A 55954-nucleotide genomic window follows, 5' to 3' on the forward strand; every position below is an offset into this window, starting at 1 on the left:
GACAGGGCACCCCGGCCCGGAAGGCAAAGACCTCGGCGGACAACCCCAGAAAAGACGCCCAGGGGACACCTCATGCATTCCGGTACCGGGTGCGCGTCCCGGTGTCGGGGTGCGGGCCCGCCCCACGGGGCGGACGCGTCAGCGTCCGTAGGCCCGCCACTCGGCATAGCGGCCTCCGGGCCGCCTGTGCCCCTTCATAAGCCGCCAACGATCGCTACGCGCTTCTCATATCTCAGCGACAGGCGGCCGTCTGGGGCTGGGAAGAGATGGGGGCGGGGATGACCTGGATTCAGTGTCCATTTCGCGCAACTGGCGGGCGGGACGGCCCGCCAGCCGCCCAGCGAGAGCGGCACGCGGCCATCGTGGGCGGCTCTCGTCCCACCACGACCGGCCTGGCGGACGCTGAGACGTGAAAAGCGCCTACACATCGCTGGCGGCCTACGTCCCACCACGACGGGCCGGTCATCGCGTGACGGGAGAAGCACATGCGATCGCTGGCGGCCTATGTCCGACCCCAGACGGCCGTCCGCCGCCCTGAGGCAGGAGCGCGTAGCGATTTGTGGCGGCTTATGAAGGGGCACAGACGGCCCGGAAGTCGCTGAGACGGGCGGAGGGCCTACGGACGCTGACGCGTCCGCCCCTCGGGGCGGGGGCCGGGCCTCGCTGCCGCGTCACTCACCCGGTACCGACTGGCCTGGGAGGTCCCCCTGGGCGTCTTTCCTGGGGGTGTCCGCCGAGGGCTTTGCATTCCGGGCCGGGGTGCCCTGTCAAGGGTGGAACGAAGTGGAATCGCCGCAGGCGACGCGACGAAGGAGCGCCCTTGACAGGGTGCCCCGGCCCGGAAACCCTCGGTCGGCGGACAACCCCAGATACGTCCAGATCCCTCAGACCGGCCCAGGAGATGCCGCCATCCGGCGCCCTCGCTGATCCCGGCCCAGGGGTACCGCCCTCCGCCCACCTCCCCACACCGCCTCACGCGGTGCCGCCCCTCCGCCCACCTCCCCACACCGCCTCACGCGGTACAGCCCTCCGCCCACCTCTCCGACCTCGGGCACGTAGTGCCGGTCGCGGAGTGGCCGCCGCGTCCCGGTGCCGGCCCGCGGCATGCCGGGCTTCGGCCGGTTCCTGATGCCGGCCCGCCACCGCCCCCAACCCCTGGAGCCCCCGCCCTTCGTGAAGGGCAGGGGCTCCAGGGGTTGCGTGGGCCGCACGCGCGCCGCGCGCCGCGTGCGACGCGCGTCGGGGTCAGGCCACTCGGGGGTCTATGCGGCTGCGGACCGCCGACTGGACTTCCTCTTCCTCCGCCGGGTCCGCCGCAAGGCGGCGGAGGCGGTCCACCACTCGGGCGTCGCCGGTCTCCGCGTGGCGGGCTGCGATCTCCCTCGTGGACTCCTCGCAGTCCCACAGGCACTCCACCGCGAAGCCCGTGGCGAAGGACGGGTCCGTGGCCGAGAGGGCGGCCGCGGCGCGGCCGCGGAGGTGGGACGAGGCCGTTTCGCGGTAGACGTGGCGCAGCACCGGCGCCGCGCAGGCGATGTGGAGGCGGCCCGTGCCGTCCACCAGGGGCCAGAGGGCGGCTGCGTCGGGGCCCGAGGTGCGGACCGACTCCCTGAGGGCGCCCAGGACCAGCGGGGCGTCGGCGGCGTCGCCGTGGGCGGCCAGCATGCGGCCGGCGGCGGCGCCGAGGGCGTCCGGGCGGTGGACCCAGGCGCGGGCACGGTCGACGGCGGCTTCGGTGAGGAGGCGTTCGTACGCGGCGACCGCGGCGTCGTCCTCGGCGGCCGCTTCGATCAGGTCCAGCACGGCCGGGTTCTCCGGCTCGGCGGTGACCAGGTGGTGGAGGGCGGTGGCGCGGGCGGCCTCGGTGCCCGTGGCCGCGGCCGCGAGAATGCGGGGGCGGTCCTCCGGGGTGGCGACGGCGGCGAGACAGCGGGCGGCGGGCACGTGCAGCGGGGTGCCGCGGCGCAGGCCCTGCTCGGCCCATTCGAAGACGGCGTCGACGCTCCAGCCGGGGCGGGGGCCGGCCGGGGTCATCTGGCGCTGCCAGCGGTCGAAGGAGCCCTGTTCGCGGGCGGCGGAGAGGCGTGCTGTGAACTGCGGCAGCTCCTCCCACAGGCGCCAGGGGCGGGGCTCGTAGGCGTCGCGTACGGCGGCGGCCAGCCGCGCCGCGCCCTCCGGGGTCTCCGGGAAGCGGGCGAGCACGGGGGCTCCGAGTGAGCGCAGGCCGGCGTCGTCGTCGCGGACGGCGAGCTCGTCCAGGGCCCAGGACCAGTTGGCGCCCGTGGCGGCGTAGCGGCGCAGCAGCATGAGCGCGTCGTCACGGCCGTACGAGGCGAGGTGGCCCAGGACGGAGAGGGCGAGGCCGGTGCGGTTCTCGTCCTCGTCGAGGAGGTCCTCGGCGGAGAAGAGGTGGGCCTCGATGGCGCCCAGGGGTCCGTCGAGGTCGACGTACAGGCGGGCGTAGTAGAGGGAGCGGTTCTCGACCTGCCAGTCACGGCGCGGGTCGCTCAGCACGCACTGGTTGAGTGCCGCGAGCGCGTCGGCGCGCGGCGCCGCGAGCGCGTGCAGCGTCCCGTCGCCTCGGCCCCTCTGGAGGAGGCCGAGCAGGGTGCCGCTTGGCGCTATGGACGGTTCGAACATGGGAATGGCCTCAAATCAAGCTGGGGACGCAACCGGGAAACGGGATTCACGTGGCCGCGTAACAGCATGTCGGGGCGCCCGCAGTCGTCTTCCGCTTGATGTGGACCATCACATTCAGCCTTTCGTCAGTGTCCGGAGCTTCCCCCCGTGATGTCGGGGTGCAAGTCCCGATCCGACGCCATGATGACCCAGCCGGTTTGCACGCCGCGACCACATTTACGGCCTCCCCTGCGGCGTAGCCCCGGCTTCCGGCTCACCGGGCTCCGAAGAGCTCCAGCAGCGCGGTCTTGCCGAACATACGGGCCGTGTCCACAGCGGACGGCGTGCCCGCTTCCGGGTCGGCTCCGCCGGCGAGGAGGGCCCGGATGACGGATTCCTCGCCCTTGAAGACGGCTCCGGCGAGCGGGGTCTGACCTCGGTCGTTGGCGCGATCCGCCTCGGCGCCGCGGGCCAGCAGGGCGGTGACCGCCTCGGCGTGGCCGTGGTACGCGGCGAGCATGACGAGGGTGTCGCCGCGGTCGTTGGTCAGGTTCGCCGGAACGCCGGCGTCCACGTAGGCGGCGAGGGCCTCGGCGTCGCCCTGGCGCGCCAGGTCGAAGATCTTGGTGGCCAGTTCCACCACGTCGGCGTCCGGGGTCTCCGGGGTCTCGCTCATCACTGCCGCCTTCCGCCGCTGTTGGCACGAGTTTCCCCAGGCCGGGCGGGTCTGGGGCGGTACGGCACTGCGTCCGTACGAGTGAATCGACAGGGTACTGCCCCGGCGGGGGCGTGGCGGGACCCGGCCGAGGCAAAGATCACCCGGGAGTGACCCCTCCTGCACCGAGCGGGGCGGTTCCCGCCACCCGAACGCGGCCGGTCAAGTGAAATCCGCCCCGATTCACCCAAATGCACCTTTTATCGCATAGATACTTCCTGTGAGCCTGGAAGAACTCATGGTGACTGTCCCCATCAACCAGGAGAACTTCTCATGGTCCTGAACATCTCAGGCGTCGTGCTGCTCGGCATCATCTGCTTCCTGTTCTTCAGGAAGGACGGGATGAAGCTGTCGCACGCGTTCGTCGCCGCACTCTTCGGCTTCTTCCTCGCGGGCTCCGCCATCGCCCCGAGCATCACGGCGAGCACCGCGAGCATCGCTTCGCTGCTGGGCGGGATCAAGCTCTGATCCCGCCCAGCAAGGACACGAAAGAGACAACTCCAGGAGACGCCCGTGGCCCGGCGACCACTTCCCCGCATCCTCAGCAGCGGCAGCGCGTCGCTGGCCAAGGGCCGCGAGTTCGCGCGCACGGCCGCCGACAGCGCCACGGACGTCATCCATCCGCTCCTCACCGTCGGGCGCGGCCTGCGCGTGCTGGCCGCGACCGCACGGCGCAAGTGGGCCGACACCCCCAAGGACAAGCGTGGTCCCACGCTCTTCCTGGTGGCGGCCTGCCTGCTGGTGGTCGTGCTCGTCCCGTACGGGCCGCTGCTGGCCCTCGTCGCGCTCATGGCCGCGGCCGCGTGGCAGGGCCGGGACCGCACCCCGGTGAAGACGGGACCGAGCGATGCGGAGACGGAACGCCTGGGCGCGCTGTACGAGGCGCTCGTGCCGTACTTCGCCGTCCCGGAGGACCCTGCCCCGCTCTTCGCCCACGGCGGGGAGTGGGACAAGGCCTTCAGCGGCTACGCCTTCGACGAGGGCGGCCGCGTCACCCGGCTGCGGATCCGCTACCCCGCCTACTTCACGGACGGCGAGGCGGCGGCACGGGCGCGGATCGAGCAGCTGCTCGCCGCCAAGTCCGGGCGCGGCCGCGAGTACCTCTTCGAATGGGACGAGGAGGGCAACCTGCTCGACATGACCGTGCTGGCGGCACTGCCGACGGGCATCGCCGCCCAGCGCTTCGTCACCGCCCCCGGCGAGGTGGTCCTGGGCTTCACGGACGCCGGCGGGGTGCAGCGCACGCTGCCCGTCGCCGACGGCGAGGAGACCCGGGACGTCCCGCCGGTGGTGTGGCGGTCCGGTGCCCGTTCCACCGAACCGCACCTGCTGGCCGTGGGCCAGCCCGGCAGCGGCACCTCCACGCTGCTGCGCTCCATCGCGCTCCAGGCCCTGCACCACGGCGGCGACGTGCTGGTGGTGGAGGGCGGCGGCACCGGCGAGTACGCCTGCCTCGGCGGCCGCGCCGGCGTGCTGGCCGTCGAGTGCGGGCTCACGGGGGCGCTGGCCACGCTGGAGTGGGTCTCCGTGGAGACCGAGCGCAGGCTCATCGCCGCCAACCGCGCGCGCCAGGCCGGGCAGCAGGCTCCCGAGGACACCCGGCGCCCGCTGTGGGTGCTGCTGGACCGGCCCAGCGTGCTCGGGCACCTCGCCGCGGCCGAGGGCCGCCCCGATCCCCTGTCGCTGCTGCAGGTCCCCCTGCGGCACGGCCGGTCCGCCCACGTGACGGTGGTCGTCGCCGAGCAGTTCGAGCACCTGGAGCTGCTGTCCGACGCGGTGTACGCGCACACCCGGGCCCGTGTGGTGCTGGGCCCCGCCTCGATCCCGCAGATCGCGGCGATCCTCGGGGTGCCGCCCCACACGACGCCGACCGCGCAGGTCGCGCCGGGGCGGGGGTACGCGCGGCTGGGCTCCGGGCCCGTGCACCGGCTCCAGGTGCCGGCCACGCCCGATCCGTACGACGACACGGCGGCCGCTCCGCACCGCCAGGCCGTGCGGGAGCTGCTGCCGCAGCGCCAGGGGCCGGCCGGTCCGGGTCCGGACACGCCGGCCGGCCTGGAGATCCCGGCGGCGGAGACCGTCGAGGTGAACACGGTCAAGGGCGAGGTCGAGGGCGCCCGCTAGCGGCTTCGCGTACGGCCGGCACCCCTGACGATCCGGGGTGCCGGCCGTGCCGCGTCAGGCCACGAAGGTGCGCAGGGTCTCGGCGGTGCCGGGGCCCGCGGTGTCCAGCAGGCGGGCGGCGCCGGCGAGGCGTGCGGCCGCCTCCTCGGCGACCGGGCCGCCGACGGTGAAGGGCAGCCGCACGTAGCCCTCGAAGGCGCCGTCGACGCCGAACCGCGGGCCCGAGGGGACCCGTACGCCGACCCGCTCCCCCACTTCCGCGAGGCGCGAGCCGGACAGGCCGCCGGCCCGGGCCCACAGGGTCAGGCCGCCCTGAGGCACCTCGAACTCCCAGTCGGGCAGCTCCCGGCGCACCGCCGCGACGAGAGCGTCCCGGTTCTCCCGGGCCTGGGTGCGGCGCAGGGCCACCGCCTCCTCCCAGCCGCCGGTGCGCATCAGCCAGTTCACGGCCAGCTGTTCCAGCACCGGGGTGCCGAGGTCGGCGTAGGCGCGGGCGGCGACCAGGCTGCGGATCACGTCGGGTGCCGCCCGGACCCAGCCGATCCGCATGCCGGCCCAGAAGGCCTTGCTCGCCGAGCCGACGGTGATCACGGTGGAGCCGGCCGGGTCGAAGGAGCAGACCGGGCGCGGCATCTCCAGGTCCGCCTCCAGGTGGAGCTCGATCATGGTCTCGTCGACGACCAGCACGGTGCCCGCCGAGCGGGCGGACTCGACGAGCGCGCGCCGCTGCTCCTCGTCGGCCAGGGCGCCGGTGGGGTTGTGGAAGTCGGCGACGACGTACGCCAGGCGCGGGGCGGCGTCGCGGAAGACCTGGCGCCAGACCGGCAGGTCCCAGCCGGCCAGGCCGTCCGCCATGGCCACCGGCACGAGGCGGGCGCCGGCGGCGCGCATGAGCTGGAGGATGTTGGCGTAGGAGGGCGACTCGACGGCGATGCGCTCGCCGCGGCCGGCGAAGAGGTGGCAGATGGCGTCCATGGCGCCCATCGCGCCCGTGGTCACCATGATCTGCTCGGGCATGGTGGGGATGCCCTTGGCCGTGTACCGGTCGGCGAGCATCCGGCGGAGCGCGGGCAGGCCGGCGGGGTAGTCGCCGTGGGTGTGGGCGTAGGGCGGCAGCTCCTCCAGGGCCCCCTGGACGGCCCGGGTCAGCCAGGGTTCGGGGGCGGGCAGGGCGGCGCAGCCGAGGTCGATGAGGGAGCCGAGGGACTCCGGGGGCAGCGGCTCCAGGCCGCGCGCGGGCAGCGGGTTGCCGGCGGGGACCGCGGTCCAGCTGCCGGCGCCGCGCCGGGACTCCAGGAAGCCCTCGGCGCGCAGGGCCTCGTAGGCGGCGGCGACGGTGGTGCGGCTGACGTTGAGGGCGACGGCCAGTTCGCGCTCGGCGGGGAGCCGGGCGGCGACCGGGACCCGGCCCTCCAGGACGAGCACCCTGATCCCGTCGGCCAGCGAGCGGTACGCGGGGGGCTTGCGGGCGCCGGGCGAGGCCGGGCGCGGCTGCTGGGAGCCGATGAGCCGGGCGAGCTGCGCGGCGCCCACCGCCGAGGTCCACTGAGCCATGCTGTCCGGTCCACCTTCGTCCGATTGGCCATCGAGGCCGTGCCGAGGGGCGCTATTGGATCGCGTTTCCCGGCTCCCAGGGTGTCATGTGGCCTGTGCCCTCCACCAGGGGGGTGTGTGCCTGGTCTCTGTTCACCGCCCGGCCGTCCCGCGTGGCGTGCGGGGATGCATACTGCCGCCGTGACGCACGTACGCACCCCCCACCCGTATCTGGACCACCCCGCCCCGATCCCCTTCGCCCACCGCGGCGGGGCGGCGGACGGGCTCGAGAACACGGTGACCGCCTTCCGGCGGGCCTCCGAGGCCGGATACCGGTACTTCGAGACGGATGTCCACGCCACCCTGGACGGCAAGCTGGTCGCCTTCCACGACCCCACGCTGGACCGGGTCACCGACCGGGCCGGCCGGATCGCCGACCTGCCCTGGCGGGAGGTGAGCGAGGCGAGGGTCGCCGGCAAGGAGCCGCTGCCGCTCTTCGAGGAGCTGGTGGACACCTTCCCCGAGGCCCGCTGGAACATCGACATCAAGGCCGAGTCGGCCCTGCACCCGCTCATCAACCTGATCGCGCGCAGGGGTTTGTGGGACCGGGTCTGCGTCGGTTCGTTCTCCGAGCGCCGGGTGGCGCGGGCGCAGCGCCTGGCGGGGCCCCGTCTCGCCACCTCGTACGGCGTGAGCGGCGTCCTCGGGCTGCGGCTGCGCTCGTACGCGATCCCGGCCGCCCTGCGGGTCGGTGCGGTGGCCGCGCAGGTGCCCGAGACCCAGGCCGGCATCCGCGTGGTCGACCGGCGGTTCGTCGAGACGGCGCACGCGCGCGGCCTGCAGGTCCACGTCTGGACCGTGAACGAACCGCAACGTATGGAGGCTCTTCTCGACCTGGGTGTGGATGGCATCATGACCGACCGGATCGACATCTTGCGCACGGTGCTGGACCAGCGCGGGGCCTGGGCCTGAGCGCCCGTTCCCCCGTGCCGGGTCACCTCCTCCCGTGCCTGACGGGGACAGCGAGGGGGCACGGGTGACTGCGGAGACCACGGACGGGGCGGACGGTCCGCCGGAGGCGGTCGCGGCCGGCGGCGGAGCCGTCGGCACGGCGGCCGAGCGGCGGCGCGAGCAGCACGGCTGGTACTTCTACGACTTCGCGTGCTCGGTCTACTCGACCAGCGTGCTGACGGTGTTCCTGGGCCCGTACCTCACGGCGGTGGCCCGGGCGGCCGCCGATGCCGAGGGGTACGTGCACCCGCTCGGCATCCCGGTGCGCGCCGGGTCGTTCTTCGCGTACTGCGTCTCCCTCTCGGTGATCGTGGCGGTGCTGGTGATGCCGCTGGTGGGCGCCGCCGCGGACCGGCGGGGCCGGAAGAAGCCGCTGCTGGCGGTGGCCGCCTACACGGGTGCGGCGGCCACGGCCGGGATGTTCTTCCTGAGCGGCGAGCGCTACCTGCTCGGCGGCTTCCTGCTGATCGTCGCGAACGCCTCGCTCGCGGTCTCGATGGTGCTCTACAACGCCTACCTGCCGCAGATCGCCGAGCCGGACGAGCGGGACACGGTCTCCTCGCGCGGCTGGGCCTTCGGCTACACCTCGGGCGCACTGGTGCTCGTCCTCAACCTCGTCCTGTTCCAGGGGCACGAGTCCTTCGGGCTCTCCGAGGGCGCCGCGGTGCGGATCTGCCTGGCCTCGGCCGGCCTGTGGTGGGGCGCCTTCGCGCTGATCCCCCTGAAGCGGCTGCGCGACCGGGCGGTGGTGCGCGCCGAGGGCGAGGGTCCGGCGGCCGGCACGGGCTGGAAGCAGCTGGTGGCCACGCTGAAGGACATGCGCAAGCACCCGCTGACGCTGTCCTTCCTGCTGGCGTACCTGATCTACAACGACGGCGTGCAGACCGTGATCTCGCAGGCGTCCGTGTACGGCTCCGAGGAGCTGAAGCTGGAGCAGTCCACGCTGATCGTGGCGGTCCTGCTGGTGCAGGTGCTCGCGGTCGTGGGCGCCCTGGGCATGGGGCGCCTGGCGCGCTCGTACGGGGCCAAGCGGACGATCCTGGGCTCGCTGGCGGCCTGGACGCTGACGCTGGCGGCGGGGTACTTCCTGCCGGCGGGGGCACCGGTGGCGTTCTTCGTGCTGGCTTCGATGATCGGTCTGGTGCTGGGCGGGAGCCAGGCGCTGTCGCGCTCGCTGTTCTCGCACCTGGTGCCGCGCGGCAAGGAGGCCGAGTACTTCTCCGCGTACGAGATGAGCGACCGCGGGGTGAGCTGGGTGGGGCCCCTGGTGTTCGGTCTCACGTACCAGCTGACGGGCAGCTACCGGGACGCGATCATCTCGCTGGTGGCCTTCTTCGCGCTGGGGTTCGTACTGCTCGCACGGGTGCCCGTACGGCGCGCCGTGGAGGCTGCCGGAAACCCGGTTCCGGACCGGATTTAGACGTCGAAGTCAAAGGCCGGTAGTGTACGCCTTTGGCCTGCCAGGCGGACCGTTACTGCGTGCTGAAGAAGTGAAGACGTTGGGTGACATCTGCTGCCAGATGTGACAAAACGGGCATTGGTGGGTACAACAAGGGGCGGCACGACGGGCGACGCATGACCCGGAGCGGGAATCTATACCGCCGACCGGACGTTGTCCGGATGACGACGACAGCGACACCTGTCCTGTGGGCGACAAGCCCGGGAGGCACGATTCATGAGTGAGCGAGCTCTCCGCGGCACGCGGCTCGTGGTTACCAGCTACGAGACGGACCGTGGCATCGATCTGGCCCCGCGCCAGGCGGTGGAGTACGCATGCCAGAACGGACATCGATTCGAGATGCCGTTCTCGGTTGAGGCGGAGATTCCGCCGGAGTGGGAGTGCAAGGCGTGTGGCGCCCAGGCACTCCTGGTGGACGGGGACGGGCCCGAGGAGAAGAAGGGCAAGCCTGCGCGAACGCACTGGGACATGCTCATGGAGCGGCGTACCCGCGAAGAGCTGGAAGAGGTGCTGGCCGAACGGCTGGCGGTCCTTCGTTCCGGCGCCATGAACATCGCCGTACACCCGCGCGACAGCCGCAAGTCCGCTTAATCCGCGTACACGCTGCGATACGAGCCGAGGGCCGTGCCACCTGGCACGGCCCTCGGCTCGTTGTCTTCTCTGCCTGCGCCAGGCCCCCGGACGCTCACAGCGACCGGGGGCCCATGCCATGCCGTCACGGGGTCAGCGGCGGACGCGGACGGTCGTACGGCCCGGCCGGGCCGTCCTCCTCACGGATGACCTCGCCCTGGACGACCTTGCCGTCCGGGTAGCGGATGCGTGCCTGCTGGAAGGCGCCGCCCAGGCTCCCGGAGCCCGCCGCGGCGATCCGGCGCTCGAAGGTACGGCCCAGCGCCTTCGCGATCCGCTCACGGACGCCCGGGACCAGGCACAGCAGACCCGCCACGTCCGAGAGCAGGCCCGGCACCATCAGCAGGAGACCGCCGAGCATCGTCATGGCGTTGCCGCTGCCCCTGCCGGGCGGCGGTGCCGTGGGCATCTCCCCCGCCTGCATCCGGGCCTGCGCCTGCCGCATGCCGTCGGTCAGGTTCTTGAAGGCCCGCCGGCCCGCCCGCTTGATGACCACGGCTCCGAGCACGAAGCCACCGGCCAGCAACGCGAAGACGGTCAGTCCCCCGGCCGCCTCGGCGACCAGGGTCAGCAGCCAGATCTCCAGAACCACCCAGGCCGCCACCGCGAGGGGCAGCACGGAGCGGGCTCGGGATCGCTTGGGGGCCGTCGAGGTGGGAACGCCGGTCATCATGCTCCCAGTGTGCCCGCACCCCTGCCGGACTGGCATAAAGCGGCCGAAGAGCCCGGTGGGCAGGGCGGCTGCGCGAGGGCGCCGGCCACGAGCCCGGCCGCCGGCCCCCGCCGGCCTCAGCCCCGCCGCCGACCCAGAATCTTCCCCGCGCGCGTGGCCAGCCCCCAGGCGGTGACCCGCCACAGGGCCTCCACCACGATGTCGCGGCTCATCTTGCTGTCGCCGAACTCGCGCTCGACGAAGGTGATCGGCACCTCCACCACGTGGAAGCCCGCCTCGACGGCCCGCCGCGCCAGGTCGACCTGGAAGCAGTAGCCCTGCGAGGCGACCTGGTCCAGGCCCAGCCCCTCCAGCGTCTCCTTGCGGAAGGCACGGTAGCCGCCGGTCACGTCGCGGATCGGCACGTCCAGCATCAGCCGGGAGTACGTGCTGCCGCCGCGGGACAGCAGCTTGCGGTGCGCGGGCCAGTTCACGACCCGGCCGCCGGGCACCCAGCGGGAGCCCAGCACCAGGTCGGCGCCCTTGAGGGCGGTGAGCAGCCGGGGCAGTTCCTCGGGCTGGTGGGAGCCGTCGGCGTCCATCTCGATCAGCACGCCGTAGCCGTGCTCGATGCCCCAGCGGAAGCCCGCGAGGTAGGCGGCGCCGAGGCCCTCCTTGCCCTTGCGGTGCAGGACCTGGACGTGGTCGTCCTCGGCCGCCAGCTCGTCGGCGATCTTGCCGGTGCCGTCGGGGCTGTTGTCGTCGGCGACCAGGACGTGCGCCTCGGGTACGGCCGCGCGGACCCGGGAGACGATCGGCCCGATGTTCTCCGCCTCGTTGTAGGTCGGAATGATCACCAGTGCCGTGCCGAGGGGACCGTACTTCCTCCTCCGGACTCCGTCCGCGGGGATACCCACACCGCCGTCGCTCACTGATACCCCTTAACGCGTCCGTTCACAGGGTCCCCACCTTAGCGAGGCGGGCCGCGGGTTCCGCGGATCGGGGCCCGGAGTCCTTCGGGCCGGCCCGGCGCCCGCCGGCTGCGGGCGGCCGGGGCCGTTGTCTACTGGAGCCGGGCCCCACCCGGTTCGCACCGTCCCCCGGGCCCTCGGGGGGAGGGGGGACCCCCACTCGGTGAAACCTTTCCCTGGCCCCCGAGGCGCGGGCGCGCGGACGTACGGGTCCTGCCGAGCGGACGTCCTGTGGTGGACGCCGCAGAAGGTACCCGGCGACCGGCGCCGCCTGTCAAAACGCCTGCTCACCCCTGCGGGCGTACGTACATCGTGCGTCCTCCGACCACTGTGGACAGGCACTCGGGCAGCGGCTGCCCGGGGGTCAGGTCGGGCAGGCCGGGGGTGCCGGAGCGGGGGTCCGTGGACCAGCGCGCGACCCGGTCGTCCGGGGCCTGGACCACCAGGTCTCCGGTCCGCCAGACGGCGTAGTCGGCGGGGGCGCCGGGCACCAGGACGCCCGCGTCGTCCCGGCCGACGGCCCGCCAGCCGCCCCGCGTGTGCGCCGTGAAGGCGGCGCGTACGGAGACCCGGTGCTCGGGCGTGCGGTGGAACGCGGCGGCGCGCACGGTGCCCCACGGGTCGAGCGGCGTGACCGGGGCGTCCGAACCGAAGGCCAGCGCCACCCCGGCGCGCAGCATCGCGGCGAAGGGGTTGAGCGTACGGGCCCGCTCGGCGCCCAGCCGGTCGGCGTACATGCCGTCCTCGCCTCCCCAGGCGGCGTCGAAGGCGGGCTGCACGGAGGCGGTGAGCCCCAGCTCGGCGAAGGCGGCGATGGTCTCGGGGGTGACCATCTCGGCGTGCTCGACACGGTGCCGGGCGGCGCGGATCCGGCCGGTGCCGAGCTTCTCGGCGGCGGCCCGGAAGCCGTTCACCACCGAGGAGACGGCGGCGTCGCCGATGGCGTGGAAGCCGGCCTGGAGCCCGGCCTCGGTGCAGGCGACCACGTGGGCGGCCACGTCGGCCGTCGTCAGGTGGGCCACCCCGGTGTGCGGGGCGTCCTGGTAGGAGGCGTGCAGGCAGGCGGTGTGGGAGCCGAGGGAGCCGTCGACGAAGAGGTCGCCGGCCGCGCCGACGGCGCCGAGCTCGCGGGCCCGGCGGACGTCCTGCTCGGCCCAGTAGCCGAACACCCGGGGACCGGGCTCGGCCGCGGCCAGCTCCAGCAGGCCCGTGAAGTCCTCGGGCGAGGAGATCTCGGGGCCGCCGCACTCGTGCAGCGTGCCGATGCCGAGGGAGGCCGCGTGGTGCCGGGCGGCGCGCTGGGCGTCGGTGCGCTGGGCGGGGGTGAGGGCCGCGTAGGCGGCGGCGCGCACCGCGTGGTGGGCGTCGCCGGTGAGCGGCTCGCCGTCCAGGAAGCCGGTGCGCTCGCGCACGCCGGGGACGAGGTCGAGCAGGGCGGTGGTGACGACGGCGGAGTGCACGTCGACCCGGGTGAGGTAGAGGGGACGGCCGCCGGTGGCGGCGTCGAGCTCGTCGCGGCGCGGCGCGCGCCGTTCGGGCCAGCGCGCCGCGTCCCATCCGTGGCCGAGCAGGACCCGGTCACCGGGCCGCCGGTCGGCGTGTTCGCGTACGAGTTCCAGGGCCCGGCCCAGGGTGGGCGCCCCGGACAGGTCCAGCCCGGTCAGGGCGAGGCCGGTGGCGGTGGTGTGGACGTGGGCGTCGGTGAACGCCGGGGTGACCAGCGCGCCGTCGAGGTCGACGACCTCGTCCACGCCGTCGGCGAAGGCGTCGGCCGCGCCCTCGGAGCCCACCCAGGCGATCTCCCCGCGCTCGACGACCATCGCGGTGGCGAACGGGTCGGCGGGGCTGTGCACCTCTCCTCTGCGGAGGAGGACGGTGCGGTCGGTTCCGGCTGCGGGGGTGCCCGCGGGGGTGGTGGTGCGCTCGGTCATGCGGAACAGTCTCGCGCCTTCGTGGGGCGCCGGTCGCCACCGGGGGGCCGGAGCCTGTCGGACGGGTTCCGCCGCGGCTCCCCGGGGGCCGGGGGATGCCCTTCCGGGCCGGGACGCCCTCCGGGGCCGGCGGGGCCGGCCGGTGCGGGGGCGGGTGGTGCGAGGGGCGGGTGGGGCTCAGACGCGGGGTGGCCGCGATTCGTAGGGGGTGGAGAGGACCACGGTGGTACGGGTCGACACCCCGGCCAGGGCGCGCAGGCGGCCCAGCAGGTCCTCCAGCTCCAGGGGGGTCGCCACCCGGACCTTGAGGATGTAGTTCTCGTCGCCGGCCACGCTGTGGCAGGCCTCGATCTCGGGCACTCCGGCCAGGCGCTCGGCGATGTCGTCCGGTGCACTGGGGTCGAAGGGCTTGACCGAAATGAACGCCGTCAGGGGGAGCCCGACGGCCTCGGGGTCGACGACCGCGGCGTACCCGCGGATCACCCCACGCTGCTCCAGGCGGCGTACTCGTTGGTGGACCGCCGACGTGGACAGGCCGGTGGCCTTGCCCAGGTCCGTGTAGCTCATCCGCCCGTCTCTGACGAGCAGATCCACGATCTGCCGGTCCAATTCCTCCATTGCGCTCATAGCCGCCCAACCTATTGCCCCGGGGCGCTCCCGGCACAGTGGCGATGGCCCCGGAAGTGGCACCTGCGGCAGGCATGTGACCAATGCCACAAGGGTATGAACGCGTACGCCGGAGTGTTGTGGTTACTCGTGCCGCGTGGCGGGAAGTGCTTGCTGTGGCCGAGGCCCGAACCGTCTGCCCGGCCCACCCAAGGGGGAGTACATCCATGCCGATCACCAAGCGTTCCGGGCGCACCGAACCGGAGCCCCTCGATAGCGACGTCCTCGTCGACGACGAGTCCGAGGCCTACGACTCTTTCGAGGTCCACCACGCGACCTGCCCGGACTGCGGGCAGTCGATCGCCCTCGTCGCCGACGAGGAGTTCCTGCCGGAGCACGGGCTCTGCCTGTCCCCGTGGAACCCGTTCGGGCTCACCGTCTGCGGCGGCACGGGCCGTCCGGCCGTCGAGACCGAGCCCTCCGAGGACTCCGACGACGCCGGGGAGCTGGACGTGGTCCTGCTGACGCTCCCTCAGGGACTGGACTGGCGTACCCAGCCGTTCTCGCACGTGGGCGGTCCGGGCTCGCGTCCGGTCCGGATGCAGCTGCCCCAGATGCGGCAGCACGTACAGGCCGCCTGAAGGCCCGTACGCACCACCGGCGCCGGCGCCGCGGCCCGTACGGACCCTGCGGGCCGCGGTGTCACCAGTAGGTGCCCTGCACCATGGCGGCCAGGCTGGCGTGGTGCAGGATCAGGCCGTCCGGGTCCTCGGGTACGGCGACCTCGCCGAAGTGGGCCTGGCGGTAGGCGATCCTGAGCATCACGATCGCGTGGCGCAGGGCCGCGTAGAGGGTGTGGAACTCCATGTCGCGCGGGGTGTGGCCGGTGAGTTCCGCGTACCGCGTCTCGATGTCCTCGCGGCGCAGGAAGTCGGGGAGCCCGGCCTGGCCGAAGCCGACGGTCAGGTCCTGGAAGAAGCGGTGCAGGTAGACGGTCCAGCCGAGGTCCACCTCGCGCGGGGCGAAGGCGGCCATCTCCCAGTCGAGCACGGCCGCGGGCTCGAAGCCGTCGTAGACGATGTTCCCGATGCGCGCGTCACCCCAGTTGAGGACCGCCGGACCCTCGTCCGCGGGCCACAGCTCCTCCAGCCGGTCGAAGGCGCGCTCGATGAGGGGTGAGCGGGAGAGGCCGTCGACCACCCATGAGTAGTAGGCGCGTTGGGCTTCCACGTGCCGGCGCAGCGGGCTGCCGGCGCCCTCCGGGAGCAGGAACTCGGCCTCCTTCGCCGGGAACTGGTCGTGCAGGCGCGCGAGTACGGAGATGCTCGCCTCCTGGAGCCGGGCGCGCTCGGCGTCGGTGGCGGCGTGCAGCCAGTTGCCCTCGTAGGTGTAGGGCATCACGTCGGGCGGTACGCGCCCCTCGGCGCGCTCCATCACGAAGAACGGGGCGCCGAGCGGCGCCGGGTCCTCCTCCAGCCAGCGCACGGGCGGCACGGGCACGTCCGTGTGCCGGGCGACCAGGCTCATCACCCGGTACTGGCGGGGCATGTCGTAGGTCGGGAAGACCGTGTACGCCTCGGGGTCGGCGGCCAGCCGCAGGGCGCAGGCGCGCAGCGGGGTGTCCGGGTGCTCGATGTCGAAGAGCAGGGTCTCGCTGGACATGCCGTTGGACCCGGGTACGGAGACGTTGGCCACCCGCGCGCCGGGGAGTTCCCGGCCGAGCCAGGCGGTGAGCCGCCGGCCGAGTTCCTCGGGGTCGCGGGTGGAGGTGCGGGGGCGGGGCGCGGTTGCCATGCGGTGTTTCCCCTCGGCTGGTGACGGCGGATTCGGGTGGGGTCTCAGGGGCTCAGGGGGCGACGGAGTCGTACCCGGTGAAGCCGCTCGGGTCGTGGCGGCCGAAGCTGCCGTGCTCGAAGATCCCGTAACCGGTCTGCCCGTCGAGGGTGAAGCGGGCCGAGTGGTCGGTGACGCCGAAGGCGGCCATCGGGTGCGCGGCCGGGTCGGAGAGGTCGTAGACGCGGCGGTCGGTCCAGCCGCGACCCTTCCAGGTGCCGTGCTGCCAGTCGGTGGCGGGCGGGTAGCCGGCGCCGATGGCGATCGGGTTGGACGCGAGGATCTCCACGCCGAGTTCGAGGGGCTTGCGGGTGGGGTCGGTGAGGTGGACGACGGCGCGCTCGGGGTGGCGGGTGCCGGAGCGGTAGGTGATGTCCGTGTGCGGCCAGCCGAGTTGGACGTCGGGGCGGTTGCTGCCGTCCGGGTGGACCAGCAGCGCCTCGTTGAGGAAGCGGTGGCCGTCGGCGTCCTCCTGGGCGATGACCATCAGGAAGCGGTCCTCGAAGCGGACCGGGATCCAGAGCCAGTGGAAGCCCTCGGGCCGGTGTTCCTCGGCGGCGCGGCCGCCGTCCTCGCCGGGGATGGGCCGGACGCCCCAGCTGCGGTCGCGGGTGCCCGTCCACTGCCCGGCGGTGACCTCGTACTCCTCTCCCCCGGCCCGGATCAGGCCGGTGACGTGGCCGGCCTGGACGAAGCGGCGGCCCTCCAGCATCAGCCGGTCGCCGCGCCGCTGGACGTGGTGGGGCTCCCAGACGGCCGGGAAGTCGGCGGTCCAGGTGAGTTCGTACGAGAGGCCGTCGGGGTCCTCGGGGTCGGGGTCGCAGCGGAGGGTGATGCGTTTGAGCGGCTCGTCCACGACGATGCGGAGCGGGCCGACGGAGAGGTCCATGCGGTCGTCGCCGAGCGCGTCCGAGGCGCGGACGGCGAGGAGTTCGTCGCCGCGGCGGAGGGTGGCGTACGCGTCGATGACCCCGGTGTTGGGGTAGACGCCGAGCCCGACGATGAGCACGGCCCGGCCCGCGTGGTCGAACACGTGGAAGATGCACCGGTCGTAGGCGTTCCGGTCGCCGGTGACCACGTGCTTCATCGACAGCGGGGCCTGGTGGATCGGGTACTCGTCGAGCGCGATGGGACGATCCGCGGGCACGTCAAACCTCCTGGCTACGGGCGGACAAGCGGATATGACGGTACGTCAGAAACCGCTGCCGGACCATACTCGTGTCACCCGCCGACGGGAAACCGTGCGGGAGCGACGAGGGGACGGGGATGGGACCGGCGGAGGAGGCGCGCGAGGCGCGGGAGGGGGCGGCGGAGCCGGTCCTCGAAGCGGCTGCGGGCGGGGACGGCGGGAGCCCGGACGGTGGGGGCCGGGACGGTGGGGGCCGGGACGGTGGGGGCCGGGACGGTGGGGGCCGGGACGGTGGGGGCCGGGACGGTGGGGGCCGGGACGGCACCCGCGGTGACAGCGCGTGGGTGGAGCCGGGCGGGCGGCTGGTTTCCGTGGTGCTCGCGGGGGGCGACGTGTGGGCGGTGCACGATCTGGTCGACGCGGGTGCGGATCCCGACACCCCCGGCCCCGACGGGCTCCCCGTGCTGTGCGCGGCCGTGGCGGCGTACGACGACGAGATGGCCGCCGTACTGGTGGAGTGCGGCGCGGACCCGGACCGGACCCTGCCGGACGGCACGACCCCGCTGCTCCGCGCCGTGGCCCTCGGTTCACCGGCGGTGGTCGGAGCGGTCCTGGGGCGCGAGCCACTGCTCCGGCTGCCGGAGACCGCGCGGGAACGCGCGCTCTCCGAGGCCAGGACCTGGTACGACGCCGGGGCGGTCGCGGAGCTGCGCCGCCGTACGGGCGCGACGGGTACCGCCGCGATCCGGCCGGTCCAGGACGACGGGTACGGCCACGTCGAGGAGGTCGCCCTCGGCGGGCACGCGGTGCGCGCCGGCCACGGTGCGGTCCTGACCGACCTGGAGCGGGCCTTCCAGATCCTGACGCCGGTCGACGAGCTGGTGGCCCGCGCCGTCCGGCACCCCGACGACGACCACGTCGACCGGTCCGCGTGCACCTACGCCCTCGTCGGACGCCACGACGAGGAGACCTGGGCGGCCGTGGTCGCCCACGGCCGGCACCCCTCCCCCGCCCACCGCAGGTTCGCCGCCCACTTCCTGTTCGCCCGGGCGGTGACGGGCCCCCAGGCCCACCTGTACGAGGAGGAGGCGGCCGCCGTGCTCACTGCTTGGGCGGCCGCGGAGCCGGACGCGGAGGTGCTGGAGACGGTCCTGCTCGCCTGCTCCGAGTACGACCACGCGGGGCTGGTGGCCGCCGGGCTGCGCCACACCGGCCACCCGGACCCCCGGGTGCGGTCCCGGGCCGCCGCCCTCCTCCACCCGCCGGACGGCCCCGCGGCCTCCGCGGCCCTCCGCGCGCTCGCGCGCGACCCCGTCCCGGACGTCCGGGGCACGGTGGCCGCCGTGCTCGGCGGCGGCTGGCGGGGCGAGCTGACGCCGGGGGCGCGGCGGGAGCTCCTCACCCTGGTACGGGACCCGGACCCGGGCGTGCGGCTGGTCGCGGCGTCGGCGCTGTCCGAGTCGGCCGACGAGGACCCGGCCGTCCTCGACGCCCTCGCGGCCCTGCTCGACGACCTCGACGACCCCCGGATCCGCCTGGAGGGCGGCTACGGCCTGGCCCGCCGGAACGACCCGCGCACGCAGGACGCGTACGCGCGCATCGGCCCGCTGGACACCTTCCCGCGCCCCGACCACCGCCTGAACGCCCTGTGGGACTGGAAGTGGCACAAGGAACACCCCCACCCCTGACCCCGGCCCCAGGCCTGCACCGGCCCCCGGTGGCCCTGGGTACCCGTCGAACGGATGGGCGCCCTCGGGTGGGGATTACCTGGGGGGCGGGGGACGCGTTGGCCCGTCATGACCATGCTGCAGTCCGCTCCCAGCACCGGGCGACGACGCAAGCCGACGTCGCCCGGGTACGAAGAATCGGTTCAGCACCACCCGGCCGACCCGCCGATCTACCGCGCCCTGCTCGCCCGCTGGGCGACCGACGGGCGCACCCTCCCGGGGCGCCGCGATCCGGAGTGGTCCCGGCTCACGTCGTCCCCGGTCTGGCCCGGCGGCCGCGACCCGTTCTGAGCCGCCGGCTGCCGGCCGCAGCCGCGGGCCGCAAGCCGCAGGCCGAAGGCCGCAGGACCACAAACCGCGTCAGCGGCTCTCCGGACCCGCCAGGTGACGGGCGATGACCATGCGCTGGATCTGGTTGGTGCCCTCGACGATCTGGAGCACCTTCGCCTCGCGCATCAGCCGCTCGGCCGGGAAGTCCTGGGTGTAGCCGTAGCCGCCCAGCACCTGCACCGCGTCCGTGGTCACGCTCATCGCCGCGTCGGTGCAGAAGAGCTTCGCCATGGCCGCCTGCCGCGAGAACGGCTTGCCCGCGTCCCGCAGCCGCGCCGCGGCCAGGTACAGCGCCCGGCCCGCCTCGATCTTGGTGGCCATGTCGGCCAGCATGAAGCGCAGCCCCTGGAAGTCCGAGATGGGCCGGCCGAACTGCTGCCGCCCGCCCGCGTACGCCAGGGCCTCGTCCAGCGCCGCCTGCGCGACGCCGATCGCGCAGGCCGCGATGCCCAGGCGACCCGAGTCGAGCGCGGCGAGGGCGATCGTGAAGCCCTGGCCCTCCTCGCCGAGGCGGCGGGAGTCGGGGACCCGTACGTCGTCGAAGTGCAGCTGGGCGGTGGGCGAGCCCTTCATGCCCATCTTCTTCTCGGGGGCGGCGGCGCTCAGGCCCGGCGCGTCGCCCGGGACCAGGAAGGCCGTGATGCCGCGCGGGCCCTCGCCGCCGGTGCGGGCGAGCACGGTGTAGAAGTCGGCGATGCCGCCGTGGGTGATCCAGGCCTTGGTGCCGTTGATCACCCAGTCCCCACCGTCGCGCACGGCCTTGGTGCTCAGCGAGGCGGCGTCGGAGCCCGAGGAGGGCTCGGAGAGGCAGTAGGCGCCCAGCAGGCCACCGCCGAGCATGGCCGGCAGGTGCTCGGCCCGCTGCTCCTTGGTGCCGAAGCCGGCGAGCCCGTGGCAGGCCAGGGTGTGGACGCTGGCGCCGAGGCCGACGGTCAGGCGGGCCGCGGCCAGCTCCTCCAGGACCTGGAGGTAGACCTCGTACGGCTGGTCGCCGCCGCCGAAGTCGGACGGGTACGGCAGACCGAGCAGCCCGGACTCGGACAGCAGGGAGAAGACCTCGCGCGGGAACTGGCCGGCCTCTTCCTCCTCGGCGGCGCGCGGCCGGATCTCTCGCTGCGCGATCTCGCGTACGAGCGCGAGGAGGTCACGGGACTCCTCGGTCGGCAGCTGTCGGTCCACCGGCTGCGGGGCGCGGTCGGTCATGGCGGCGCTCTCCTCCCTGGTCGGGCACTGCGACGACGCGTCCAGGGTGCGGCCGCGGCGCCGGATGTTCTGTGCTCTCACAGCCGATGCTGCCCTCCCGGGTCACGGAAGGGACTGATCAGCGGCTGCGGCGGGTCGAGTATGCCCGACAATCCCCGCCGCGTCACGGGTCCAAGATCGACTAGGGGTAACCGCGGGAAACCCTAGGAAGGAGGGGGTGCCGGGCACTCCGGGACGAACTCCTCGATCACGGTCAGGGTGCCCCGCAAGGTCCGGACCAGAAGGGCGGCGAGTTCCTCCCGCGGGGGTACGGGGCCGGGCGTACCGGGCGCGATCCAGTCGAGGGTGATCCCCTCGACGCCGCCCAGCCAGCCGATCAGGGCGAGCCTGGCCAGCGGGGGCACGGAACGACGCCCGTACGCACCCTCGGCAATGGCGGCGACCAGTTCCTCGCGGACCGCGTCGCGGATGGCGAGCACCTCGGCGTCCGAGCCCACGCCGCCGGTCACGATGGTGCGGTAGGCGGCCTGGTGGTGCTGGGCGTAGTGGAGGTAGCCGTCGACGGTGCGGCGCACCCGCTCCCCGCGGGGGAGCCCGGTGTCGCTGCCGGCGCGGGCGAGCAGCTCGGCGACGGAGTCCTCGACGATGGCGAGGTAGTAGCCGCGCTTGCTCTTGAAGTAGTAGTAGATCAACCCCTTGGCGACACCGGCGTGTTGGGCGATGTCGTCCATGGAAAGCGCGTCGTACGCCGTGTCGGCGAACAACTTCCGTCCGGTCGCCATGAGTTCGGCCCTGCGGGCCTGCGAACGCTCGGTGGTTCCGCGCTGTTGACTTCTACTCAAATCCGGCCCCTGCCTCGAACTGCCTCAGGTTGCCCGCAGTATGGCAGCCGCCGCAGGGGGTGGGGCTAGAGCAGTCCGGTCTGCGTCACGAACATCGCGAGGACGACCACCAGCGTCCAGCCGGCGACGTGCTCCAGCCACTTGTGGCCGTCCTTGGGACCGCCGGTGCGGACGAGCTTCCGGGCGCGGGTGAGGGCAGCGGTGTTCGCGGTCATGATGTCTCGCTTGTGGTCGTCTGGCAGTGAACGTCCCCCGACGTCCGTCCAATGTGCCAGCCGATCCGGGTGCGCGGGTAGAGACGTTCGTCACGCGGGGGCGGGTCCTGGGTCCGGGCGGAGCACGGTCAGGGCGTCGTGGTCGCGTCCGGCGGCGAGGAGGTGCGAGGCCAGCGCGGCCGTCTTCGCGGGGGTACGGGCGGCCGCGGCGGCGCGCAGGTGGGGGCCGGTCAGCGCGCCGAGGGCGGCCGACACGTCCGCGACGTCCGCGTCGTCCTCCTGGGCGGCCTCGGTGAGCAGCCGCTTGACGGTCCCGTGGTGCTGCTGCTCGGCGAGCAGGTAGGCGACCGCGGCGAGGGCCTGCGCGTCCAGGTGGCGGCCGGTGGTGAGGAGCAGGAGGTCCCGGAGCGCGTCCCTGAGCCGGTCCCTTAGCCCGTCCCGGAGCCGGTCGGCCGGCTCGGTGGCCGATCCGGCCGGGGTGGCCGGGGTGACCGTGCCCACGTGCCGCCTGTCGTCCCCGGTGCCCGGAGCCTCGTGCGCCCCGTCCTCGCGGCCGCCGCCGGGCCGGGCGCCGACCCGGGGCGTGGCCGACGCGTCGGCCGGGGGTCCGGCGGGCGGGTCCTGGGGGCCGGCCGGCGCGGGGCCCTCCGGTCCGCGGCCTTCCGGCCGGGGTGTGAGCAGGGTGGCGAGCACCGGCACGGGGATCGTGGTCATCGCCTGCTCCAGGACGGGGGCAATGGCCTCCGGGCCGGTGCGGTGGAGCAGCTCGGTGAGGAAGAGGGCGACGGCATGCGGCCCGTCCAGTTCCCGGATGAGGCCGGCCGCCAGCCCCGCGCGGTGGCCGGGCTCGCGTACGGCCGCCAGGACCTTGGCGGCCCGCCACGGGTCGGCGGCGAGCGCGGGGGCGTCCGCCGGGTCCGTCGCCCGCGTGAGCTCCGCCTCCAGCTCGTCGATGCGGCGCTGGAGTGCGGTGATGCGGTCCAGAGCGGCCGCGAGCTCCCGGGTGAGGGTGTCGATGCGCTCCCGGAGGGCCTGGATCTCCTGTCCGGCCCGCGTACCGGCGTTGCGGGCCTCCGTGAGTTCGGCCCGCGTGGACTCCAGGGCCGCTTCGAGGCGGGCGGCCTCGCCGACGGCCCTGTCGTGCCGCAGGCGCGTGTCCTGGGCCTCGAACTCAGTGGGTGCGGCCTGGAGCAGCGCCGCGGCGTGCTTGACCCGCAGCCGGGTCCTTTCCATGGGGGTGAGGGCGGGCCGGTCGGGCCCGCCGATCGCCGCCATCAGCAGGTCCAGGGACTGCCGGGACATCTTGTGGGGCGAGCGGAGGAGCCCGGGGATCCTCTCCGGGTCGAGGCCGAGGCGTCCGGCCAGGCGGACCCGGTCGACCCCCGCCAGGGCGTCCTCCATCGCCTGCCGGAGGGCCACGACGGCGAGGGCGGCGGCGAAGCCGGCCGTGCCGGCTGCCCGGTCCGCCGGGCCGGATGGCCGGGGCGGGTCCTCGGGCCACCGCTCCGCGCCGCGATCCGCCGGGCCCCGGTCCGGGGGCCCGTCGCCCCGGCCGGCCCGGCGCAGGCGCTCGGGCCCCGGGTCCCCGACGCGCGCGCCGGCGCCGCTCCGGCCGAGTTCCGGCTCGTCGAATCGCCCGTCCCGCCCGGACCCCGGCTCGTCGAGGCCCTCGTCCCACCTGGACCCCGGCCCCCCGAAGGCCGTTTCCCGCCCGGCTCCCGTCTCCCCGAAGGGCTCCTCGATCCCGGGCCCCGGCCCGCCGGAGGCCACATCCCTCCCGGACCCCGGCCCGCCCAAGGCCGTGTCCCGTCCGAACCCCGGCCCGCCGAAGGCCACATCCCGTACAGACCCCGGCTCCGCGGAGGACTCCTCCCACCCAGGCGCAGGCTCTCGGAGAGCCCCGTCCCGCCCGAACCCCGGCCCGCCCAAGGCCGTGTCCCGCCCGGACCCCGGCTCCCCGACCGGCTCCTCCCACCCAGGCCCAGGCTCCGCGTGAGCCCCATCTGAGCCGATGCCCCCGTCCAGCGCGTCCCGCCCGGATCCCGGATTCCCGACTCCCCCTTCCCGCCCGGGCACCGGCCCGGTGACGGCCTCGCCGCTCCTGCGCTCCGGGTCTTCGAAGGAGCCGTCCTGGCGGGAGCCTGGCTCCGCGACGACGGGTCCGGCCGGTCGGCCCGGACCGTGGGCAAGGTCGTCCGGTCCGTCGGCGACGGGGCTGGACAACGCGGCGAACAGCGCCGCCAGCGGGTCGTACAGCGGATCCTCCGGCCGGGGGGCCGAGCCGGCGGTGCCGGGGGCGGTGGGCGGCCGGCCGGGGCTCCCCGGGGCGGCCGATGCCCCCCGTCGGTCCGGGGCGTCCGGTGCCTCGGGCGCGGTCGGCCAGGTCGGGTGTCCCGGTGGCTCCGGTGCGAGGGACGGGCCCTCCGGGAGGTGCGCGTCGAAGGGGTCGTGGGGAGGCTCCGGCCGCCGGGCGCTCCAGCCGGGGGCGGCCGTCCCGTCCGCCATCGGGGTCGGCGGCGGCGGGAGCGGGGTCCCGGCGCCGCGGTTCCGCGGCGCGTCGGCGTGCGGCGCTTCCGGACCGTCCGGGCCCTCCGGCGCCGTCGGCCGCTTCGGCCCCTTCCCCGGCCCCCGCATGTGTGGGAACACCGCCCCGCCCCCGTCGCGTCGTCGGTCCGATCCGTCCATTCAGCCCGACTCCGCGCACCCGCCGCAGGCGAATCGGTCAGAGGACGCCCACCTCGCGGAGGGCGGCGAGCTGGCGTGGGGCCGGGCGGGCGGGGGCGTAGAGGTAGCAGACGCCGCCGGAGCCCGAGACCACCTTGCCGGCCGTGTTGTGCCGCTTCGTGCGCAGCCAGACGTTCTCGAACTCCCGGCGCGCGTAGACCCGGCGGACGGCCGGGTCCGAGGCCGAGTTCGGGTCGTTGGCCACCACGTCGCCGGCGGCCGTGAAGCCGATCACCGTCATCAGGTGCCCGGCCGTCCCGTAGCCCGCGCCCGTCAGCTCCCCCGCCAGGAAGGACTGCGAGGTGATCGCCGGGATGCCGGCCCGGACCAGGGTCTCCAGGTCGGTCAGGGAGCGCAGCCGGGTCACCACTCCGGCCAGGCCCTCGTAGGTGGCGGCGTAGGCGGCGTTGAAGGGCCAGTTGCCGCAGCCCTTGTACTGGGCGTCGTACGTGCGCCGCGCCGCGTGGCAGACCTGCGGGTCCTGGTACGACGGGTCGACCCAGGCCAACTCCTCCGCCGCGGGGCCGCGCCCCCAGTACTCGACGACCATCTGCGAGGAGGTCGGGCTGCACCAGGCCTCGCCGCCGTTGTCGTACTCGGGGTACCGGCCGGCGTGGATCTCCTGCGAGTAGCGCGGTACGTCGAGCTCGCGCGCCGGCCCCGGCTGGGAGGCGGGCACCGTGAAACGGTCCGGCACGTCCGAGGCCATCGCCCCGGCCAGCCAGACCACCGGGGTGAGGCCGGAGCGCGGGGCGCGGTGGAGGGTCAGCCGGAGCCGGTAGCCGGTCAGGCGCAGCCCGCCCGCGGGGTCGTCCACGGAGAGGGTGTCGGTCCAGACGGTGCTCTTGCCGTCCTTCTGCCCGTCGACGGAGGTGCGCCGGATGTCGGCCTCGCCGGAGGCCCAGCGGGCCATCACGTACCAGGGGGTGGTGGTGCCGTCGGAGTAGTCGCCGCACAGTTCGACCTGGATCCAGGTGCCCTCGGGGGTGCAGGCGTTCCAGGAGGCGATCAGCTCGGTGGCGGGCACGGCGGGCCGGTGCCGGGGCGAGGTCCAGGTCGCGTACTCCCAGGTGGCGGTCCGGCCCGTGTGCGGGTCGGTGTAGTCGGTACGTCCCTCCGGCGCGGCGATCAGCAGGCCGGGGCGGCGTCCGCCGGCGGCGGCGGTGCCGTGGTGCTCGCCCGACCGCCAGTGCGAGTAGGCGTACCAGAACCGGTTGTCGACCGTCGGGGCGTCCGTCTCCCGCTCCTCCCCCGTCTCCGCCCCGTCCCCCGGCTGTGGGTCAGCGCCGGCGGCGGTGGGCACGGAGGCCGCCGTGGCGGCGGCGAGGGCGGCGGCCAGGACGGCCCGGCGGGGCGTGGCTGCGGTCATCGGCGGGGAACCCCCAGTCGGATCCGGTCGGTGCGGTGGTGCTGCAGGCGTTGCTGGTGATGCTGGTACTGCTGGTGCTGCGGGTTCGGCGAGCGCGGCGCCGGCTCGCCGGTGCGGCGGGCGCCGCGTCGGTGCGGCTGCCGACGGCCCCGGCGGGTGCGGGGCCCGGTGCGGCCGCGGCACCCCCGCCACTATCCCGGCCCGCGGGGGCCGCTGCCAGGGTGCGCGGCTCGTGTCGCGGGCCGTGTCGGGGCCCGACGTACGCTGAGGGCGTGCACCGACTCGAAGACCTGGCCGCCGAGCTGGCCGCGCTGCCCCCTTCCCTCGGCCCGGTCCGGCTGGTCGCCGTGGACGGCCACGCGGGCTCGGGCAAGAGCACCTTCACCGGCCGGCTCGCGGCGGCCCTGGGCGGGGCGCCGGTGCTGCACCTGGACGACGTGGCCACGCACGAGGAGCTCTTCGCGTGGACCGGCCGGCTGCGGGCCCAGGTGCTGGAGCCGCTGGCCGCGGGGCGGGCGGCGCACTGGTCCCCGTACGACTGGGTGGCGCGCCGTTTCGGGCCCGAGCGGGTGCTGGAGCCGGCGCCGGTGGTGCTCGTGGAGGGGGTCGGGGCGGGGCGGCGGGAGCTGCGCCCGTACCTGGCGGGGCTGCTGTGGATGGAGACCCCCCGGGCCGAGTCCTGGGGCCGGGGCCGCCGGCGCGACGGCGCAGAGCTGTCCGGTTTCTGGGACGGGTGGGAGCGCGCGGAGCGCGCGCACTTCGCGGACGACCCTTCGCGCCCCTTCGCCGACGCCCTGGTGCACCAGAGGGATACGGGATACGAGTGGACTTCCGGGGCTCCTGCGACGCCGGGAATCCTCGGTTCCGTCACTCAGGGTCACGACCTGCCCCGGGCCTGAGCGGGGCCCGCGGAGGCACCTGATGGAGCCCTCCGCTCCCGCTTGACCTGGCCCCTGGGGAGGTCTTACGTTCTCAATGTGCGGCCTTCCACGGCCGACACGGACACGAAGCCCCCGATTGTTCCCCCGTGATCGGGGGCTTCGTTCTGTCCCGGGGCGCTTTCCGGCCATCCCCACCGCCCCCTTTCCTCACCCTCCGTCACCACCGTCGCCCGGGTCCCGCGCGGGAAGGTGGCGACGACAGCCTGTGTAAGGACCGTCACCGCAGGTACGATGCGACGGATTTCACGGCTCAGTCGCGCAACTCCCGTCCTCGACGCGGAGGTTTGGTCAATCCGGCAGCCGGGCAGGGGCTCGGTCGCGCACCACGGGGGCAGGCTTGTGGGGGATGGGATGGACTTCGGCACGCAGGGCAGCCCGCACGCCCCGGCCGAACTCGCCTGGCTGCGGGGAGTGGACGCCTACACGATGGGCGCCTACCCGCAGGCCGAGGAGGAGTTCAGGTCGGCCGTACGACTCGATCCCGCGATGGCCGACGCGTGGCTCGGGCTGCACGCGCTGCGCGTGGACACCACGAACGCGCTGCTGCGCATGTACGCCCACCGCGAGCGCTTCGGCGAGCAGCGCGCCCGGCACCGGCGCACACTGAACTCCTGGTACTGGCTGGGCTGGTGGGTCCAGCCGGTGCTGGAGAGCCGCCGGGACCTGTTACTCGCGCACGCCTCGCACTGGCTGGACGGGCGGCACGTACCCGAGCTGGACCAGGCGCTGGCCGGCCTGCCGCCGGTGGACGCCGACCCGCAGGTCCGCTTCCTGCACGCCTGCCGCGCCTACCTGGTGAAGGACTGGGACCAGCTGGTCCGGCACACCGAGCCGCTGGTCGACGACGCGCTGCTGGGCATCGAGGCCGGCCTGTTCGGCGGCATGGCGCGGGTCCGGCTGGAGATGTACGGACAGGCCGAGCCGATGCTGTCGGCGGCCCTGATGCGCTGCCGCAGCGAGCAGCCGCAGCGCAAGGAACTGCGCTACTGGCTGGCCCGGGCCCACGAGGGCACCGGCCGCAGCGCCGCGGCACTCCCCCTGTACCGCGCGGTGCACCGGGTGGACCCGGCCTTCATGGACACCGCCGCCCGGCTGACCGCGATCGCCGAGGGCGACGGGATGGACGGCACGGACGGACTGGGCGGCTACGACCCGGGCGTCGACCTGGCGGCCGTGGCGCTCTCCGGCAGCCTCGGGCAGGACGCCCTGGACGGCCCGGCGGAGACGGACGGTTCCGGGGGCGGGGAGCCGCCGGACGGCCGTGAGCCGCGGTTCGGTCCGGGGCTCGGCGGGCAGCCGGTGGGGTCGGGGGTGCCGCGCGAGGGGGTGCGCCGCCGGTTCTCCGTACCGCCGCAGGCCGCGCCGTCGGGGCTGCCGGCCGGGCCCTCCGATCCGGGGCTGCTGGCGGAGGCGCTGGCCGAACTGGAGCGGATGGTCGGCCTGGAGCCGGTCAAGCGGCAGGTGAAGGCCCTCTCCGCGCAGCTGCACATGGCCCGGCTGCGGGCCGGCCAGGGGCTGCCCGTCCAGCCGCCGAAACGCCACTTCGTCTTCTCCGGGCCGTCCGGTACGGGCAAGACCACGGTGGCCCGGATCCTCGGCCGGGTCTTCTACGCGCTGGGGCTGCTGGGCGGCGACCACCTGGTGGAGGCCCAACGGGCCGACCTGGTGGGCGAGTTCCTGGGGCAGACCGCCGTGAAGGCCAACGAGCTGATCGACTCGGCGCTGGGCGGGGTGCTGTTCGTCGACGAGGCGTACAGCCTCTCCAACTCCGGCTACAGCAAGGGCGACGCGTACGGCGACGAGGCGCTCCAGGTGCTCCTCAAGCGCGCCGAGGACAACCGCGACCACCTCGTGGTGATCCTCGCCGGGTACCCGGCCGGCATGGACCGGCTGCTCGCCACCAACCCGGGCCTGTCCTCCCGCTTCACCACGCGGGTGGACTTCCCCAGCTACCGCCCCCTGGAGCTGACCGCCATCGGCGAGGTGCTCGCCGACGGGAACGGCGACCGGTGGGACGAGGAGGCCCTGGACGAACTGCGCAGCATCAGCGGGCACGTCGTCGACCAGGGCTGGATCGACGAGCTGGGCAACGGCAGGTTCCTGCGCACGCTGTACGAGAAGAGCTGCGCGTACCGGGACCTGCGGCTCGCGGGGTACGCCGGTACGCCCACCCGCGAGGACCTCGCGACGCTGCGCCTGGCGGACCTGATGCAGGCGTACGGCGAGGTGCTGTCCGGGAGGGGGCCGCAGGACCGGGGGCGGTCCGAGCCGCCGCCCCTGTAGGCGGCGGCCCGGACCCCCTGTCCGGGCCTCAGACGCCGGCGAGCCCGGCGGTGCGGTGCGCGGGGTCGCGGACCTCGCCCACCAGCATCTCCAGGACGTCCTCCAGCGTGACCAGGCCGATGATCCGGCCGCCCTGGTCGGCGACCTGGGCCAGGTGGGTGGCGTCCCGGCGCATCACCGTCAGGGCGTCGTCGAGCGGCAGGTTGGCGCACAGGGTGGTCATCCGCCGCCAGACGTGCTGCGGCACGGCCCGCTCCCGGTCGTCCAGGTCCAGTACGTCCTTGACGTGCAGGTAGCCCATGAAGGCCCCGCTGTCGGTGCGTACCGGGAACCGGGAGTAGCCGGTGCGGACGGTGAGCTGCTCGATCTCCCGCGGGGTGGCCGACGGGGCGACGGTGACCAGGTGGGCGCTGTCCAGGAGGACGTCGGTGACCCGGCGGCTGCCGAGCTCCAGCGCGTCCTCCAGGCGCTCCTGCTCGACCGGCTCCAGGAGTCCGGCCTGGCGGGAGTCCTCGACCAGCCGGCCCAGCTGGGAGCTGGTGAAGACGGCCTCCACCTCGTCCTTGGGCTCGACCCGGAACAGCTTGAGCACCAGGTGGGCGCAGGCGCCCAGGGCCGTGGTGACGGGGCCGCAGACCCGGGCGAAGCCGACCAGCCCGGGGGCGAACCAGAGGGCCGCCTTCTCGGGGGCCGCCATGGCCAGGTTCTTCGGCACCATCTCGCCGACGACGAGGTGGAGGAAGACCACCGCGGCGAGGGCGACGGCGTAGCCGAGCGGGTGGATCAGGCCCTGCGGCACGTGGGCCCAGTGGAAGACGGGCTCCAGCAGGCGGGCCACGGTGGGTTCCGCGACCGCGCCGAGGGTCAGGGAGGCCAGGGTGATGCCGAACTGCGCGGCGGCCATCATCCGGGGCAGGTTCTCCAGTCCGTACAGCACCTGGCGGGCGCGGGCGGACGTGGCGGCCAGCGGGTCGATCTGGCTGCGCCGCACCGAGACGAGGGCGAACTCGGCCGCCACGAAGAAACCGTTGGCGAGCACGAGCAGCAGCGCGAAGAGGAGTTGGAGGGTGTTCACCGGCTGACCGCCATCTCCGCCTCGGGCGAGCTGCCGGGGCTGCCGGGGCCGCCGGGCGCCGGCGCGGTGCGCACCAGGCGCACCCGGTCGGCACGGTAGCGGCGGACCTGGCGCACCGAGAGCTGCCAGCCGGGGAGTTCGGCGTGGTCCCCGGGGGCGGGGATGCGGCCGAGGAGGTCGGCGACCAGGCCGGCGACCGTCTCGTACGGGCCCTCCGGTACGTCCAGGCCTATCCGGCGCAGGGTGTGCACGCGGCAGCTGCCGTCGGCGTCCCAGGCGGGGCGGCCGTCCTCGGCCGGCACGGTGGCCAGCTCGGGGGTCTCCGCCTCGGCCCGGTCGTGCTCGTCGCGGACCTCGCCGACCAGTTCCTCCACGATGTCCTCCAGGGTGACGACGCCGGCCGTGCCGCCGTACTCGTCGACGACCACGGCCATCGGCTGCTCGTTGCGCAGGCGTTCGAGCAGCGGCTGGACGGGCAGGGTCTCCGGGACCAGCAGGGGCGGTACGGAGATCCGGCCGACGGTGCTGTGCAGGCGGTCGGCCTCCGGTACGGCGAGGGCGTCCTTGAGGTGGACCACGCCGACGATCTCGTCGATGCGCTCCCGGTAGACCGGGAAGCGGGAGAGGCCGGTGGCACGGGTCAGGTTCAGCACGTCGGCCGCGGTGGCGGTCGACTGGAGGGCGCTGACCTTCACGCGCGGGGTCATGACGTGCTGGGCGGTGAGGCCGCCCAGCGAGAGGGTGCGCACGAACAGGTCGGCGGTGTCCTGCTCCAGGGCTCCCTGTTCCGCCGAATGGCGGACGAGGGAGACCAGCTCGCCGGGGGTGCGGGCGGAGGCCAGCTCCTCGGCGGGTTCGACGCCGAGCGCGCGTACCAGCCGGTTGGCGACGGCGTTGAGGGCCGCGATGACCGGGCGGAAGGCGCGCGAGAAGGCGTGCTGGGGGCCGGCGACGAAGCGGGCCACCTGGAGGGGGCGGGAGACGGCCCAGTTCTTGGGCACCAGTTCGCCGACCACCATCTGCACGGCCGCGGCGAGGAGCATGCCGACGAGCACGGCGACGCCGGACACGGCGCCTCCGGGCAGGCCGGTCGCCCGGAGCGGGCCGGTGAGCAGGGCGGCCAGGGCGGGCTCGGCGAGCATGCCCGTCACCAGGGAGGTGATGGTGATGCCGAGCTGGGTGCCGGAGAGCTGGAAGGACAGCTCACCCAGGGCCTTGACGACGGTGCGTGCCCTGCGGTCGCCTTCGGCGGCGGCGCGTTCGGCGTCGGGCCGGTCCACGGTCACGAGGCCGAACTCGGCGGCCACGAAGAAGCCGTTGGCGAGGATCAGGGCGAAGGCCGCCGCGAGAAGCAGTAGCGGAATGGTCATGCCGCCGCCTCCGGGGAGGTGGCGGCGCGGGTACTACCGGACGATCCGTCCATTGCTGGAGGGAGTCACTCCTCAAGTCGCAGGAGCCCACGGGCCACGGGGTCCCGGGGCGCGGGGCGGGGGCACGCGCGTGCGCCCCGCCACCAGGGTAGTCATTGGGGTCCCGACCGCAATGGCGGTCAGTTGTCGTGCGCGCCGGTGCCGCGGGATTCCGCGAGGGCGCGCAGCGCCCGGGCGTCGGCGACCGCCTGCTGCCGGGCGACGCCCGGCTGGATGCCGAGGGCGGGCAGGCTGGTGCCGTCGCTGAGGTCCAGGAAGACCCAGGGGTCGCCGGGGCGGAGGTTGACGCGCAGGATCTGCGCCCACTCCAGGCGCCGCTTGGTGGTGAGGTTGACCACCGTGACGCCGCCGTCGTCCGCGACGACCTTGGGGCGGCTGAGCAGCACCAGGACCGAGGTGAGCAGGACGGCCGTGAAGACGAAGCTGATCCGCTCGCCCGTGCTCAGGCGCTCCAGCATCAGGGCGATGGCCGTGATGGTGGTGAACATGGCGAGCCCGACGCCCAGCAGGACGGCCCGCGTACGGGTCGGCCGGAAGGTGACCGGCAGGGCGGGCAGTTCGGCGCGGGCGGCGGACTCGCTCATGGTGTTCTTGAAGCCTTTGCGATGACGTGTCGAGCCGGGACGACGGGGCGGGTCAGAGCCGGCAGGCGTGGATCGAGGTGGTGAGGATCGCGCGGGCGCCCAGCTCGTACAGGTCGTCCATGATCCGCTGGGCCTCCTTGGCCGGGACCATCGCCCGGACCGCGACCCAGCCCTCGTTGTGCAGCGGGGAGACGGTCGGGGACTCCAGGCCCGGGGTGAGGGCCACCGCGCGCTCCAGGTGCTCGGCGCGGATGTCGTAGTCCATCATCACGTACGAGCGGGCGACGAGGACGCCCTGGAGGCGGCGCAGGAACTGCTGCACCTGCGGGTGGTCGGTGTCGGCGCCCTGGCGGCGCACGACCACGGCCTCGGACTGGAGGATCGGCTCGCCGATGACCTCCAGTCCGGCGTTGCGCAGGCTGGTGCCGGTCTCCACGACGTCCGCGATGACCTGGGCCACGCCGAGCTGGATGGCGGTCTCGACCGCGCCGTCCAGGTGGACGACGGAGGCGTCGATGCCCTGCTCGGCGAGGTGCTTGGCGACGATTCCCTCGTACGAGGTGGCGATCGTCATCCCGTGGAAGTCCTCGGGGCCCTTCGCGGTGCCGGGCCTGGTGGCGTACCGGAAGGTGGAGCGGCCGAAGTTCAGCGGCAGGATCTCCTCGGCGTTGGCGCCGGAGTCGAGCAGCAGGTCGCGGCCGGTGATGCCGATGTCGAGCTTGCCGGACGCCACGTAGATCGCGATGTCCTTGGGCCGCAGGTAGAAGAACTCGACCTCGTTCTCGGGGTCGACGGTGACGAGTTCCTTGGACTCCTTGCGCTGGCGGTAGCCGGCCTCATGGAGCATCGCCGACGCAGGTCCGGACAGTGAACCCTTGTTGGGGACGGCGATGCGCAGCATGAGGTCGGTTCCTTTGTTCGCGTATGGAGCGCTATGCGGAGCGGGTGGGGTGGGGTGGGGTCGGGTGGACGCACCCCCTCCCGGCCGGGGCCGGGGTGGGGTGCGTCAGAGGTGGGCGTAGACGTCGTCGAGCGAGATCCCGCGCGCGACCATCATCACCTGGACGTGGTACAGCAGCTGCGAGATCTCCTCGGCGGCGGCTTCCTTGCCCTCGTACTCGGCGGCCATCCAGACCTCGGCGGCCTCCTCGACGACCTTCTTGCCGATGGCATGGACGCCCTTGCCGACCAGCTCGGCGGTGCGGGAGGTGCTGGGGTCGCCGTTGGCGGCCTTGAGCTGGAGCTCGGTGAAGAGCGCTTCGAAGGTTTTGTTCGCCATGATGCCCTTAGAGTACGGCTTCACCCGGGTGCCCCGTTGCCGGGGTTCACTCCGTGGACTACCGCCAGGGCTCGCTGACCGTACGGAGGGTGGTGGCGGTGGCGACGGCGGCGGTGACCGCTTCGTGGCCCTTGTCCTCGTTCGACCCCTCCAGGCCGGCGCGGTCCAGCGCCTGCTCCTCGTTGTCACAGGTCAGCACGCCGAAGCCGACGGGGACTCCGGTGTCGATCGACACCTGCACCAGGCCCTGGGTGACTCCCTGGCACACGTAGTCGAAGTGGGGGGTGCCGCCGCGGATGACCACGCCGAGGGCGACGATCGCGTCGTAGCCGCGCTCGGCGAGGACCTTCGCCACGACCGGCAGCTCGAAGCTGCCGGGGACGCGGAGCAGGGTGGGCTCGTCGATCCCGAGCTCGTGGAGGGCGCGCAGGGCGCCGTCCACCAGTCCGTCCATGACCTTCTCGTGCCACTGCGCCGCGATCACGGCCACCCGCAGGTCTCCGCAGTTCTTCACGCTCAGTTCGGGTGCGCCCTTGCCGCTCACAGCTCTCCTCGGTGGTTCTTGCCGGTGGTGTTCGGGTGGTGTGGTGCGTGTTACTGGTTGCCGCAGGCGGTGGCGACCGGGCCGCCGTCCAGCCAGGGCAGGTCGTGGCCCATGCGGTCACGCTTGGTGCGCAGGTACGTCAGGTTGTGCTCGCCGGCCTCGACGGGCATGGGCTCGCGGTCGGTGACCGCGATGCCGTGCCGGACGAGCGCGTCGGCCTTGTCCGGGTTGTTGGTCAGCAGCCGGACCTCGCGGACGCCGAGGTCCGCCAGGATCTGGGCGCCGGCGCCGTAGTCCCGGGCGTCGGCGGGCAGGCCGAGTTCGAGGTTGGCGTCCAGGGTGTCGCGGCCGCGCTCCTGGAGCTCGTAGGCGCGCAGCTTGGACAGCAGTCCGATGCCCCGGCCCTCGTGTCCGCGGAGGTAGACCACGACGCCGCGGCCCTCCTTGGTGATGCGCTCCATGGAGGCGTGCAGCTGGGGACCGCAGTCGCAGCGCTGGGACTGGAAGATGTCGCCGGTCAGGCACTCGGAGTGCATCCGGACCAGGATGTCCCGGCCGTCGCCGAGGTCGCCGTGGACCAGGGCCACGTGCTCGACGCCGTCGACGGTGGAGCGGTAGCCGTACGCGGTGAAGTGGCCGAAGGAGGTCGGCAGGCTGACCTCGGCCTCGCGGCGCACGGTGGGCTCGGCGGAGCGGCGGTAGGCGATCAGGTCCTCGATGGAGATGATCGTCAGGCCGTGCTTGCGGGCGAAGGGGATCAGCTCGGGCAGGCGCAGCATGACGCCGTCCTCGCCCGCGATCTCGACGATGGCACCGGCCGGGCGCAGGCCCGCGAGGCGGGCGAGGTCGACGGCGGCCTCGGTGTGGCCGTTGCGGACCAGCACGCCGCCGGGCTTGGCGCGCAGCGGGAAGATGTGGCCGGGGCGTACGAAGTCCTCGGCGGTGGAGCTGCCGGCGGCCAGCAGTTGCAGCGTGGTGGCGCGGTCGGCGGCCGAGATGCCGGTGCTCACGCCGTGGGCGGCGGTGGCGTCGACGGAGACGGTGAAGGCGGTCTGCATCGACTCGGTGTTGTTCTGGACCATCTGGGGGAGCTCGAGCCGGTCCAGCTCGGGGCCCTCCATCGGGGCGCAGATCAGGCCGCGGCACTCGCTCATCATGAAGGCGACGATCTCGGGCGTGGCCTTCTCGGCGGCGATGACGAGGTCGCCCTCGTTCTCGCGGTCCTCGTCGTCGACGACGACGACCGGCCGGCCCGCGGCGATGTCGCGGATCGCCTGCTCGACGGGGTCGAGGCGGAAGGCCTCGTAGTCGTCCGGGACGGGCGTGAGGGTGGGCTTGACGGAGGTCATGCCGTCGCTCCTTCCAGGGCCGTGGCGGGGGTGTTGGTGCGGGATCGCTGGTACCAGTCGTAGGCGCCCCAGACGACGAGCGCTCCGTAGACGACGTAGACGAAGGCGGAGAAGGCGTAGCCGCTGGTGTAGGCGAGCGGGACGCCGACGGCGTCGACCAGCAGCCAGGCGAACCAGAACTCGACCATGCCCTTGGCCTGGGCGTACATGGCGACGATGGTGCCGACGAAGATGTAGGCGTCCGGCAGCGGGTTCCAGCTCATCCAGGGGTACAGGGTGAACAGGCCGGTGACGGCGGCGGTGCCGAGGGCGGCGGCGCCGAGGAGGGCACCGCGCTCCTTCCAGGTGGCGAAGCGGACGGCGAGCGAGCCGTCCTGGGCCTGCTGCCGGCCGCGGGTCCACTGGAGCCAGCCCCAGGCGGCGACGAGCATGACGACGACCTGCTTGCCGGCGCTGCCGGAGAGGTGGCCGGCGGCGAAGGCGGTGAAGAGGACCGCGCCCGAGAGGAACTGGGTGGGCCAGGTCCATATGGAGCGGCGCCAGCCGAGGGCGAGGGCGATCAGGCCCATCGTGTTGCCGATCATGTCGGACCACACGATGTGCTGGTCGAAGACCGTGAAGGCCTCCGAGTTGAGCCAGCCCAGCGCGCTCACTGCCCGCTCTCCTTCGCGGTCAGCGGGTCGACGCCGGCGGCGAGGAGGCGCTCGACGTACTTGGCGAGGACGTCGACCTCCAGGTTGACCGGGTCGCCGGCCTGCTTGGTGCCGAGGGTGGTCAGCGCGAGCGTGGTGGGGATCAGGCTGATGGTGAAGTGGTCGGCGGCGGCGTCGACCACGGTGAGGCTGACGCCGTCGACCGTGATGGAGCCCTTCTCGACCACGTACCGGGCCAGCTCCGCCGGGAGCGAGACCTTGACGATCTCCCAGTGCTCGGAGGGGGTGCGGTCGAGGATGGTGCCGGTGCCGTCGACGTGACCCTGGACCAGGTGTCCGCCGAGCCGGCCGCCGAGGGCCATCGGGCGCTCCAGGTTGACGCGGGAGCCGGGCTCCAGCGCGCCGAGGCTGGAGCGCTTGAGGGTCTCCTGCATCACGTCGGCCGTGAACTCGCCGTTCTCGGTCTCGACGACCGTCAGGCAGACGCCGTTGACGGCGATCGAGTCGCCGTGCTTGGCGCCCTCGGTGACGACGGGGCCGCGCAGGCGGAAGCGGGAGGCGTCCGCGAGCCGCTCGATGGCGGTGACCTCGCCCAGTTCTTCGACGATTCCGGTGAACACTCAGTGCTCCTTGGGGGCGGTGGTGGGGACAGCGGTGATGCGGAGATCGGGGCCCAGGCGGACGACGTCGGTGATGTCGAGGCGGAGCGCCTGGGTGATGGTCTCGATGCCGGCGCCGGTCAGGGCCGCGGGGCCCTCGCCGAGGAGCGCCGGAGCGAGGTAGCCGACGACGCGGTCGACGGCGCCGCCCTCGACGAAGGCGCCGGCCAGGGTGGCGCCGCCTTCGAGGAAGAGGGCGCGGACGCCGCGCGCGTACAGCCGGGGGAGCAGGTCGTGGATGCCGATGCGGCCGTCGGTGAGGGGGAGCCGGAGGATGTCGGTGCCTTCGGGGAGGTGCCGGGTGTCGGCGTCCTCCCCCACGACGAGCAGGGTCGGCGCCGCGTCGTCGAGGACGCGGGCGGTCGGCAGGATGCGGGCGTGGGTGTCGAGGACGACCCGCAGCGGCTGGACGGCGTCCTCGACGCCGCGCACCGCGAGGTGCGGGTCGTCGGCGCGCAGGGTGCCGGAGCCGACCAGGACGGCGTCGGACTCGGCGCGCAGCCGGTGGACGTCGGCGCGCGACTCGGGCGAGGTGATCCAGCGGCTGGTGCCGTCGGCGGCGGCGGTACGGCCGTCCAGGGTGGCGGCGTACTTCCAGGTGACGTGCGGGCGGCCCAGGCGTACGGCGGTGAGCCAGGCGGTGTTGCCGGCCTCGGCCTCCTCTTCCAGGAGTCCGCCGTGCACCTCGACGCCGGCCGCGCGCAGGGTGGCGGCACCGCCGGTGGCCTGCGGGTTCGGGTCGCCGACCGCGTAGTGGACGGTGGCGATCCCGGCCTCGACGAGGGCCTGGGCGCAGGGGCCGGTGCGGCCGGTGTGGTTGCAGGGTTCGAGGGTGACGTACGCGGTGCCGCCGCGGGCCGCCTCGCCGGCCGCGCGCAGGGCGTGGACCTCGGCGTGGGGGCCGCCGGCCCGCTGGTGCCAGCCCTCGCCGACGACGGTGCCGTCGGGGGCGGTGATGACGCAGCCGACGACGGGGTTGGGGCTGGTGGCGCCGAGGCCGCGGGCGGCCAGCGCGATGGCGCGCCGCATGGCGGTTGCTGCGTCGGCGGTGGTGGCCACCGGGTCCTCCTGCCTCGTCGGGCACGGACTCCGGGGCCTGTCGATACGACAGATGAGCGGGACGCACACGGGATACGCCGGGGCCCGGCGGTTCCGCCGCGTACGTGCTCGTACGCCCGTGAACCGCCGAAGGCGGCGTACCGTGACTGGCCCGCCGCGCACTGCCTCCCATCCGGACTTTAACCGTCGGTCCAGGAATTTCACCTGGTCAACCGGCCGCTGGCTGCGGACGGGTCGCGGACTATAACCGCCGGTTCGGAATTACACCGACCCCGGAGTGCGCTGCTACTGGTACTGAAACCAGTCTGCCACGGCTGATCGACACCCATGCGGGCGATGCGCTGTGTGCTGGCTCACAGACTGGCCGGATTCCACCGTTCCGCGAGGGCGCCCGCTGCGCGCCGTGCCGCCGGCGGGGGCCGAGGTTCCAGAGATGGTCCAGACCTATTGACTGGTGGTCTAGTCCTCCTTAATGTCTCCTTCACATTCCCAGGGAGACAGCCCGTCAGATGTGCGCACATCACGGGTCAACACGCGCCACCCCTTTGTTCGTTGTGTTCCGCCTGTTCGTTGTGTCCTGCCAACCTCCCTTCCCCAGGAGGCACAATGCTGTCCCCCACGCGTACGAGGGCCACGCTGCTGGCCGCGGGAGCCGCCGTCGCGGGCCTGCTGATCAGCACGCTCTCCACCGGCGTCTCGCACGCCGCAGACAACGAGGCGTGTCGCCCCGACGGTCTGTACAAGACCCCCGGCGTCGACGTCCCCTACTGCTCGGTCTACGACACCGAGGGCCGCGAGAAGATGGGCGCCGACCACCAGCGCCGCGTCATCGGCTACTTCACCGGCTGGCGTACCGGCAAGGACGGGACCCCCGCCTACCTCGCCAACAACATCCCGTGGGGCAAGGTCACCCACCTCAACTACGCCTTCGCGCACGTCGGCTCCGACAACAAGATCTCGGTCGGCACCGACGGGCCCAACAACTCCGCGACCGGGATGACCTGGCCGGGCGTGGCCGGGGCCGAGATGGACCCCGCGTACGCCTACAAGGGCCACTTCAACCAGCTCAGCAAGTTCAAGAAGCAGTACCCGAACGTCAAGACGCTGATCTCGGTCGGCGGCTGGGCGGAGACGGGCGGCTACTTCGCCGACAACGGCGACCGCGTGGCCTCCGGCGGCTTCTACTCGATGGCCACCAACGCCGACGGCTCGGTCAACCAGGCGGGCATCAACACCTTCGCGGACTCCTCCGTCGAGTTCGTCCGCAAGTACGGCTTCAACGGCGTCGACATCGACTACGAGTACCCGACGACGATGAAGGACGCCGGCAACCCGCTCGACTGGCAGCTGGCCAACGGCCGCCGCGCGGGCCTCGTCAAGGGCTACGCCGCGCTGATGAAGACCCTCCGCGAGAAGCTCGACGCGGCCGGCGCCGCCGACGGGAAGCACTACCTGCTCTCCGTCGCCGCCCCGTCCTCCGGCTACCTGCTGCGCGGCATGGAGACGTTCCAGGTCCAGAAGTACCTGGACTACGTCAACATCATGTCGTACGACCTGCACGGCGCCTGGAACGAGTACGTCGGCCCGAACGCCTCTCTCTTCGACGACGGCAAGGACGGCGAGCTGGCCGCGGCGAGCGTGTACAGCACCTCCCAGTACGGCGGCATCGGCTACCTGAACACCGACTGGGCCTACCACTACTTCCGCGGCTCGATGCCGTCGGGCCGGATCAACATCGGCCTGCCGTACTACACCCGCGGCTTCAAGAACGTGCAGGGCGGCACCAACGGCCTCTGGGGCAAGGCCGCGGCGACCAGCTGCCCGGCCGGCGCGGGCCTGACCAAGTGCGGTGACGGCGCGGTCGGCATCGACAACCTGTGGCACGACAAGGACACCAACGGCGTCGAGTCCCCCGCGGGCTCGAACCCGATGTGGCACGCCAAGAACCTGGAGAAGGGCGTCGTCGGCGACTACGTCACCAAGTACGGCTTCCCGGCGAACACCACCCTGACCGGCACCTACGTCCGCAACTACGACTCCACCCTGGTGGCGCCGTGGCTGTGGAACGCGCAGAAGAAGGTCTTCCTCTCCACCGAGGACGAGCAGTCGGTGAACGCGAAGGCCGACTACGTGGTCGACAAGGGCATCGGCGGCACCATGGTCTGGGAGCTCGCGGGCGACTACTCCTGGAACGCGGCCAAGGGCCAGTACGAGCCGGGCGACACCCTGACCAGCGCGATGTACGAGAAGTTCAAGGCGGCCACCCCGTACGGCGCGAAGAAGGCGGGCGCCACGGCCCTGCCCACCCAGGCCGTGAAGGTCGGCGTGGACTTCACCGACTTCAAGCTGGGCGACCAGAACTACCCGATCACCCCGAAGATCAAGATCACCAACAACACGCAGACGACGCTGCCGGGCGGCACGGAGTTCCAGTTCGACTACTCCACCTCGGCCCCGTCCAACGCCTCGGACCAGTCCGGTTTCGGCACCACAGTGGTCAGCACCGGCCACACCGGCAACAACGTGGGCGGCCTGAAGGGCGACTTCCACCGGGTCTCCCTGAAGCTGCCGAGCTGGCAGTCGCTGGCCCCGGGCGCGTCGGTCGACGTCACCTTCAACTACTACCTGCCGTTCTCCACCCCCTCCAACTGGACGGTGAAGATCAACGGTACGAGCTACGCGCTGGCCGACGACCTGGCCCGCGGCACCACCGTGGTCGAGCCGGGCTCCGGCTCCACGACGGGCGGTACGACGGGCGGCACGACCGGCGGGACCACGGGCGGTACGACCGGAGGCACCACCGGCGGGACCACGGGTGGCACCACCGGCGGCACGACGGGCGGCACCACCGGCGGCACGACGGGCGGCACCACCGGCGGCGGTGGCACCTGCACCAACCCGGCCTACGTCGCGGGCAACGTCTACAACGGCGGCTCGCTCGTCTCCCACAAGAGCCACAACTGGAAGGCCAAGTGGTGGACGCAGAACGAGGAGCCCGGCACCACCGGCCAGTGGGGCGTCTGGGAGGACCTCGGCGCCTGCTGAACCTCGTGACCCGGTGACCGCGCCGACCCGCTGACGCACGCGGGAGCGGAGGAGAGGGCCCGGCGGCCATGAGCCGCCGGGCCCTCTGGCACGCTCGTACCGTGACCGACACCAGCGGCGGCACCGCCGTCTTCATGGAGCACCGGCCGCGCATGTTCGGCATCGCCTACCGGATGCTGGGCTCGGCGGACGAGGCCGAGGACACCGTCCAGGACGCCTGGCTGCGCTGGAGCGGCGCCGACCGCACGGACGTCGGGCAGCCGGCCGCCTGGCTCGCGAAGACCGTCACCCGGCTCTGCCTCAACCGGCTCGACTCGGCCCGGGTGCGCCGCGAGCGCTACGTCGGCCCCTGGCTGCCGGAGCCGGTGCTCACGGCCGGCGGCGCGCTCGGGCCCCTGGAGTCCGCGGAGCAGCGCGACGGAGTGTCCCTCGCCCTGCTCGTGCTGCTGGAGCGGCTCACCCCGGTCGAGCGCGCGGTGTACGTGCTGCGCGAGGCGTTCGGGTACGGCCACCGGGAGATCGCCGCGGTCCTGGACCTCACCGAGGCCAACTGCCGCCAGCTGTACCGGCGGGCCGCCCAGCGGGTGGCCGCGCCCAGGCCCCGGTTCGAGGCCGACCCGGAACGGCTGCGCGGCCTGGTGGACGCCTTCCTCGCGGCGGCCCGGGAGGGTGACGTCGCCGCGCTGGAGCGGATGCTGGCCTCGGACGCCACGTACTGGTCCGACGGGGGCGAGAAGGTGAGCGCCGCGCGGCGCCCGGTCTCCGGCCGGGACCGGGTCGCCCGTCTCGTGGCGGGGCTCTGGAGCAAGTACGCGGCCGGGCTGGACGTCGGCTTCGCCGAGGTCAACGGCTCCCCCGCGGTGCTGCTCAGGGCCGGGGACCTGGTGACCGGCGTGCTGGTGGTGGACGTGGCCGACGGGCGGATCCTCGGGCTGCGGGCCGTGGTCAACCCGGACAAGCTGGGATTCGTACAGCGCCAGCTGTCACGTTCCTGACGGGTGCCCGGTCTCAGCTGGGGAAGACACCACGAGGAAGGACCGGAACCATGAGCACCATTCTCGTCACCGGCGGCACCGGCACCCTGGGCTCGCTCGTCACGGAGCGCCTGCGGGCGGCGGGGCACGAGGTCAGGGTGCTGAGCCGGCACTCGAAGGACCACCCCGTCGACCTGAGGGACGGCAGCGGGCTGGGCGCGGCGATGGCCGGGGCGGCCGCCGTCGTGCACTGCGCCAGCAACACCCGCGGCGCCGGCAAGGGGGACGAGATCGCCGCCGGGCACCTGATCGAGGCCGCGCGGCGGGCCGGGGTGGGGCATCTCGTCTACATCTCGATCGTCGGGGTGGACGTGGTCCCCTTCCCCTACTACCGGCGGAAGCACCGGGTCGAGCAGCTGCTGGAGGCCTCCGGCCTGGGCGTGACCATCCTGCGGACGACGCAGTTCCACGACCTCGTCGCGATGTTCTCGGAGCTGCTGGCCAAGCTGCCGGTCGTGCCGGTCCCCAAGGGGGTGCGGGCCCAGCCGATCGCCACCGAGGAGGTCGCGGAGCGGCTCGCGGAGCTTGCGGCGGCCCCGCCGGCCGGCCGGGTGCCGGACATGGGCGGGCCGGAGACGGCGACGCTGGCGGACTTCGTGCGTGCCTGGCTGGCCGCGAAGGGCAGTGGGCGCCGGGTGGTGGAGGTGCCCCTGTGGGGCAAGGCGTACGCGGCATTCAGGCGCGGCGGCCACCTCACCCCGGACCACGCGGTGGGCAAGGGCACCTTCGCCCACTACCTCGCGGAGCACCACACCGCTCGGGCCTGAGCACCACACCGCTCGGGCCTGAGCACCACACGGACGGTACGAGCGCTATGCGGGCGGTGCGAGCGCTATGCGGGCGGTGCGAAGAGGGCGTCCTGGGCCGCGGCGCGGGAGGTGAGCAGGGCGCCCCGCAGCACCGCCGCGTCGCCGAGGTCCGTGGCCCGCACCTCGGTGGGCACCGGGGTCAGGGCGGACAGGCGTTCCGCGACCAGTGCGGCGAGCACCGGGCCGCCGGCGTGCCCGGTCTGCCCGCCCAGCACCACGCAGCCCGGGTCCAGGACGGCGGCCGCGGCGGCGGCACCCAGGGCGATCCGCTCGGCGAGGGCGTCCAGCAGGGCCTTGCCGTCGGGCCCGGCCGCGACGGCGCCGCGCACCACCGCTCCCGCGTCGCCGGAGAACCCGTACTCCCGCCCGAGCTCGCGTACGGCGGCCCCGCCGGCCAGGCTGTGGAAGCCGCCGTCGCACCCGGTGGCCGTGGGCAGCGTGCCGGTGCCCGGCACCGGCAGGAACCCGATCTCGCCCGCGCCGCCCGAGGCGCCCCGGCGCAGCCTCCCGTCGAGGACGACGGCCGCGCCGACGCCCTCCCCCAGCCAGAGCAGCACGAAGGAGTCCAGGTCGCGGCAGGCGCCCTCGTCGCGTTCGGCGACCGCCGCCAGGTTCGTCTCGTTCTCCACGATCACCGCGGCGGGCAGCCGGCGCTGGAGGGCACCGGTCAGCTCCCGGTGCCAGCCGGGGAGCTTGGCGGTGTCGCGGAGCTCCCGCGTCTCGGGGTCGACCAGTCCCGGGGCGCCGACGCACACCGTGTGCAGTTCCGCTCGGGCCTGCGCGGCGACCCGGACCAGCGCGGTCACGGCCTCGTCCACGGCGTCCACCGGCAGCTCCGCGGCGGCCACCGGGCGGCCCAGCAGGTCGGCGACGACGGCGTGCACGCTGTCGGTGCGCACGTCGAGGGCGGCGAGGTGGGCCCGGTCCGCGACGATGCCGTACACCTTGGCGTTCGGGCCGCGGCGCTGTTCGCCCGACTCGCCCACGACCTCGATCAGGCCGGCCTCGCGGAGCCGGTCCACGAGGTCCGCGACGCTGGGCCGGGACAGCCCGGTCGCCTCCTTGAGCTGGGTGGCCGTCAGGGGGCCCCGGTCCTGGAGGAGGCTCAGGGCGCGCCGGTCGTTGAGGGCGCGCGCGGTGCTCGGGGAGGCGGGACGCATGGCGGAATCCTAATCGGCGTCAGATCACGGGGGTTATTTATCAGGCAGGTTCCCTGATAGTTTATCGGCATGTCGCTCGGCGAACCCGACCTCAGCCTGCGGCGCCTCAAGCGCGCCCGCACGTCCGTAGCCTCCGTCTTCCTGGTGCACGGCGCCGTCACCGGCAGCTTCGCCACCCGCATCCCGTGGATCCAGGACCACGCCTCCCTCAGCGCGGGGACCCTCGGCCTCGCGCTCGCCTTCCCGGCCGTCGGCGCGGCCGTGACCATGCCGCTGGCGGGGCGGATCAACCACCGCTTCGGCGCCCGCGCCGCCCTGCGCGGGCTGCTGGCGATGTGGACCCTGTCCCTGATCCTGCCGAGCCTGGCCCCCAACCTGCCCGTCCTGTGTCTGGCGCTGCTCGTGTACGGCGCCTCGGCCGGGATGTCGGACGTGGCGATGAACGCCCTCGGCGTCGAGACCGAGAACCGGCTGGGCCGGTCGATCATGTCTTCGCTGCACGGCATGTGGAGCGTGGGCGCGCTGCTCGGCTCGGCCGCCGGTACGGTCGCGGCCCACTCCGGCACGGACGCCCGCACCCACCACCTGGTCGCCGCGCTGGCCCTGACGGCGCTCGGCCTGGTCGCCGTGCGCGGGGTGCTGGACCTGCGGAGCGAGGCGGACGAGGAGCCGCCGCCGCACTTCGCGCTGCCGCCCCGGTCCGCGGTGCTCATCGGGGCGATCGGCTTCTGCGCGGTGTTCGCGGAGGGCGCGAGCCTGGACTGGTCCGCGGTCTACCTCGGCGACGTGCTGCACACCGACGCGGGTCTGGCCGCCGCCTCCACCACCGCGTTCGCGCTCACCATGGCCGTGGCCCGGCTGGCCGGCGACCGGGTCGTCGACCGGTTCGGGCCGGTGCGGACGGTACGGTCCGGGGGCCTGCTGGCCACGGCGGGCGGCCTGCTGGTGGTACTGGTCCGCGAACCGGCCGCCGCCATGGCGGGGTTCGCGATGACCGGGCTCGGGATCGCGGTCGTGGTGCCGCTCGCCTTCGCCGCGGCGGCGCGCAGCGGCCCGGCGCCGGCCCAGGCCATCGCGGGCGTCGCGACGATCACGTACACCTCGGGCCTGATCGCGCCCTCCGCCATCGGCGCGGTCGCCGACGCCACGTCGCTGGTGGTGTCCTTCGCGCTGGTGACCGCACTGGCGTGTGCGCTGGCGCTGGGGGCCGGGGTGTTGCGGCAGAGGACGAAGGGCGGGACGGAGGTCCTGGTCAAGCAGGACGAACCGGAAAGAATCCGGCCGTAATATATCGCTTGCCGTACCGCGGCCGATCATGAACGGTCGCGACGGCGAATGGAGTGGGAATGGGCCTCGGCGTGCGCTGGACCCTGCACGGTGACGGGCGGACCCCCGCCCCCGGAGCGGTGGTCCGGCCGGACGAGCGGCTGTCGTGGCCGCGGACCGCCGGGCTCGGTGCCCAGCACGTGGTCGCGATGTTCGGCGCGAGCTTCGTCGCGCCGGTGCTGATGGGGCTCGACCCCAACCTGGCCATCATGATGTCCGGCGTCGCGACGATGATCTTCCTGCTCGCGACGCGCGGCAGGATCCCCAGCTACCTCGGCTGCTCCCTCTCCTTCGTCGGCGTGGCCGCCGCGATCCGGGCGAGCGGCGGCGACAGCGCCACCGTCACGGGCGCCGTCTTCGTGGTGGGCGCGGTGCTGTTCCTCGCGGGCCTGGCCGTCCGGCGGTTCGGCGCGCACGTCATCCACGCGGCGATGCCGCCGGTGGTGACCGGCGCGGTGGTGATGCTGATCGGCTTCAACCTGGCCCCGGTGACCGCCTCGACGTACTGGCCGCAGGACCAGTGGACCGCGCTGCTGGTGATGGGCTTCACCGGGTTCGCCGTGGTCTGCCTGCGCGGCTTCTGGTCGCGGATCGCGATCTTCCTCGGGCTGGTCTTCGGGTACGCGGTCTCCTGGCTCTTCGACCGGATCTTCGGGCAGATCCACTCCCCCGTCGGCGGCGGCGAGGCCGTGGACCACTGGCGGCTGGACTTCTCGGGCGTGGCGAACGCGGACTGGATCGGTCTGCCGTCCTTCCACGCGCCGGCCTTCGAGTGGTCGGCGATCCTGGTGGCGCTGCCCGTCGTGATCGCCCTGATCGCGGAGAACGCGGGGCACGTGAAGGCCGTCGGCGAGATGACCGGCGACCCCCTCGACGACCGGCTGGGCACCGCGATCGCCGCCGACGGCGCCGCCTCGATGCTGTCCACGGCCGTCGGCGGGCCCCCGAACACCACGTACTCCGAGAACATCGGCGTGATGGCCGCCACCCGGGTCTACTCCACGGCCGCCTACTGGGCCGCCGCCGGCTTCGCCCTTCTCTTCGGCCTCTGCCCGAAGTTCGGCGCGGTGGTGGCCGCGATCCCCGGCGGCGTGCTCGGCGGCATCACCGTGATCCTGTACGGCATGATCGGCCTGCTCGGCGCGCAGATCTGGATCAACGGCCGGGTGGACCTGCGCAACCCGCTGAACCTCGTGCCGGCAGCCGCGGGCATCATCATCGGCGTCGGCGGCGTCAGCCTGAAGATCACCGACAGCTTCGAACTGGGCGGCATCGCGCTCGGCACGATCGTGGTGATCGTCGGCTACCACGCGCTGCGGCTGTTCGCGCCGGCCCACCTCAAGGACCAGGAGCCGCTGCTGGACGCGGGCACGTCGGCGTACGACGAGGAGCGCGGCGACGAGACGCCGTAGCCCGGCTTTCGCCCAAACCGGCGAAGCGCGCGGCCAAGTCCCCCTAACGCGGGCCCGCGCCTGGGACCCTCTCGGTCATGGCGCAGATGACGGTCGGGGTGTCGCTTGGTCCGGTGGTGGCGCGGATGCGCGCCCTGGACGGGCGCCTGCACCCGCGGGACGGCGTGGCGGTGTTCAACCGGGTGTACCTGGCGGTCACGGAGGAGCTGGAGCGCCGGCTCGGGGACGGCGGGTTCCCGGTCGTCCGGACGGCCGAGACGCTGGCGGTGCGGTTCGCCGAGCACTACCTCTCGGCCGTCGACGCGGCCTCCGACGACGAGCCGGTACCCGCGTGCTGGCGCCCGCTCTTCCAGTACCGCCGCCACCCGGGGGTGCGGCCCCTCCAGCACGCACTGGCCGGCATCAACGCGCACATCGGCCACGACCTGCCGGTCGCGGTGGTCGCCACGTGCGGTGAGCTGGACTGCGAACCGCGGGCCCTGGAGGCGGACTTCGACCGGGTCGGGGACACGCTGGTCGCCCTGGAGGAACGCATCCGCGAGGACCTGATGCCGGGCCCGGACCTCCTGGAGGTGGCCGACCCGCTCACCCACCTGCTGGGCTCGTGGAGCCTGGACCGCGCCCGCGACGCGGCCTGGTCCTCGGCGCGGCTCCTGTGGACCCTGCGCGACCGCCCCGACTTCGCCCGCGAGGTCACCGACTCCCTCTCGGCAGGAGTCGGCCTGGTGGGCCGCTGCCTGCTGACTCCGTCGGGGCGCTGAGGGGGTGCGGGTGGCGCGGGGCGCTGCCTAGGCTCACGGGGTGACCAGCTTCGCCACGCACCGCCTGCGCGTCCACGACCGCTCCCTCCCGCCGTACCGGCGGCTGTCCGCGCTGCGCACGTGCCTAACGGAGTTCGCGCCGTACGGTCTGCGGGCCACGTACCACCACCTGTGCCGCAGCGCCGGAATCCCGCACGGGCTCGCCCTGCACCGGCTCTGCGCGGGCTGCGGGCTGGGCCTGGACAACCGGCCCGCCCCGCGGGACGAATCCCTGGTCGCCGCGCGGGAGGAGCGCTGGAAGGTGCTCTGGCGGCGGGCCGTCTGACCGCGGGCCCGGCCGGGGACGGCTCCGGACGTGGAAACGGGCCGCCGCCGCGATGTTTGCGCGGGGACGGCCCGTAGTCACGTGGTCCGTGCGGTCGCACGGAGGCGGACGGTCAGTCCTCGGGGAGTTCGACCGGGGCGATCTCGTCGTAGACGTCGCCCGGGCCCGGGTTGGTGGTGTCCGTCGTGCCGCCCAGGTGGTGCATGACGCCCCACACCGCGTTCAGCGCGGTCTGCACGGCGCCCTCGGCCCAGCCGGCCGTCCAGGAGATGTCGTCGCCCGCGAGGAAGATGCCGCGCTTGTCCTCGGGGAGGCGGTCCTGCATGAAGTGGGTGTAGAGGCGGCGCTGGTAGCGGTAGTGGCCGGGCAGGTTGGCCTTGAACGCGCCCATGAAGTAGGGCTCGTCCTCCCAGGACACGGTGACCGGGTTGCCGATGATGTGGCGGCGGATGTCGACCTTGGGGTAGATCTCGCCCAGGGACTTCAGCATGACCTCCATCCGCTCGTTCGCGGACAGCGGCAGCCACTTCAGGCTGTCGTCGCACCAGGTGTACGACAGGCAGATCACGGCCGGCTGGTCCGGGCCGTTGTCCAGCAGGTACGTGCCGCGGGTCATCCGGTCGGTCAGCGTCATCGACATGACGTCGCGGCCGGTCTCCTCGTCCTTGTCCAGCCAGAACGGCCGGTCCACGGGGATGAAGAGCTTGGAGGACTCCATGTAGTGCGTGCGCTCGATCGCCGTCCAGTGGTCGATCGGGAAGAGCGTGTCATCGCACTCGATCTTCGACAGCAGCATCCAGGACTGCGCGGTGAAGATCGCGGCCCGGTAGGTGCGGATGTCGCCCGCGGCGTCGGTGACGGTGATGCGGTTGCCGGCCGTCCGGTGCAGGCGGGTCACCGCGGGGCGCGGGGTGCCCTCGTGCAGGGAGGACAGCGAGGTGCCCTGGGCCCAGTGCACGATCTTCTCCGGCTCGCGCTCCCAGAGGCGCAGCGGCAGCTGCTGCGAACCGCCGACGATGCCGCGGTGGTGGTCGTCCGCCTCGGTGTAGACGACGCGGAGGATCTCCAGGATGGAGTTCGGGAAGTCGGTGTCCCAGCCGCCCGTGCCGAAGCCGACCTGGCCGAAGATCTCGCGCTTGCGGAAGGACTTGAAGGCCTCGGACTTGCACAGGAAGCCGTAGAAGGTCTCGTCGTCGAGCTTCTCGACGAGCTTGGCCCAGATCTCGCGGATGCGCGGGACGTCCCGCTCGCGCATCGCGGTGTTCATGTCCGAGAAGTCGGCGCCCTCTTCGAGGCAGGCGTTCCAGGCCTCGGCGACGTCGCGGTAGATCTGCGGGAGGTCGGCGATGGTCTCGGCGTAGTGCGTCTCGCCCTTGAGGTCGACGACCGTGGAGGGCGTGGCCTCGGCCAGCGGGTTCGGGAAGGGCTCGGTCTGCAGGCCCACCAGGTCGATGTAGTGCTGGAGGGCGGTGGAGGAGGGCGGGAAGCGCATGGCGCCCATCTCCGCCGTCAGGCCCTCGGTGCCCTGGCCCTCGAAGCCGACGGTGCGCAGGCGGCCGCCGATCTGGTCGGCCTCGTAGACGACGGGCTTGAGGCCCATCTTCATCAGCTCGTAGGCGGAGATGATGCCGGACAGGCCGCCGCCGATGACCGCGACCTCGGTGCCGTGCTCGGTCGCGGGTATCTGGCCCAGGCCGGCCGGGTGCGCGAGGAAGTCGTCGTACGCGTACGGGAAGTCCGGACCGAACATCGTGATCGGCGGCTGGCCGTCGCTGTGCGGAACGGCGGTCGTGGGCACCGTGGACGTCATGGGGTACGGCTCCTTGCGCGGGGGTGGTGTGGCAGGCGGGGGCGTGAGCGGGGACGCCCCCAGGGTGGGGACGGGGTGCGGGCCGGTCCGGCCGGGGTCAGATCAGCGACCGGTACAGGCCCGGCCGGCGGTCGCGGAGGTAGGGGTTGTTCTCCCGCGAGGCCCGGAGCAGCTCCGGGTCGGCCTCGCCGAACACCATCTCCTCGCCGCGTCCGGCGCGGGTCCGGGTGGCGCCGTCCGGGCTCGCCAGGCAGCTGAGGCCGACGAACTCGAACTCGCCCTCGGGACCCGTGCGGTTGACGTACGCGACGTACATCTGGTTCTCGAAGGCGCGCACCGGCACGACCTGCTCGGCCACGAACTGGAACGGGTGCATCTGTGCGGTCGGCACCAGCAGCAGGTCGGTTCCGGCGAGGGCGTGGGCGCGGACGTTCTCCGGGAACTCGACGTCGTAGCAGATCAGCAGGCCGATGGTGAGGCCCGCGTACTCGGCCTGGACGACCGTGGTGTCACCGGGGGTGAAGCTCTCCTGCTCGAAGCAGCCGAAGAGGTGGGTCTTGCGGTAGTTCGCCAGCGAGGTCCCGTCGGGGCCGATCAGCTGCGCGGAGTTGTAGACCGTCTCGCCGTCGCGCTCGGGGTAGCCGTAGAGCACGGCCAGGCCGTGGCGGCGGGCGATCTCGCCGATGGCGCGGGCGGACATGCCGTCGGCGGCCTCGGCCAGCCGGGGGACGTCCTCGCCGATGGCGTAGCCGGTGAGGAACATCTCGGGGGTCACCAGCAGGCCCGCGCCGGCGGCCGCGGCACGTCCGGCGGCCTCGTCGAGCGCCTTCAGGTTCTCGGCGACGTCGCCGATCCGTCCGGAGCTCTGGAGGAGTGCGGTGCGCAGCGGGGGCATGGGCGTACCTCTGGGGCGAAAGTATGTTCCTGGGGACTTCTAGACCGTACGGGTCGGCGTTCGGCCCGGACAAGGCGCCAGCGTTGCGCGGCGCTGATCGATTCGTTGCGCGTTCCGGGCGGTCCGCGGCGATTCGTTGCGCGGTTCCTGTCGTACCTCAGGCGTAGCGGGCCCCGCCGCGCGGCGGAGGAGGGACCAGTCCGGCGTTCGATGCCGCCGGGCGGCGGGCGCGACAGAGTGGTGCGTGTCGGGGGGACACCCCCTCTCACCAGCTGAAAGGGACCGAAGATGAACCGCATCGCACACCGCCGCACGAAGATCGCCGCCCTGGGCGCGGCCCTGCTGATGACCGCCGGGGCGGCGGGTTCGGCCGTTGCGTCGGGTGACGACGCCGCGGGCGGGGGCGCGACCCGTGAGGCGGCGGCGCTGACCGGGACGGCGAAGCTGTACCGGCCGGCGGGCGACGACATCACCTTCACGTTCGACGCCCACCTGGCCAGGGAGCACAACATGGACCCGCGGGCGGCCACCGGCACCTTCCGGTTCAGCCACTACACGGACACCTGGGGCGCCGCGGCCGAGGTGAAGGTCGACTGCCTGATCACCGGCGGGAAGGTCGCGGTGGTGACCGGCATCGTCACCAAGGCGGACGGGGTCGCCGCCGACGCCGTGGGCAAGCGGGTCGGCATCACGGTGCACGACCTGGGCGGGCACGACCGGCTGGGCTACAGCTGGGCCGCGACCGGGGTGCCGGGCGAGGGCGAGCCGCTGCCGTGCACGAGCGCCGCGCCCTTCGAGAAGGTCAAGGCGGGCTCGGGCGACTGGAAGGTGCTGCCCTGGGTCCCGGAGTACCCGCAGGCCGCCGAATAGGGCCGGGAAACGCCGGAGGCCGCGCACGACCGGGACGGGGGTCCGGGTGTGCGCGGCCTCCGGGCCGTACGGGGTACGGGCGCCGTACGGGGTACGGGCGCCGTACGGGGTACGGGCGCCGCGCGGGCGTACGGCCGCTACGCGGGCGAGCCCGACGAGAAGCGCCGCAGCAGCGGGGAGAGGACCAGGACGGACTTGGTGCGCTCCACGAAGGGCTCGCCCGCGATCCGCTCCAGGACCCGCTCGAAGTGCCGCATGTCGGAGGCGAAGATCTGCACCAGGGCGTCCGCGTCACCGGTCACGGTCGACGCGGACACCACCTCCGGGTACCGCTCCAGACCGCGCCGGATGTCGTCCGGCGAGGTGTTGTGGCGGCAGTAGATCTCGATGAAGCCCTCGGTCTCCCAGCCCATGGCGGCGGGGTCGACGCGGACGGTGAAGCCGGTGATGGCCCCCTCCGCCCGGAGCCTGTCGACGCGCCGCTTCACGGCCGGCGCCGACAGGCCCACCTCGGAGCCGATGTCCGCGTAGGAACGGCGGGCGTCCTCGGCGAGGGCGTGGACGATGCGTTCGTCGAGATCGTTCAGTCGCACTGCGGGTGGATCACTTCTCTGCGGTAGCCAGTTCCGAGCGGCGGATGCCGTAGAGGAAGTAGATCACGGCGCCGACGGCCATCCAGCCACCGAAGACGATCCAGGTGGCGGTGTCCAGGCTGAACATCATGTAGATGCAGGCCGCGACGCCGAGGATCGGGGTGACCGGGAAGAGGGCCACCTTGAAGGTGCGCGGCATGTCCGGACGGGTCTTGCGCAGCACCACGACGGCGACGTTGACCAGGCCGAAGGCGAAGAGCGTGCCGATGCTGGTGGCGTCGGCCAGCTTGCCGAGCGGAATGAAGGCCGCGAGCACGCCGCAGAAGAGCGAGACGATGACGACGTTGGCGCGGGGAGCGCCGGACTTCGCGTCGACCTTGGCGAAGGCCTTGGGGACCAGGCCGTCGCGCGACATGGCGAAGAGGATGCGGGTCTGGCCGTACAGCACGGCGAAGACGACGGACGCGATGGCGACGACGGCGCCCGCGGCGAGGACGACGCCCCAGAAGCTGTGGCCGGTCACGTCGGTCATGATCTGGGCGAGCGCGGCCTCGGTGCCCTCGAAGTCCTGCCACGGCATGGCGCCGACGGCGACGAAGGCGACGAGGACGTACAGCACGGTGACGATCAGCAGCGAGAGCATGATCGCGCGCGGCAGGTCCCGCTTGGGGTCCTTGGCCTCCTCACCGGCGGTGGAGGCGGCGTCGAAGCCGATGTAGGAGAAGAAGAGGGTGGCGGCGCCGGCGCTGATGCCGGTGATGCCGAGGGGGGCCAGCGGGGCGTAGTTGCCGGCCTTGATGCCCATGAAGCCGATGCCGATGAAGAGCAGCAGGGTGACGATCTTCACCGCGACCATGATCGAGTTGATCCGGGCGCTCTCCTTGGCGCCGCGCATCAGGAAGACCATCGAGAGCAGGACGACGATCAGTGCCGGCAGGTTGATGAACCCGCCCTCGCCCAGCGGCGCCGAGACGGCGTCGGGGATGGTGACGCCTATGGTCCCGTCGAGGAGCTCGTTGAGGTAGCCGCCCCAGCCGACGGCGACCGCCGCGACGGACACGCCGTACTCCAGGACCAGGCACCAGCCGCAGATCCAGGCGATGAACTCGCCCATGGTCGCGTAGGCGTACGAGTACGAGGAGCCCGAGACCGGGACGGAGCCGGCCAGCTCCGCGTAGGAGAGGGCGGAGAACAGCGCGGTCAGACCGGCGATGACGAACGAGATCATCACGGCCGGGCCGGCCTTGGGGGCGGCGGTTCCGAGGACCACGAAGATGCCGGTGCCCAGGGTGGCGCCGATGCTGATCATCGTCAGCTGCCACATGGTGAGGGAGCGCTTGAGGGCGCCGCCCTCGCCCTGGCCGCCTTCGGCGACCAGCCGCTCGACCGGCTTGCGCCGGAACAGCGGGTTGCCGGCGGGCTGCGGGTGCCCGGCGGCAGGGGTGGCGGGGGGTGCCTGGCCGTGGTCCAGCACGGGGGGACTCCTTGTCGTCGCGGATCGGGAAAGGCATCGACCGCGGCGGTCCGGAGCAGGGCAGTGCCTGGGCAGGCAGGAGCATGGGGACCGCCGAGCAGGCGGTCGCGCCACTCCACGTACAGCGAGTGAGCCTACGAGCAGCCGGTAACCGCCCGTAATGCACCATCCTTGCATATTGGCGCACGATCATTGCGCACATCTGTCCAGGATGGGTGTTTGTTGCATGCGAGTGAAAGATCACTGCGCGGTAACGCTCAGCGACCACACTTGACACTTCGTCAGATCTGACGGAAGGTGCGCCCGCTCCGGCACCGCCACGGCGCCGGATTTCGCCGCCCCCGCCCATGGCGGGGTCCCCGACGGGGCAGACGTTGGGGGTGGACGGCGGCGTGGGCGTGAACTTCCCGAACCCGACGATCGGAGGCGACCGGTGAGCGCATGGCTGGACCCTGTCCCCTTCCTGCGCGGCGTGGCCTGGCTGGACGGCGGGCGGGCGGTGCGGGCCGACCCGGCCGACGCGGCGCGGCTGCCCTGGGACACCGGCGAGCGGGCCACCCTGCCCATCGGCGTGCGGCTGGAGTTCGCCGCGCCGGCGGCGCAGGCGGTGGAGATCCGGTACCGGGCGACCGTGCCGGGGCCCACCGACTCGCTGCGGGACCTCGCGCACGGCTTCGCGCTGTGGAACCGGGAGGGGCCCCTGCTGGAGGTGTTCACCGAGCCGGCCGCGGAGGCGGTGGTGCGGATAGAACTCCCCACGGGGCTGGGCCCGTTCACCATCCATCCCCCGGAAACGCAGTCTCCGCTGATCCTCGCGGTGCGGGGCATCGGCGGGGAGCTCCGGCCGGCGCCGCACGCCCCGCGCTGGGTGGTGCACGGCGACTCCATCACGGAGGGCTGGTGGTCCACCCGGCCCGCGCACGGCTGGCCCGCGGTGGCCGGCCGCGCCCTCGGCCTCGACACGGTGAACCTCGGTTACGCGGGGGCGGCGCGCGGCGAACTCCCCACCGCGGAGCAGCTGGCCGGCCTCCCCGCCGACCTGCTGACCCTCGCCTTCGGCACCAACTGCTGGTCCCGGGTGCCGTTCTCGGCGCCGCTGCTGTACGAGACCACGCGGGCCTTCCTCGACCTGGTCCGGCAGGGCCACCCCGAGACCCCCCTGCTGCTGGTCTCCCCCGTGCTGCGGCCGGACGCCGAGCGGGTGCCGAACAAGCTGGGCGCCACCCTGGGCGAGCTGCGGGCCGCCATGGAGCGGGCGGCCCGGGAGCGCATCCTGGCCGGCGACCGACGCCTGGCGGTCCTGCCGGGGCTGCCGCTGCTGGCCCCGGAGCACCTGGCCGACGGCCTCCACCCGAACGACGCGGGCCACGCCCGCCTGGGCGCCGCCGTGGCCCGCGCACTGCGGGAGGAGGGCTTCGTGGCGTGAGGGCCGCCCCGGACGCCCTGCCCCGGCCGGCCCCGGCGGGTCGGCTCCCGGGGCAGGACGGCTCCGGGAGAGCCGCCCGGGGTGATCAGCGCCGGTGCAGGCGCTGCATCAGCACCGGGTGCAGGGCCTGCCCCGGGGTCCGGGGCGGCGCCTGCCGGCCCCGGACGGGTTCCTGGGGCGTACGGGCGCCGGCGGGCGGCACGACTACCACCCGGCCCCGGCCCGGAAGCGCCCGGACGCGGCCCACGGCGTTGCCGAAGAGCTCGGTGAACCAGATGTTCCGGTCCGGCCCGGTCGCGATGCCGAACGGCACCTTGTCCGCGCCGCCGGGCACCTCGTACTCGGTGATCCGGCCCGTCGCGGTGATCCGGCCGTACCGGCCCGACTGCTCGGTGAACCACATGGCGCCGTCGGGGCCGCGGGTGATGCTGTCGGCACCGCTGAACGCGTTCGCCAGCGGGTAGACGTCGACGTCGCCCCGCGGGGTGATCCGCCCGATCTCGTCGTCCGCGGTGAACCACATGCCGCCGGGGCCGGCCGCGATGTCGGTCGGGAAGTCGGTGCCGGCGGGCAGCGGGAACTCGGTGATGTTGCCGCGGAGGTCGATGCGGCCGATCTTGCCGGCCAGCAGCTCCGTGAACCACAGGCCCCCGGGCCCGGCGGCGATGCGGTAGAGGAAACTGTCCGGGGTGGGTACCGGGTACTCCGTGACCGTGCCGTCCCGCCCCAGCCGCCCGATCTTGTTCGTGCCGTTCTCGGTGAACCACAGGGCACGGTCGGGGCCGAGGGCGATGCCCAGCGGGAAGGTGCCCGGCACGGGGAGGCTGACCTCGGAGACCGCGCCGTCGGTGGTGATGCGCCCGATCCGGTCGGCCGCTCCCTGGGTGAACCACAGGGCGCCGTCGGGCCCCTCCGTGATCTCGAAGGGGAAGCTGGAGGGGGTCGGGACCGGGAAGTCGGTGACGACGCCGCCGGTCGTGATCCTGCCGATCCGGTTCGCTTCGCTCTCGGTGAACCACAGCGCCCGGTCCGGGCCCGCGGTGATCCCGGCGGGCCCGCTCGCGGGGGTGGTGACCGGGAACTCCGTCAGGTCGCCCACGTCGGCTCGGGCCGGGGCGGCCGTGGCGGTGGCGGCGAGCAGCCCGCCCACGGCCACCGCGAACACCCGGTGGAGTCGTCGTCGGATCGTCGTCGGCGTGCCCGGCATGGGACCAGCCCCTTCGTCGCGCGGTGGCAGAGGACACCCGACCGGTACCAGCCCGGGCCCGCCCCTCTCCCCCGATGCGCCGCCAACCACCCGAGCGCCGTACGCATCTCCGCCACCCGGCCCCGCACCCGCTACGGAGAAGGTCCGGCAAACGCACCGGGGCCGGGACCGCGTGGTGCGGTTCCGGCCCCGGCGACGGGTCCGTCATTCGGGAGCGACTAGCTCCAGGAGGCGTGCAGCGGCTTGCCCTCGGCGTAGCCGGCCGCGGACTGGATGCCCACGACGGCCTTCTCCTCGAACTCGGCCAGCGAGCCGGCACCGGCGTAGG

Annotated in this window: 50 protein-coding genes and 1 riboswitch (1 of these 51 cut by a window edge); of the genes, 19 read left to right on the forward strand and 31 right to left on the reverse strand. The window is 73.5% G+C overall.

Annotated elements, in window-relative coordinates; translation table 11 throughout:
* Positions 1-1245: 1245 nt before the first annotated feature.
* Positions 1246-2640 (reverse strand): HEAT repeat domain-containing protein, encoded by a 1395-nt coding sequence (locus ACIQUQ_RS22070; protein WP_403978353.1) that lies wholly within the window; start codon positions 2638-2640, stop codon positions 1246-1248.
* Positions 2641-2893: 253 nt separating this feature from the next.
* Positions 2894-3295, reverse strand: a complete 402-nt coding sequence (locus ACIQUQ_RS22075) for an ankyrin repeat domain-containing protein (protein ID WP_403978356.1) — start codon at positions 3293-3295, stop codon at positions 2894-2896.
* A gap of 312 nt (positions 3296-3607) precedes the next feature.
* Between ACIQUQ_RS22075 and ACIQUQ_RS22080 the strand changes: the two genes are divergently transcribed.
* Both ACIQUQ_RS22080 and ACIQUQ_RS22085 read left to right on the forward strand, forming a co-directional pair.
* Complete coding sequence (locus ACIQUQ_RS22080) at positions 3608-3802, forward strand: hypothetical protein (RefSeq protein ID WP_030199023.1); 195 nt, start codon at positions 3608-3610, stop codon at positions 3800-3802.
* Between the two features lie 45 nt (positions 3803-3847).
* The gene (locus ACIQUQ_RS22085) at positions 3848-5458 is read left to right on the forward strand and encodes a hypothetical protein (protein ID WP_403978359.1); all 1611 of its coding nucleotides are present in this window, start codon (positions 3848-3850) and stop codon (positions 5456-5458) included.
* A gap of 54 nt (positions 5459-5512) precedes the next feature.
* Here the strand turns inward: ACIQUQ_RS22085 and ACIQUQ_RS22090 are convergent, their stop codons facing one another.
* The gene (locus ACIQUQ_RS22090) at positions 5513-7012 is read right to left on the reverse strand and encodes a PLP-dependent aminotransferase family protein (protein ID WP_403978362.1); all 1500 of its coding nucleotides are present in this window, start codon (positions 7010-7012) and stop codon (positions 5513-5515) included.
* Between the two features lie 165 nt (positions 7013-7177).
* Here ACIQUQ_RS22090 and ACIQUQ_RS22095 point away from each other — a divergent pair, with 165 nt between their 5' ends.
* The 3 genes from ACIQUQ_RS22095 (at position 7178) to ACIQUQ_RS22105 (ending at position 10052) form a co-directional block, all read left to right on the forward strand.
* Positions 7178-7963 (forward strand): glycerophosphodiester phosphodiesterase, encoded by a 786-nt coding sequence (locus ACIQUQ_RS22095; RefSeq protein ID WP_403978365.1) that lies wholly within the window; start codon positions 7178-7180, stop codon positions 7961-7963.
* Between the two features lie 64 nt (positions 7964-8027).
* Positions 8028-9422, forward strand: coding sequence for an MFS transporter (locus tag ACIQUQ_RS22100; RefSeq protein ID WP_403978368.1), 1395 nt, complete (start codon positions 8028-8030; stop codon positions 9420-9422).
* A 255-nt stretch (positions 9423-9677) separates the two neighbouring features.
* Positions 9678-10052: an RNA polymerase-binding protein RbpA gene (locus tag ACIQUQ_RS22105; protein WP_003959706.1), complete on the forward strand. Its 375-nt coding sequence runs from the start codon at positions 9678-9680 to the stop codon at positions 10050-10052.
* 124 nt (positions 10053-10176) lie between these two features.
* On the opposite strand, the gene fxsA is transcribed toward ACIQUQ_RS22105, so the two are convergent.
* The 4 genes from fxsA to ACIQUQ_RS22125 form a co-directional block, all read right to left on the reverse strand.
* On the reverse strand, positions 10177-10764 hold the full coding sequence (gene fxsA / locus ACIQUQ_RS22110; RefSeq protein WP_403978371.1) for an FxsA family membrane protein: 588 nt from the start codon (positions 10762-10764) through the stop codon (positions 10177-10179).
* Between the two features lie 116 nt (positions 10765-10880).
* Complete coding sequence (locus ACIQUQ_RS22115; protein WP_403978374.1) at positions 10881-11675, reverse strand: polyprenol monophosphomannose synthase; 795 nt, start codon at positions 11673-11675, stop codon at positions 10881-10883.
* Positions 11676-12001: 326 nt separating this feature from the next.
* Positions 12002-13645 carry an amidohydrolase gene (locus tag ACIQUQ_RS22120; protein WP_403978376.1) on the reverse strand — a complete coding sequence of 548 codons (1644 nt, stop codon included), beginning with the start codon at positions 13643-13645 and terminating at the stop codon, positions 12002-12004.
* 177 nt (positions 13646-13822) lie between these two features.
* Positions 13823-14263, reverse strand: coding sequence for an Lrp/AsnC family transcriptional regulator (locus ACIQUQ_RS22125; protein ID WP_399947838.1), 441 nt, complete (start codon positions 14261-14263; stop codon positions 13823-13825).
* A 215-nt stretch (positions 14264-14478) separates the two neighbouring features.
* Between ACIQUQ_RS22125 and ACIQUQ_RS22130 the strand changes: the two genes are divergently transcribed.
* A complete protein-coding gene (locus ACIQUQ_RS22130; protein WP_403978378.1) occupies positions 14479-14892 on the forward strand; it encodes a hypothetical protein in 414 nt (137 codons plus the stop codon).
* 61 nt (positions 14893-14953) lie between these two features.
* On the opposite strand, the gene ACIQUQ_RS22135 is transcribed toward ACIQUQ_RS22130, so the two are convergent.
* Both ACIQUQ_RS22135 and ACIQUQ_RS22140 read right to left on the reverse strand, forming a co-directional pair.
* Positions 14954-16045, reverse strand: coding sequence for a phosphotransferase family protein (locus ACIQUQ_RS22135; RefSeq protein WP_403978380.1), 1092 nt, complete (start codon positions 16043-16045; stop codon positions 14954-14956).
* A 52-nt stretch (positions 16046-16097) separates the two neighbouring features.
* Entirely contained in the window at positions 16098-17171 is a 1074-nt protein-coding gene (locus ACIQUQ_RS22140; protein WP_403978829.1) for a hypothetical protein, read from the reverse strand.
* A 413-nt stretch (positions 17172-17584) separates the two neighbouring features.
* Between ACIQUQ_RS22140 and ACIQUQ_RS22145 the strand changes: the two genes are divergently transcribed.
* Together ACIQUQ_RS22145 and ACIQUQ_RS22150 are read left to right on the forward strand one after the other, a co-directional pair.
* On the forward strand, positions 17585-18901 hold the full coding sequence (locus tag ACIQUQ_RS22145) for a HEAT repeat domain-containing protein (protein WP_403978382.1): 1317 nt from the start codon (positions 17585-17587) through the stop codon (positions 18899-18901).
* A 108-nt stretch (positions 18902-19009) separates the two neighbouring features.
* On the forward strand, positions 19010-19231 hold the full coding sequence (locus ACIQUQ_RS22150) for a hypothetical protein (protein ID WP_399947340.1): 222 nt from the start codon (positions 19010-19012) through the stop codon (positions 19229-19231).
* Between the two features lie 69 nt (positions 19232-19300).
* On the opposite strand, the gene ACIQUQ_RS22155 is transcribed toward ACIQUQ_RS22150, so the two are convergent.
* The 5 genes from ACIQUQ_RS22155 to ACIQUQ_RS22175 all read right to left on the reverse strand — a co-directional run bounded on the left by ACIQUQ_RS22155 (position 19301) and on the right by ACIQUQ_RS22175 (position 25623).
* Positions 19301-20473, reverse strand: coding sequence for an acyl-CoA dehydrogenase family protein (locus ACIQUQ_RS22155; protein ID WP_403978831.1), 1173 nt, complete (start codon positions 20471-20473; stop codon positions 19301-19303).
* Between the two features lie 203 nt (positions 20474-20676).
* Entirely contained in the window at positions 20677-21255 is a 579-nt protein-coding gene (locus tag ACIQUQ_RS22160; RefSeq protein WP_403978385.1) for a TetR/AcrR family transcriptional regulator, read from the reverse strand.
* Positions 21256-21380: 125 nt separating this feature from the next.
* The gene (locus tag ACIQUQ_RS22165; RefSeq protein ID WP_403665606.1) at positions 21381-21530 is read right to left on the reverse strand and encodes an SCO1431 family membrane protein; all 150 of its coding nucleotides are present in this window, start codon (positions 21528-21530) and stop codon (positions 21381-21383) included.
* Positions 21531-21620: 90 nt separating this feature from the next.
* On the reverse strand, positions 21621-22949 hold the full coding sequence (locus ACIQUQ_RS22170; RefSeq protein WP_403978388.1) for a hypothetical protein: 1329 nt from the start codon (positions 22947-22949) through the stop codon (positions 21621-21623).
* A 1303-nt stretch (positions 22950-24252) separates the two neighbouring features.
* Positions 24253-25623, reverse strand: coding sequence for a peptidase C39 family protein (locus ACIQUQ_RS22175; protein ID WP_403978391.1), 1371 nt, complete (start codon positions 25621-25623; stop codon positions 24253-24255).
* A 272-nt stretch (positions 25624-25895) separates the two neighbouring features.
* On the opposite strand from ACIQUQ_RS22175, the gene ACIQUQ_RS22180 reads away from it, so the two are divergent.
* Positions 25896-26522 (forward strand): uridine kinase, encoded by a 627-nt coding sequence (locus ACIQUQ_RS22180; protein WP_403978394.1) that lies wholly within the window; start codon positions 25896-25898, stop codon positions 26520-26522.
* Between the two features lie 393 nt (positions 26523-26915).
* The gene (locus ACIQUQ_RS22185) at positions 26916-28847 is read left to right on the forward strand and encodes an AAA family ATPase (protein ID WP_403978397.1); all 1932 of its coding nucleotides are present in this window, start codon (positions 26916-26918) and stop codon (positions 28845-28847) included.
* Positions 28848-28875: 28 nt separating this feature from the next.
* On the opposite strand, the gene ACIQUQ_RS22190 is transcribed toward ACIQUQ_RS22185, so the two are convergent.
* The 10 genes from ACIQUQ_RS22190 to ribD form a co-directional block, all read right to left on the reverse strand.
* Positions 28876-29922, reverse strand: coding sequence for a hemolysin family protein (locus tag ACIQUQ_RS22190; RefSeq protein ID WP_403978400.1), 1047 nt, complete (start codon positions 29920-29922; stop codon positions 28876-28878).
* Positions 29919-31292, reverse strand: a complete 1374-nt coding sequence (locus ACIQUQ_RS22195) for a hemolysin family protein (protein WP_403978403.1) — start codon at positions 31290-31292, stop codon at positions 29919-29921. The genes ACIQUQ_RS22190 and ACIQUQ_RS22195 overlap by 4 nt, the downstream gene beginning before the upstream one ends.
* Positions 31293-31471: 179 nt before the next feature.
* Positions 31472-31936, reverse strand: a complete 465-nt coding sequence (locus ACIQUQ_RS22200; RefSeq protein ID WP_399947355.1) for a PH domain-containing protein — start codon at positions 31934-31936, stop codon at positions 31472-31474.
* A gap of 52 nt (positions 31937-31988) precedes the next feature.
* Positions 31989-32837: an ATP phosphoribosyltransferase gene (hisG, locus tag ACIQUQ_RS22205; RefSeq protein WP_403978407.1), complete on the reverse strand. Its 849-nt coding sequence runs from the start codon at positions 32835-32837 to the stop codon at positions 31989-31991.
* 105 nt (positions 32838-32942) lie between these two features.
* On the reverse strand, positions 32943-33215 hold the full coding sequence (locus ACIQUQ_RS22210) for a phosphoribosyl-ATP diphosphatase (protein WP_399947359.1): 273 nt from the start codon (positions 33213-33215) through the stop codon (positions 32943-32945).
* A gap of 58 nt (positions 33216-33273) precedes the next feature.
* On the reverse strand, positions 33274-33759 hold the full coding sequence (gene ribH, locus ACIQUQ_RS22215; protein WP_399947361.1) for a 6,7-dimethyl-8-ribityllumazine synthase: 486 nt from the start codon (positions 33757-33759) through the stop codon (positions 33274-33276).
* Between the two features lie 50 nt (positions 33760-33809).
* Entirely contained in the window at positions 33810-35108 is a 1299-nt protein-coding gene (locus ACIQUQ_RS22220) for a bifunctional 3,4-dihydroxy-2-butanone-4-phosphate synthase/GTP cyclohydrolase II (RefSeq protein ID WP_403978411.1), read from the reverse strand.
* Positions 35105-35752: a nicotinamide riboside transporter PnuC gene (locus ACIQUQ_RS22225; RefSeq protein ID WP_403978834.1), complete on the reverse strand. Its 648-nt coding sequence runs from the start codon at positions 35750-35752 to the stop codon at positions 35105-35107. Before ACIQUQ_RS22225 ends, ACIQUQ_RS22220 begins: the two co-directional genes overlap by 4 nt.
* A 5-nt stretch (positions 35753-35757) precedes the next feature.
* The gene (locus tag ACIQUQ_RS22230) at positions 35758-36381 is read right to left on the reverse strand and encodes a riboflavin synthase (RefSeq protein WP_403978414.1); all 624 of its coding nucleotides are present in this window, start codon (positions 36379-36381) and stop codon (positions 35758-35760) included.
* Positions 36382-37449, reverse strand: a complete 1068-nt coding sequence (gene ribD / locus ACIQUQ_RS22235) for a bifunctional diaminohydroxyphosphoribosylaminopyrimidine deaminase/5-amino-6-(5-phosphoribosylamino)uracil reductase RibD (RefSeq protein WP_403978837.1) — start codon at positions 37447-37449, stop codon at positions 36382-36384. It abuts the gene before it with no gap.
* Positions 37450-37633: 184 nt separating this feature from the next.
* Positions 37634-37764, reverse strand: a riboswitch (FMN riboswitch).
* 321 nt (positions 37765-38085) lie between these two features.
* Between ribD and ACIQUQ_RS22240 the strand changes: the two genes are divergently transcribed.
* The 3 genes from ACIQUQ_RS22240 to ACIQUQ_RS22250 all read left to right on the forward strand — a co-directional run bounded on the left by ACIQUQ_RS22240 (position 38086) and on the right by ACIQUQ_RS22250 (position 42325).
* Positions 38086-40524, forward strand: a complete 2439-nt coding sequence (locus ACIQUQ_RS22240) for a chitinase C-terminal domain-containing protein (RefSeq protein ID WP_403978417.1) — start codon at positions 38086-38088, stop codon at positions 40522-40524.
* A gap of 101 nt (positions 40525-40625) precedes the next feature.
* Positions 40626-41519, forward strand: coding sequence for an RNA polymerase sigma-70 factor (locus ACIQUQ_RS22245; RefSeq protein ID WP_403978420.1), 894 nt, complete (start codon positions 40626-40628; stop codon positions 41517-41519).
* A 50-nt stretch (positions 41520-41569) separates the two neighbouring features.
* On the forward strand, positions 41570-42325 hold the full coding sequence (locus tag ACIQUQ_RS22250; RefSeq protein WP_403978423.1) for an SDR family oxidoreductase: 756 nt from the start codon (positions 41570-41572) through the stop codon (positions 42323-42325).
* A 65-nt stretch (positions 42326-42390) separates the two neighbouring features.
* Here ACIQUQ_RS22250 and ACIQUQ_RS22255 read toward each other — a convergent pair whose 3' ends face one another.
* Entirely contained in the window at positions 42391-43527 is a 1137-nt protein-coding gene (locus ACIQUQ_RS22255) for an ROK family protein (protein WP_403978426.1), read from the reverse strand.
* Positions 43528-43596: 69 nt separating this feature from the next.
* Between ACIQUQ_RS22255 and ACIQUQ_RS22260 the strand changes: the two genes are divergently transcribed.
* The 4 genes from ACIQUQ_RS22260 (at position 43597) to ACIQUQ_RS22275 (ending at position 47351) form a co-directional block, all read left to right on the forward strand.
* On the forward strand, positions 43597-44814 hold the full coding sequence (locus ACIQUQ_RS22260; protein ID WP_403978429.1) for an MFS transporter: 1218 nt from the start codon (positions 43597-43599) through the stop codon (positions 44812-44814).
* 59 nt (positions 44815-44873) lie between these two features.
* Positions 44874-46265 (forward strand): uracil-xanthine permease family protein, encoded by a 1392-nt coding sequence (locus ACIQUQ_RS22265; protein ID WP_403978432.1) that lies wholly within the window; start codon positions 44874-44876, stop codon positions 46263-46265.
* Between the two features lie 77 nt (positions 46266-46342).
* Positions 46343-47026 carry a DUF5995 family protein gene (locus ACIQUQ_RS22270; RefSeq protein ID WP_403978435.1) on the forward strand — a complete coding sequence of 228 codons (684 nt, stop codon included), beginning with the start codon at positions 46343-46345 and terminating at the stop codon, positions 47024-47026.
* 40 nt (positions 47027-47066) lie between these two features.
* A complete protein-coding gene (locus ACIQUQ_RS22275; RefSeq protein ID WP_403978438.1) occupies positions 47067-47351 on the forward strand; it encodes a hypothetical protein in 285 nt (94 codons plus the stop codon).
* A gap of 112 nt (positions 47352-47463) precedes the next feature.
* On the opposite strand, the gene ACIQUQ_RS22280 is transcribed toward ACIQUQ_RS22275, so the two are convergent.
* Together ACIQUQ_RS22280 and ACIQUQ_RS22285 are read right to left on the reverse strand one after the other, a co-directional pair.
* A complete protein-coding gene (locus ACIQUQ_RS22280) occupies positions 47464-49161 on the reverse strand; it encodes a flavin monoamine oxidase family protein (protein ID WP_403978441.1) in 1698 nt (565 codons plus the stop codon).
* A 97-nt stretch (positions 49162-49258) separates the two neighbouring features.
* Positions 49259-50056 (reverse strand): carbon-nitrogen hydrolase family protein, encoded by a 798-nt coding sequence (locus tag ACIQUQ_RS22285; RefSeq protein WP_403978444.1) that lies wholly within the window; start codon positions 50054-50056, stop codon positions 49259-49261.
* A 288-nt stretch (positions 50057-50344) separates the two neighbouring features.
* On the opposite strand from ACIQUQ_RS22285, the gene ACIQUQ_RS22290 reads away from it, so the two are divergent.
* The gene (locus tag ACIQUQ_RS22290; protein ID WP_403978447.1) at positions 50345-50926 is read left to right on the forward strand and encodes a Repetin; all 582 of its coding nucleotides are present in this window, start codon (positions 50345-50347) and stop codon (positions 50924-50926) included.
* Positions 50927-51063: 137 nt separating this feature from the next.
* Here ACIQUQ_RS22290 and ACIQUQ_RS22295 read toward each other — a convergent pair whose 3' ends face one another.
* Positions 51064-51519, reverse strand: coding sequence for an Lrp/AsnC family transcriptional regulator (locus ACIQUQ_RS22295; RefSeq protein ID WP_030199146.1), 456 nt, complete (start codon positions 51517-51519; stop codon positions 51064-51066).
* Positions 51520-51529: 10 nt separating this feature from the next.
* A complete protein-coding gene (locus tag ACIQUQ_RS22300) occupies positions 51530-52993 on the reverse strand; it encodes an amino acid permease (RefSeq protein WP_403978450.1) in 1464 nt (487 codons plus the stop codon).
* Between the two features lie 433 nt (positions 52994-53426).
* Here ACIQUQ_RS22300 and ACIQUQ_RS22305 point away from each other — a divergent pair, with 433 nt between their 5' ends.
* The gene (locus ACIQUQ_RS22305; protein WP_403978453.1) at positions 53427-54419 is read left to right on the forward strand and encodes a GDSL-type esterase/lipase family protein; all 993 of its coding nucleotides are present in this window, start codon (positions 53427-53429) and stop codon (positions 54417-54419) included.
* Positions 54420-54504: 85 nt separating this feature from the next.
* Here the strand turns inward: ACIQUQ_RS22305 and ACIQUQ_RS22310 are convergent, their stop codons facing one another.
* Both ACIQUQ_RS22310 and ACIQUQ_RS22315 read right to left on the reverse strand, forming a co-directional pair.
* Complete coding sequence (locus ACIQUQ_RS22310) at positions 54505-55626, reverse strand: hypothetical protein (protein ID WP_403978456.1); 1122 nt, start codon at positions 55624-55626, stop codon at positions 54505-54507.
* A gap of 218 nt (positions 55627-55844) precedes the next feature.
* A protein-coding gene (locus ACIQUQ_RS22315) for a GuaB1 family IMP dehydrogenase-related protein (protein WP_403978840.1) crosses the window boundary here: on the reverse strand, positions 55845-55954 show its 3' portion. It continues 1339 nt past the right edge of the window; 110 of the gene's 1449 nt are visible here — the last part of the coding sequence; its start codon lies off the right edge, out of view; its stop codon occupies positions 55845-55847.

Source organism: Streptomyces sp. NPDC101118 (assembly GCF_044759445.1).
Classification (GTDB): Bacteria; Actinomycetota; Actinomycetes; order Streptomycetales; family Streptomycetaceae; genus Streptomyces.

What these genes read in the sequence shown, in the direction of transcription:
- ACIQUQ_RS22070 (WP_403978353.1), bottom strand. Translation starts at nt 2,640, where the DNA reads ATGTTCGAACCGTCCATAGCGCCAAGCGGCACCCTGCTCGGCCTCCTC.
- ACIQUQ_RS22075 (WP_403978356.1), bottom strand. Translation starts at nt 3,295, where the DNA reads ATGAGCGAGACCCCGGAGACCCCGGACGCCGACGTGGTGGAACTGGCC.
- ACIQUQ_RS22080 (WP_030199023.1), top strand. Translation starts at nt 3,608, where the DNA reads ATGGTCCTGAACATCTCAGGCGTCGTGCTGCTCGGCATCATCTGCTTC.
- ACIQUQ_RS22090 (WP_403978362.1), bottom strand. Translation starts at nt 7,012, where the DNA reads ATGGCTCAGTGGACCTCGGCGGTGGGCGCCGCGCAGCTCGCCCGGCTC.
- ACIQUQ_RS22095 (WP_403978365.1), top strand. Translation starts at nt 7,178, where the DNA reads ATGCATACTGCCGCCGTGACGCACGTACGCACCCCCCACCCGTATCTG.
- ACIQUQ_RS22105 (WP_003959706.1), top strand. Translation starts at nt 9,678, where the DNA reads ATGAGTGAGCGAGCTCTCCGCGGCACGCGGCTCGTGGTTACCAGCTAC.
- fxsA (WP_403978371.1), bottom strand. Translation starts at nt 10,764, where the DNA reads ATGATGACCGGCGTTCCCACCTCGACGGCCCCCAAGCGATCCCGAGCC.
- ACIQUQ_RS22120 (WP_403978376.1), bottom strand. Translation starts at nt 13,645, where the DNA reads ATGACCGAGCGCACCACCACCCCCGCGGGCACCCCCGCAGCCGGAACC.
- ACIQUQ_RS22125 (WP_399947838.1), bottom strand. Translation starts at nt 14,263, where the DNA reads ATGGAGGAATTGGACCGGCAGATCGTGGATCTGCTCGTCAGAGACGGG.
- ACIQUQ_RS22130 (WP_403978378.1), top strand. Translation starts at nt 14,479, where the DNA reads ATGCCGATCACCAAGCGTTCCGGGCGCACCGAACCGGAGCCCCTCGAT.
- ACIQUQ_RS22135 (WP_403978380.1), bottom strand. Translation starts at nt 16,045, where the DNA reads ATGGCAACCGCGCCCCGCCCCCGCACCTCCACCCGCGACCCCGAGGAA.
- ACIQUQ_RS22140 (WP_403978829.1), bottom strand. Translation starts at nt 17,171, where the DNA reads ATGAAGCACGTGGTCACCGGCGACCGGAACGCCTACGACCGGTGCATC.
- ACIQUQ_RS22150 (WP_399947340.1), top strand. Translation starts at nt 19,010, where the DNA reads ATGACCATGCTGCAGTCCGCTCCCAGCACCGGGCGACGACGCAAGCCG.
- ACIQUQ_RS22155 (WP_403978831.1), bottom strand. Translation starts at nt 20,473, where the DNA reads ATGACCGACCGCGCCCCGCAGCCGGTGGACCGACAGCTGCCGACCGAG.
- ACIQUQ_RS22160 (WP_403978385.1), bottom strand. Translation starts at nt 21,255, where the DNA reads ATGGCGACCGGACGGAAGTTGTTCGCCGACACGGCGTACGACGCGCTT.
- ACIQUQ_RS22165 (WP_403665606.1), bottom strand. Translation starts at nt 21,530, where the DNA reads ATGACCGCGAACACCGCTGCCCTCACCCGCGCCCGGAAGCTCGTCCGC.
- ACIQUQ_RS22175 (WP_403978391.1), bottom strand. Translation starts at nt 25,623, where the DNA reads ATGACCGCAGCCACGCCCCGCCGGGCCGTCCTGGCCGCCGCCCTCGCC.
- ACIQUQ_RS22185 (WP_403978397.1), top strand. Translation starts at nt 26,916, where the DNA reads ATGGACTTCGGCACGCAGGGCAGCCCGCACGCCCCGGCCGAACTCGCC.
- ACIQUQ_RS22195 (WP_403978403.1), bottom strand. Translation starts at nt 31,292, where the DNA reads ATGACCATTCCGCTACTGCTTCTCGCGGCGGCCTTCGCCCTGATCCTC.
- ACIQUQ_RS22200 (WP_399947355.1), bottom strand. Translation starts at nt 31,936, where the DNA reads ATGAGCGAGTCCGCCGCCCGCGCCGAACTGCCCGCCCTGCCGGTCACC.
- hisG (WP_403978407.1), bottom strand. Translation starts at nt 32,837, where the DNA reads ATGCTGCGCATCGCCGTCCCCAACAAGGGTTCACTGTCCGGACCTGCG.
- ACIQUQ_RS22210 (WP_399947359.1), bottom strand. Translation starts at nt 33,215, where the DNA reads ATGGCGAACAAAACCTTCGAAGCGCTCTTCACCGAGCTCCAGCTCAAG.
- ACIQUQ_RS22220 (WP_403978411.1), bottom strand. Translation starts at nt 35,108, where the DNA reads ATGACCTCCGTCAAGCCCACCCTCACGCCCGTCCCGGACGACTACGAG.
- ribD (WP_403978837.1), bottom strand. Translation starts at nt 37,449, where the DNA reads ATGCGGCGCGCCATCGCGCTGGCCGCCCGCGGCCTCGGCGCCACCAGC.
- ACIQUQ_RS22240 (WP_403978417.1), top strand. Translation starts at nt 38,086, where the DNA reads ATGCTGTCCCCCACGCGTACGAGGGCCACGCTGCTGGCCGCGGGAGCC.
- ACIQUQ_RS22250 (WP_403978423.1), top strand. Translation starts at nt 41,570, where the DNA reads ATGAGCACCATTCTCGTCACCGGCGGCACCGGCACCCTGGGCTCGCTC.
- ACIQUQ_RS22255 (WP_403978426.1), bottom strand. Translation starts at nt 43,527, where the DNA reads ATGCGTCCCGCCTCCCCGAGCACCGCGCGCGCCCTCAACGACCGGCGC.
- ACIQUQ_RS22260 (WP_403978429.1), top strand. Translation starts at nt 43,597, where the DNA reads ATGTCGCTCGGCGAACCCGACCTCAGCCTGCGGCGCCTCAAGCGCGCC.
- ACIQUQ_RS22265 (WP_403978432.1), top strand. Translation starts at nt 44,874, where the DNA reads ATGGGCCTCGGCGTGCGCTGGACCCTGCACGGTGACGGGCGGACCCCC.
- ACIQUQ_RS22270 (WP_403978435.1), top strand. Translation starts at nt 46,343, where the DNA reads ATGGCGCAGATGACGGTCGGGGTGTCGCTTGGTCCGGTGGTGGCGCGG.
- ACIQUQ_RS22280 (WP_403978441.1), bottom strand. Translation starts at nt 49,161, where the DNA reads ATGACGTCCACGGTGCCCACGACCGCCGTTCCGCACAGCGACGGCCAG.
- ACIQUQ_RS22285 (WP_403978444.1), bottom strand. Translation starts at nt 50,056, where the DNA reads ATGCCCCCGCTGCGCACCGCACTCCTCCAGAGCTCCGGACGGATCGGC.
- ACIQUQ_RS22290 (WP_403978447.1), top strand. Translation starts at nt 50,345, where the DNA reads ATGAACCGCATCGCACACCGCCGCACGAAGATCGCCGCCCTGGGCGCG.
- ACIQUQ_RS22310 (WP_403978456.1), bottom strand. Translation starts at nt 55,626, where the DNA reads ATGCCGGGCACGCCGACGACGATCCGACGACGACTCCACCGGGTGTTC.